The 57671-nt window shown below is 71.4% G+C and carries 51 protein-coding genes and 1 pseudogene (2 of these 52 only partly in view); 24 read left to right on the forward strand and 28 right to left on the reverse strand.

Going from position 1 to position 57671, the window contains the following annotated elements:
- On the forward strand, window positions 1-243 hold the end of the coding sequence (locus tag ACQP2Y_RS22930; RefSeq protein ID WP_433731518.1) for an SAM-dependent methyltransferase. It extends 597 nt beyond the left edge of the window; only the last 243 of its 840 coding nucleotides appear in the window; its start codon lies beyond the left edge, outside the window; its stop codon occupies window positions 241-243.
- An 86-nt stretch (window positions 244-329) separates the two neighbouring features.
- Here the strand turns inward: ACQP2Y_RS22930 and ACQP2Y_RS22935 are convergent, their stop codons facing one another.
- Entirely contained in the window at window positions 330-794 is a 465-nt protein-coding gene (locus tag ACQP2Y_RS22935; RefSeq protein ID WP_433731520.1) for a hypothetical protein, read from the reverse strand.
- 188 nt (window positions 795-982) lie between these two features.
- Here ACQP2Y_RS22935 and ACQP2Y_RS22940 point away from each other — a divergent pair, with 188 nt between their 5' ends.
- Both ACQP2Y_RS22940 and ACQP2Y_RS22945 read left to right on the forward strand, forming a co-directional pair.
- Entirely contained in the window at window positions 983-2428 is a 1446-nt protein-coding gene (locus ACQP2Y_RS22940; RefSeq protein WP_433731522.1) for an alpha/beta fold hydrolase, read from the forward strand.
- Window positions 2429-2487: 59 nt separating this feature from the next.
- Complete coding sequence (locus ACQP2Y_RS22945; protein WP_433731524.1) at window positions 2488-5724, forward strand: DUF4132 domain-containing protein; 3237 nt, start codon at window positions 2488-2490, stop codon at window positions 5722-5724.
- A gap of 50 nt (window positions 5725-5774) precedes the next feature.
- On the opposite strand, the gene ACQP2Y_RS22950 is transcribed toward ACQP2Y_RS22945, so the two are convergent.
- The 6 genes from ACQP2Y_RS22950 to ACQP2Y_RS22975 all read right to left on the reverse strand — a co-directional run bounded on the left by ACQP2Y_RS22950 (window position 5775) and on the right by ACQP2Y_RS22975 (window position 12227).
- Window positions 5775-7085 (reverse strand): alpha/beta hydrolase, encoded by a 1311-nt coding sequence (locus ACQP2Y_RS22950; RefSeq protein ID WP_433732035.1) that lies wholly within the window; start codon window positions 7083-7085, stop codon window positions 5775-5777.
- Between the two features lie 52 nt (window positions 7086-7137).
- Window positions 7138-7698 (reverse strand): hypothetical protein, encoded by a 561-nt coding sequence (locus ACQP2Y_RS22955; RefSeq protein WP_433731526.1) that lies wholly within the window; start codon window positions 7696-7698, stop codon window positions 7138-7140.
- Between the two features lie 3 nt (window positions 7699-7701).
- Window positions 7702-8250 (reverse strand): DUF6653 family protein, encoded by a 549-nt coding sequence (locus ACQP2Y_RS22960; RefSeq protein WP_433731528.1) that lies wholly within the window; start codon window positions 8248-8250, stop codon window positions 7702-7704.
- Window positions 8251-8485: 235 nt separating this feature from the next.
- Entirely contained in the window at window positions 8486-9853 is a 1368-nt protein-coding gene (locus ACQP2Y_RS22965) for a diacylglycerol/lipid kinase family protein (RefSeq protein WP_433731530.1), read from the reverse strand.
- Window positions 9854-9864: 11 nt separating this feature from the next.
- Entirely contained in the window at window positions 9865-11544 is a 1680-nt protein-coding gene (locus tag ACQP2Y_RS22970; protein WP_433731532.1) for an alpha/beta hydrolase, read from the reverse strand.
- Window positions 11541-12227: a hypothetical protein gene (locus ACQP2Y_RS22975; RefSeq protein WP_433731534.1), complete on the reverse strand. Its 687-nt coding sequence runs from the start codon at window positions 12225-12227 to the stop codon at window positions 11541-11543. Before ACQP2Y_RS22975 ends, ACQP2Y_RS22970 begins: the two co-directional genes overlap by 4 nt.
- Before the next feature lie 247 nt (window positions 12228-12474).
- Between ACQP2Y_RS22975 and ACQP2Y_RS22980 the strand changes: the two genes are divergently transcribed.
- Together ACQP2Y_RS22980 and ACQP2Y_RS22985 are read left to right on the forward strand one after the other, a co-directional pair.
- Window positions 12475-12882, forward strand: coding sequence for a hypothetical protein (locus ACQP2Y_RS22980; RefSeq protein ID WP_433731536.1), 408 nt, complete (start codon window positions 12475-12477; stop codon window positions 12880-12882).
- An 80-nt stretch (window positions 12883-12962) separates the two neighbouring features.
- Entirely contained in the window at window positions 12963-13199 is a 237-nt protein-coding gene (locus ACQP2Y_RS22985) for a hypothetical protein (protein WP_433731538.1), read from the forward strand.
- Here the strand turns inward: ACQP2Y_RS22985 and ACQP2Y_RS22990 are convergent.
- The 8 genes from ACQP2Y_RS22990 to ACQP2Y_RS23025 all read right to left on the reverse strand — a co-directional run bounded on the left by ACQP2Y_RS22990 (window position 13172) and on the right by ACQP2Y_RS23025 (window position 19764).
- Window positions 13172-14356 (reverse strand): RNA polymerase sigma factor, encoded by a 1185-nt coding sequence (locus ACQP2Y_RS22990; RefSeq protein ID WP_433731540.1) that lies wholly within the window; start codon window positions 14354-14356, stop codon window positions 13172-13174. The genes ACQP2Y_RS22985 and ACQP2Y_RS22990 overlap by 28 nt on opposite strands.
- Window positions 14357-14358: 2 nt before the next feature.
- On the reverse strand, window positions 14359-14706 hold the full coding sequence (locus ACQP2Y_RS22995) for a YciI family protein (RefSeq protein ID WP_433731542.1): 348 nt from the start codon (window positions 14704-14706) through the stop codon (window positions 14359-14361).
- A gap of 84 nt (window positions 14707-14790) precedes the next feature.
- Window positions 14791-15345: an alpha/beta hydrolase gene (locus tag ACQP2Y_RS23000; RefSeq protein ID WP_433731544.1), complete on the reverse strand. Its 555-nt coding sequence runs from the start codon at window positions 15343-15345 to the stop codon at window positions 14791-14793.
- A 10-nt stretch (window positions 15346-15355) separates the two neighbouring features.
- The gene (locus ACQP2Y_RS23005; protein WP_433731546.1) at window positions 15356-16165 is read right to left on the reverse strand and encodes an SAM-dependent methyltransferase; all 810 of its coding nucleotides are present in this window, start codon (window positions 16163-16165) and stop codon (window positions 15356-15358) included.
- 94 nt (window positions 16166-16259) lie between these two features.
- Window positions 16260-17522 carry an amidohydrolase gene (locus ACQP2Y_RS23010; RefSeq protein ID WP_433731548.1) on the reverse strand — a complete coding sequence of 421 codons (1263 nt, stop codon included), beginning with the start codon at window positions 17520-17522 and terminating at the stop codon, window positions 16260-16262.
- Between the two features lie 4 nt (window positions 17523-17526).
- Complete coding sequence (locus ACQP2Y_RS23015; protein WP_433731550.1) at window positions 17527-17880, reverse strand: winged helix-turn-helix transcriptional regulator; 354 nt, start codon at window positions 17878-17880, stop codon at window positions 17527-17529.
- Between the two features lie 48 nt (window positions 17881-17928).
- Window positions 17929-18645: an alpha/beta hydrolase gene (locus tag ACQP2Y_RS23020; RefSeq protein WP_433731553.1), complete on the reverse strand. Its 717-nt coding sequence runs from the start codon at window positions 18643-18645 to the stop codon at window positions 17929-17931.
- Between the two features lie 78 nt (window positions 18646-18723).
- Window positions 18724-19764: a LacI family DNA-binding transcriptional regulator gene (locus ACQP2Y_RS23025; RefSeq protein ID WP_433731555.1), complete on the reverse strand. Its 1041-nt coding sequence runs from the start codon at window positions 19762-19764 to the stop codon at window positions 18724-18726.
- A 223-nt stretch (window positions 19765-19987) separates the two neighbouring features.
- Here ACQP2Y_RS23025 and ACQP2Y_RS23030 point away from each other — a divergent pair, with 223 nt between their 5' ends.
- The 12 genes and pseudogenes from ACQP2Y_RS23030 to ACQP2Y_RS23085 all read left to right on the forward strand — a co-directional run bounded on the left by ACQP2Y_RS23030 (window position 19988) and on the right by ACQP2Y_RS23085 (window position 33076).
- Complete coding sequence (locus tag ACQP2Y_RS23030; protein ID WP_433731557.1) at window positions 19988-20920, forward strand: carbohydrate ABC transporter permease; 933 nt, start codon at window positions 19988-19990, stop codon at window positions 20918-20920.
- On the forward strand, window positions 20917-21738 hold the full coding sequence (locus tag ACQP2Y_RS23035) for a carbohydrate ABC transporter permease (protein WP_433731559.1): 822 nt from the start codon (window positions 20917-20919) through the stop codon (window positions 21736-21738). The genes ACQP2Y_RS23030 and ACQP2Y_RS23035 overlap by 4 nt, the downstream gene beginning before the upstream one ends.
- Entirely contained in the window at window positions 21735-24341 is a 2607-nt protein-coding gene (locus ACQP2Y_RS23040; protein ID WP_433731561.1) for a family 78 glycoside hydrolase catalytic domain, read from the forward strand. The genes ACQP2Y_RS23035 and ACQP2Y_RS23040 overlap by 4 nt, the downstream gene beginning before the upstream one ends.
- 20 nt (window positions 24342-24361) lie before the next feature.
- Window positions 24362-25627, forward strand: a complete 1266-nt coding sequence (locus ACQP2Y_RS23045) for an ABC transporter substrate-binding protein (protein WP_433731563.1) — start codon at window positions 24362-24364, stop codon at window positions 25625-25627.
- A gap of 63 nt (window positions 25628-25690) precedes the next feature.
- A pseudogene (locus ACQP2Y_RS23050) lies at window positions 25691-26078 on the forward strand (family 1 glycosylhydrolase); the annotation flags it as partial.
- A 78-nt stretch (window positions 26079-26156) separates the two neighbouring features.
- Window positions 26157-26402, forward strand: a complete 246-nt coding sequence (locus ACQP2Y_RS23055) for a family 1 glycosylhydrolase (RefSeq protein WP_433731565.1) — start codon at window positions 26157-26159, stop codon at window positions 26400-26402.
- 159 nt (window positions 26403-26561) lie between these two features.
- Window positions 26562-29531, forward strand: coding sequence for a family 78 glycoside hydrolase catalytic domain (locus tag ACQP2Y_RS23060; protein WP_433731567.1), 2970 nt, complete (start codon window positions 26562-26564; stop codon window positions 29529-29531).
- 11 nt (window positions 29532-29542) lie between these two features.
- Window positions 29543-31153, forward strand: a complete 1611-nt coding sequence (locus tag ACQP2Y_RS23065) for a carboxylesterase/lipase family protein (protein ID WP_433731569.1) — start codon at window positions 29543-29545, stop codon at window positions 31151-31153.
- Window positions 31154-31191: 38 nt separating this feature from the next.
- On the forward strand, window positions 31192-32202 hold the full coding sequence (locus tag ACQP2Y_RS23070) for a molybdopterin-dependent oxidoreductase (protein WP_433731571.1): 1011 nt from the start codon (window positions 31192-31194) through the stop codon (window positions 32200-32202).
- Window positions 32203-32296: 94 nt separating this feature from the next.
- Entirely contained in the window at window positions 32297-32425 is a 129-nt protein-coding gene (locus ACQP2Y_RS23075) for a hypothetical protein (protein ID WP_433731573.1), read from the forward strand.
- Window positions 32422-32625 (forward strand): hypothetical protein, encoded by a 204-nt coding sequence (locus tag ACQP2Y_RS23080; protein WP_433731575.1) that lies wholly within the window; start codon window positions 32422-32424, stop codon window positions 32623-32625. Before ACQP2Y_RS23075 ends, ACQP2Y_RS23080 begins: the two co-directional genes overlap by 4 nt.
- Window position 32626: 1 nt before the next feature.
- Window positions 32627-33076, forward strand: coding sequence for an SRPBCC family protein (locus tag ACQP2Y_RS23085; protein WP_433731577.1), 450 nt, complete (start codon window positions 32627-32629; stop codon window positions 33074-33076).
- Between the two features lie 54 nt (window positions 33077-33130).
- On the opposite strand, the gene ACQP2Y_RS23090 is transcribed toward ACQP2Y_RS23085, so the two are convergent.
- Window positions 33131-33676: a fascin domain-containing protein gene (locus tag ACQP2Y_RS23090; RefSeq protein WP_433731579.1), complete on the reverse strand. Its 546-nt coding sequence runs from the start codon at window positions 33674-33676 to the stop codon at window positions 33131-33133.
- A 182-nt stretch (window positions 33677-33858) separates the two neighbouring features.
- Between ACQP2Y_RS23090 and ACQP2Y_RS23095 the strand changes: the two genes are divergently transcribed.
- The 5 genes from ACQP2Y_RS23095 (at window position 33859) to ACQP2Y_RS23115 (ending at window position 44084) form a co-directional block, all read left to right on the forward strand.
- Window positions 33859-35172: an NB-ARC domain-containing protein gene (locus ACQP2Y_RS23095; protein ID WP_433731581.1), complete on the forward strand. Its 1314-nt coding sequence runs from the start codon at window positions 33859-33861 to the stop codon at window positions 35170-35172.
- 60 nt (window positions 35173-35232) lie between these two features.
- A complete protein-coding gene (locus tag ACQP2Y_RS23100; RefSeq protein ID WP_433731583.1) occupies window positions 35233-36432 on the forward strand; it encodes a tetratricopeptide repeat protein in 1200 nt (399 codons plus the stop codon).
- 256 nt (window positions 36433-36688) lie between these two features.
- Window positions 36689-39505 (forward strand): PQQ-dependent sugar dehydrogenase, encoded by a 2817-nt coding sequence (locus tag ACQP2Y_RS23105; RefSeq protein WP_433731585.1) that lies wholly within the window; start codon window positions 36689-36691, stop codon window positions 39503-39505.
- An 11-nt stretch (window positions 39506-39516) separates the two neighbouring features.
- Window positions 39517-41214: a ThuA domain-containing protein gene (locus tag ACQP2Y_RS23110; RefSeq protein WP_433731587.1), complete on the forward strand. Its 1698-nt coding sequence runs from the start codon at window positions 39517-39519 to the stop codon at window positions 41212-41214.
- Window positions 41215-41234: 20 nt separating this feature from the next.
- Entirely contained in the window at window positions 41235-44084 is a 2850-nt protein-coding gene (locus ACQP2Y_RS23115) for a glycosyl hydrolase family 95 catalytic domain-containing protein (RefSeq protein ID WP_433731589.1), read from the forward strand.
- A gap of 5 nt (window positions 44085-44089) precedes the next feature.
- Here the strand turns inward: ACQP2Y_RS23115 and ACQP2Y_RS23120 are convergent, their stop codons facing one another.
- Window positions 44090-45124 carry an NAD(P)-dependent alcohol dehydrogenase gene (locus tag ACQP2Y_RS23120; protein WP_433731591.1) on the reverse strand — a complete coding sequence of 345 codons (1035 nt, stop codon included), beginning with the start codon at window positions 45122-45124 and terminating at the stop codon, window positions 44090-44092.
- Between the two features lie 99 nt (window positions 45125-45223).
- Here ACQP2Y_RS23120 and ACQP2Y_RS23125 point away from each other — a divergent pair, with 99 nt between their 5' ends.
- A complete protein-coding gene (locus ACQP2Y_RS23125) occupies window positions 45224-45784 on the forward strand; it encodes a TetR family transcriptional regulator (protein WP_433731593.1) in 561 nt (186 codons plus the stop codon).
- A gap of 284 nt (window positions 45785-46068) precedes the next feature.
- Here ACQP2Y_RS23125 and ACQP2Y_RS23130 read toward each other — a convergent pair whose 3' ends face one another.
- The 11 genes from ACQP2Y_RS23130 to ACQP2Y_RS23180 all read right to left on the reverse strand — a co-directional run bounded on the left by ACQP2Y_RS23130 (window position 46069) and on the right by ACQP2Y_RS23180 (window position 57095).
- Window positions 46069-46539 carry an ATP-binding protein gene (locus ACQP2Y_RS23130; protein ID WP_433731595.1) on the reverse strand — a complete coding sequence of 157 codons (471 nt, stop codon included), beginning with the start codon at window positions 46537-46539 and terminating at the stop codon, window positions 46069-46071.
- The gene (locus ACQP2Y_RS23135; RefSeq protein ID WP_433731597.1) at window positions 46532-48430 is read right to left on the reverse strand and encodes a PP2C family protein-serine/threonine phosphatase; all 1899 of its coding nucleotides are present in this window, start codon (window positions 48428-48430) and stop codon (window positions 46532-46534) included. The genes ACQP2Y_RS23130 and ACQP2Y_RS23135 overlap by 8 nt, the downstream gene beginning before the upstream one ends.
- A gap of 33 nt (window positions 48431-48463) precedes the next feature.
- Window positions 48464-48802: an STAS domain-containing protein gene (locus ACQP2Y_RS23140; RefSeq protein WP_433731599.1), complete on the reverse strand. Its 339-nt coding sequence runs from the start codon at window positions 48800-48802 to the stop codon at window positions 48464-48466.
- A gap of 157 nt (window positions 48803-48959) precedes the next feature.
- Window positions 48960-51416 (reverse strand): GH36-type glycosyl hydrolase domain-containing protein, encoded by a 2457-nt coding sequence (locus tag ACQP2Y_RS23145; RefSeq protein WP_433731601.1) that lies wholly within the window; start codon window positions 51414-51416, stop codon window positions 48960-48962.
- Between the two features lie 143 nt (window positions 51417-51559).
- The gene (locus ACQP2Y_RS23150; protein WP_433731603.1) at window positions 51560-52024 is read right to left on the reverse strand and encodes a GyrI-like domain-containing protein; all 465 of its coding nucleotides are present in this window, start codon (window positions 52022-52024) and stop codon (window positions 51560-51562) included.
- Between the two features lie 102 nt (window positions 52025-52126).
- On the reverse strand, window positions 52127-52954 hold the full coding sequence (locus ACQP2Y_RS23155; RefSeq protein ID WP_433731605.1) for an alpha/beta hydrolase family esterase: 828 nt from the start codon (window positions 52952-52954) through the stop codon (window positions 52127-52129).
- Between the two features lie 51 nt (window positions 52955-53005).
- On the reverse strand, window positions 53006-53941 hold the full coding sequence (locus ACQP2Y_RS23160; protein ID WP_433731607.1) for a cyclase family protein: 936 nt from the start codon (window positions 53939-53941) through the stop codon (window positions 53006-53008).
- Window positions 53942-54039: 98 nt separating this feature from the next.
- Window positions 54040-54903 (reverse strand): TIGR03620 family F420-dependent LLM class oxidoreductase, encoded by an 864-nt coding sequence (locus tag ACQP2Y_RS23165; RefSeq protein WP_433731609.1) that lies wholly within the window; start codon window positions 54901-54903, stop codon window positions 54040-54042.
- Between the two features lie 22 nt (window positions 54904-54925).
- A complete protein-coding gene (locus ACQP2Y_RS23170; RefSeq protein WP_433731611.1) occupies window positions 54926-55558 on the reverse strand; it encodes a class I SAM-dependent methyltransferase in 633 nt (210 codons plus the stop codon).
- A 50-nt stretch (window positions 55559-55608) separates the two neighbouring features.
- Window positions 55609-56625, reverse strand: coding sequence for an alpha/beta fold hydrolase (locus ACQP2Y_RS23175; RefSeq protein WP_433731613.1), 1017 nt, complete (start codon window positions 56623-56625; stop codon window positions 55609-55611).
- 11 nt (window positions 56626-56636) lie between these two features.
- A complete protein-coding gene (locus tag ACQP2Y_RS23180) occupies window positions 56637-57095 on the reverse strand; it encodes a hypothetical protein (RefSeq protein ID WP_433731615.1) in 459 nt (152 codons plus the stop codon).
- 105 nt (window positions 57096-57200) lie between these two features.
- On the opposite strand from ACQP2Y_RS23180, the gene ACQP2Y_RS23185 reads away from it, so the two are divergent.
- Window positions 57201-57671 carry the start of an alpha/beta hydrolase gene (locus ACQP2Y_RS23185; RefSeq protein ID WP_433731618.1) on the forward strand. 768 nt of this gene lie beyond the right edge of the window, so only the first 471 of its 1239 coding nucleotides appear in the window; it begins with the start codon at window positions 57201-57203; its stop codon lies off the right edge, out of view.

The following is a 57671-nucleotide window of genomic DNA, read 5'->3' on the forward strand; positions in this document are numbered from 1 at the left end:
ATCACCCACTTCATCGACGGCGGGGAAGAGACCGCGGAGATCGAGCGGGTCATGCTCAGCGACCTGGGCAGTGGTCGATTCCGGACCTTCGACGAGATCCGTGGCTTCTTCGCCGGCACGCAACTGCTGGACCCGGGTGTCGTCTACAACCCACTCTGGCGCCCGGACCCCACCGACGTCGTGCCCGACCCGATGACCTTCGCGGGGAAGATCATCGGAGCCGGGATGGGACGCAAACTCTGACCGTCCCGCTCGCGCGTCGCGCCGGCCGTCCGTGACATCCGGACCGGCAGATCCGTGATCGGCTGCGTTGCCGGGTCGGCACAGCCTCAGTCGCCCCGGCCGGAACCGATGATCACGAAGGTGCGGTTCGGCGCCGGGCGCATCATGGTGAGCCGGACCTCGCGCGGCCACCAGCTGGTCGGCTCCCGCCAGGCGCACTCCACGATCCGGGCCTGCGGGTTGTCGACACAGTCGCCGAGCTGCTCCCAGTGATCGAGCTGGGTGGCGACGATCTGCCGCGACTGCAGCCAGGTCGACCCCGGCGGCATCGCGTAGGTGCGCACGGTCGCCGCCCCACGGTCGTTGCGCAGGCCGCGGGCGATGATGCCGGCGCGGTCGAGGACGACCCGCTCGTACTCCGTGGACTCGACCACCGCCCCGGCGGGCGGGGAGATGGCGTGCGGGACGCCGGCGGCTTTCCACCGTACGAGAGCAAGCGCGCCCAGGGTGAGCACGACGACCAGCAGGACTCCCGCGATGGCGGCGCCCAGGCGCCGTCGACCGATCCGCACAGCCGGAGCCTAGGCGACCGGCGCCACGTCGCCGGCCACGGATGTACCAGAAAACCGAACCCCCGGTCGGCCGGTGACCCGGCTGGGCGGCGGGTGTCCCGGCTGCGAGCGTCAACGGCATGAACGCTTCCGTAGCACCCTCACCACCGGCCAGGAGATCAAATCGGCCGTGGTTCACACGTGGCCGCTTGCTGAGCGCGCTGCTGGTCGTCGGCCTGACCGCGGGACCTCTGCCCGGGGCCGCGGCCACGGCCGGGGCGCCGGCGTTCCGGATCGGCTGGGCGCCGTGCGCGACCGCGCCGGCCGTGCAGTGCGGCACGCTGATGGTTCCGGTCGACTGGGCGGCACCGCGCGGCCCCCGGGTGCCGGTCTCGGTCGCCCGGCGCCCCGCGGACCAGCCGGCGACCAGGATCGGCACGTTGTTCTACAACCCCGGCGGGCCGGGTGACGGCGGCGCTGAGTACGTCATGGCGGCCGAGCGGTTCTTCTCGGCGACGGTACGCGCGCGGTTCGACCTCGTCGCCCTGGATCCGCGCGGCATGGGCGCCAGCGTCCACGTGCAGTGCGGGCTCAATCCCATCGTGGCCGAAACGACGCTGTTTCCCCGCACCGAGCAGCAGTTCGAACAGCTCCGCCGGCACAACCGGGCCGTCGGTCTCAGCTGCCTGGAGCACACCGGCGCGCTGCTGAAGCACATGGACACCGTGACCGTGGCGCGGGACCACGAGGCGCTGCGGCTCGCCCTCGGCGTCGACCAGGTGAACTGGCTGGGCATCTCGTACGGGACGCAGGTCGCCGCCAACTACGCCGAGCTGTTCCCGCGGCAGACCCGGGCCATGGTGCTCGACGCGGCGCTCGAGCACAGCAAACCGGAGGGCGTGCAGGTCGCCGACGAGATCGTCTCCCAGGAGAACTCGTTCAACCGGTTCACCCGCTGGTGCGACACCGCGACGTCCTGCGTGCTGCGCGGACAGGACGTCGGAGCGGTCTTCGACCGGCTGGTGGCCGGCGCGGACCGGCATCCCCTGGCCGTCCCGGGGGCGCTGCGCCCGGTCACCGGCGAGGACATCCGGATGGGAACCATCGGCAGGCTCACGTTCAAGGAACCGTCGATCTACGGTCCGGACGTGTCCTGGGCCGGCCTGTCCCGGGCCCTCGCGGCCGCGGTGGCCGGCGACGCCGCCGGATTCGCGGTCGCGCCCACCGCCGACGTGCCGCAGGAGTCCCTCTTCAACATCCTCGGCAACGCCTGCGGTGACTACGTGCCGCAGATCGACAGCTGGGCCGAGATGCAGCAACGCATCCAGCTGGGCCGGCAGCTCGCGCCGCACCTGCAGGGGGCGTCGGAGACATGGCGGGCCAACTTCTGCATCGGCTGGCCGGTGCGGGCCGCCAACCCGCCGCGCACCCTCGATGTCCGCGGCGTGCCGGCTCTGATGGTGCATGCGGTGCACGACTCGTCGGATCCGTACGTCTGGGCGCACAGCCTGGCCGCCCAGATCGAGGGCATCGACCTGCTCACCCGCACCGGCGACGGGCACACGTCCGTCTACACCTCGCCCTGCGCCAGGACCGCGATCGACGAGTACCTCGTCCGCCCGGCGGCACCGGCTGTGCGGGTCTGCGCCGGCTGATCGGCTTCTTGTCGTACCCCGCCGCTAGCCTTCGGACAGTTCTCATGGGGGAGGCGTTCGTGCGGCGACACCGGTTCGTGCGGCGGGGCAGTGTGGATGCCCCGCCGTTCGTGTGCGACGTGAAGGGCGGCGAGGCGGCCGAGCAGCGGATGGCCGCTGAACGCGACGTGGTGCTGGCGATCCTCGACGAGCCGGGGACGCCTCGGCCGCTCGCCGCGGCGGCCCGGGCCTGGCTCGACAGCGAACCGGACGTGACGCCGCTGGGCGCGGCGGGGGCCCTCACGGCACTGAGCATCCGCATTCAGTATCCGGAGGACAGCGGGGACGTCCTCACGCCGCTCGCCGATCTCTGGATCGCCCGCCACGGCCTGCTGTTCGCCGCGCGGGCGGCGGTCGAGCAGGCCTTGCTGGGCGTCCACGAACGTGAGCGCGTCAACCCGGCGACCTACGGTGACCTCTATCTCGCCCCGGTCGCGTTCGGCGAGGCTGCCCATCGCGGGCCGCAACGGCAGATCCTGCTCCGGGTCCGGGCCGCGATCGCCGTGGCGACCGAAGACGAATACGCGGAGATCGTCGAGGCGCTGCGGCCGTACCGCGACCGGAGCTGGAGTGCGGCTGTCGCCACCTCCGTCCTGCTGCCGGGCGAGCGCGACTGGGTCGAGCAGGATGTGCGGACGGTCCTCGCCAACGGCTCCCCGAAGCCTGAGCTGGCCGCGCTCCTGCTGCTCGCAGCGGGCACGGCGGAGCAAGCGCGGGCCCTCGCGCCGCACCTCGACAACTGGTGGTCGCTGCCGATGTCCGGGGTGCTGGCCACTCTCGCCGACGGGCTCGGCCCCGGCGCGGCCGGCGCTGTGCTGGTCTGGTTCGACATTCCTAACATGACCGCCGAATCCCAGCAGCGGATGCTCTCGGTCCTGACCGACATGGACGACGACACGGTCTTTTCGGAGCTGCTCGCCCGGCTCGACCGCAAGTACGTCCCCGCGGCGGTGCTCGAGGCGGCCGCGCGCTTCCCGGCCCGGGCGATGCGGCTGTTCGCCGAGGCCGGTTCGCCGATGCTGCGCGCCCACGTGCTCGGGCACCTCAACCTCGTGGACGAGGTCCTGCCCTCGCTCGGCCCCGCTGCCGCGGAACGGGTGCGTGGTGTGGCCGCTGCCGCTGCCGCCGTCTCGTACGCGCCGCTCGCAGCCGTCCCGCCGGTGCTGGCCGGCCCACCGTGGCTGAATCGCGCCAAGCCCCCGAAACCGGTCGTGATCGCGGGCCTGAGCTGCGACAGCCCCGCGACCCTCGAGTGGCGCGACGGCGAACGCGACCGGTGGCTGGACACTCCGGGCGACTGGGGACAGCCCTGGATCACCTGGGAGGAGGCCGCCCGGTGCGTGGCGTCGGGCTCGAACGTCTGGTTCGCGCCGATGCTGTTCACCGGCGGCCCCGAGGAGCTGGTCCGGCCCCTGCTGCCGACATGGCAGCCGGAACGGGCAGCAGTCTTCGGCGAGTGGGTGAAGGTGGCCGCCGCGCGGTTCGGGCTCGACGCGCTGCCGCTCGTGCAAGGCGCGGCCGAACGCTCGCCCGCGCTGACCGACGCGCTGCTGCCGTACGCGTCACCGGCGATCGCCGTGTTCATGGCCGACCGCTACACGCGGGTGAAGAGTGCCCGGCCGGCGGCGCTCACCTGGCTGCTGCGGCACGCGGAGGCTGCCGCCCGGGCACTGGTCCCGGCCGCGCTCGGCAAGGCGGGCACGGCCCGGCGGCAGGCGGAGGCCGCGCTGCTGGCCCTGCCCGCTGCCACGGTCCGCTCGGCGGCATCCGCGTACGGCCCGGCAGCGGCCTCGGCGATCTCCTCGTTGCTGGCCCGCGACCCGCTGACGCTGCTGCCCGCCCGGCTGCCGGCGAACCCGGCGTGGGCCGTGCCCGCGATGCTGCCGCCGGTGCGGCTACGCGACAGCTCGGGAGCATTGCCGCTCGCCGCGATCGACGCGCTGATCACCATGCTGGCGGTCTCCAAGATGGACGAGCCGTATGCGGGGATCGGACTCGTCGTCGCCGCCTGCGAGCCGGACGACCTGGCCGAGTTCGCGTGGGGACTGCTCGAGGCCTGGGAGCTCGCCGGGGCGGACGCCAAGCAGAGCTGGGTGCTCGACGCCCTCGCGCTGCTCGGCGACGACACCACCGTGCGGCGGCTCACCCCGCTGATCCTCGCGTGGCCGGGCGACGGCGGGCACACCAAGGCGGTCGCCGGGGTCCGGGCGCTGGCCGCGATCGGCAGCGATGTCGCGCTGATGCGGCTGTACGGCATCTCGCAACGGGCCAAGTTCAAGGGCCTCAAGACCGCGGCCGAGGAGAAGATCACCGAGGTGGCCGACTCGCTCGGGCTCACCGCCGAGCAACTGGCCGACCGGCTCGTGCCCGACTTCGGCCTCGCCGCCGACGGGAGCATGACGCTCGACTACGGATCCCGGCAGTTCCGGGTCGGCTTCGACGAGCAGCTCCGGACCTACGTCTCGGATGCCACCGGAAAACGGCTCAAAGCGCTGCCGAAGCCTTCGGAGCCGCTCGCCGAGGACGCCTACCAGCAGTTCACCGCGCTGAAGAAGGACGTGCGGACGGTCGCCGCCGATCAGGTGCGGCGGCTGGAGCAGGCCATGGTCACCGGCCGGCGGTGGACGCCGGAGGAGTTCGCCCGGTACTTCGCCGGTCATCCGCTGCTCTGGCACATCGTGCGGCGACTCGTCTGGACGGTGTCGGACGGCGCCTCGTTCCGGGTGGCGGAGGACCGCAGCTACGCCGATGCCGCCGACGAGCCGTACGCCCTGCCCGAGGACGTCACGGTCGGTGTCGCGCACCCGCTCGACCTCGGGGGCGCGCTGCCCGCGTGGGGTGAGATCTTCACCGACTACGAGATCGTCCAGCCGTTCCCGCAGCTCAGCCGGGAGACCTACCCGGCCACCGAGGAGAGCTTGAAACGGTTCCTCGGGGCCGAGGTGCCCGCCACGCGCGTGCTCGGCCTGGAACGGCGAGGCTGGCGGCGGGAGGCGCCGCAGGACGCCGGGGTGCAGAGCCGGATCGAGCGGGTCGCCGGCGACCTCACCGTGGTCGTCGAGCTCGACCCGGGCATCGCCGTCGGTGATCCCGACGGGCTCGGTGACCAGACCCTGGAGGACATCCACGTCCACGGCAGGTCGAGGCTCGACGACCGGCCCGGCCGGCAACCGTTCACCGCGCTCGGCGCGATCGCCGCGTCGGAGGTGATCAGGGACCTGACGATCATCGCCGAGCCCGCCGGTTCCGGCCCCTAGCAGGGCCCGGGAGACCCGCCGGTCCCAGGTGATGCGGTGAAGCCTTTTTGTCACCGCTCACAGATCAGGTCCGTGGCCGGCAGAGGCCCGCCGAGCAGGTATTCGGTCACCGCGTCGTCGACGCAGGCGTTGCCCGCTCCGAGGTAGGCGCCATGCCGGAAGGCGCCACGCAAGGTGACCTGCCGGGAGCCGGACAGAGCGCGGTGCATGACCAGCTGACCGGCGTACGGGGTGGCCGGGTCGCCCGTCGCGCTCACCACCATCGCCGGGGTGTCGTTGTCGATGGTGGTTGCCGGCTCGACCGGATCGGTAGGCCAGAACGCGCAGGGGGTGATGTTGCGGGTCATCGGCCCGAAGAGCGGCTCGGACGCCCGATGATCCTGGATGTCGCGGAAGTACGTCGCAGGAAGGCGCGACACCGCTCGATCGGCGCATAGCACGGGTGTCCCGGCCCGGTCGGTGGCGGCACCCGTACCGGTCAGGACACCGGCCAGGAACTGGTCCAGTGCCGGCGAAGGCGTGACGGCCCGGCCATGGCGTGCGGCGTCCAGGGTCCGTACGGTGTCGGACAGGGCCGCGTACGCCGCGTCGCTGTCGTCGAACAGGCCGGCGAACAACAGGTACGGCACCAGCCGGCCGTCCACCGCGTACGGGCCGATCCGCAACGGCCGCCGACCGGCGACCTGGTTGATCCGGTCCACCGTGGCGAGCACCTGAGCGGTCGTCGTGCCGAGGTGGTAGTCGCCGTGCCCGGCCGCCCAGCCGGCCCAGTTCCGCAGGGCGGCGGCGATGGCGGGGCCGTTGCGGGTGAACAGCCCTGGGCCGTAGACGGTCGGGTCGGCGGCCGAATCGAGCACGAAGCGGTCGGCGTGTGACCCGAACTCCTGGAGGTAAACGGCACCGAGATAGGTCCCGTAGGAGACGCCGAGATAGGAGATCCTCCGCTCGCCCAGCGCGCGGCGCACGGCGTCGAGGTCGCGGGCGGTGTTGCGGGTCGACGCGAACGGCAGCAGGTCCGGGTCGAGGTTGCGGCAACCCCGCGCGAGGTCCCGCATGAGGTCGACGCCGGTGCGGAAGGTCCGCAGGTCCGGTCCGGCCGACCGGGTGAACGTGTCGGTCGGCCAGTCGCAGTGCAGCGGCGCGCTGCGCCCGACGAAGCGTGGGTCCATCCCGATGAAGTCGTAGCGGGCGGCGAGCTCGGGCATCGACGGTGCGAGCAGAGCCAGGGGGAGGCCGGGCACGCCGGGACCACCGGGATTGGTGAGCAGGACGCCTCGTCGCCGGCCGGGGTCGGTCGCCTGGATCCGGGAGATGGCGACGGCGATCGTCCGGCCCCGCGGCCGGCGGTAGTCGACCGGCACGGTGACCTCGGCGCACTGCGCACCGGCGGCGTCGAGAGCGGCCCCGAGCTGGTCATCTTGCCCGGTCGAGCAGCTGTGCCAGCCGATCGACGTCGCGGTGCCGGCGGCCGGAGCGGGTGCGAAGGGAACCGGGCTCAGCGCAGCGACCGCGAGGACGGCGGTGGCGGCGACGGGGATGCGGGGCATTGTGACTCCTTGCCTGGTGGGTACGGGCGGACGACGGGTCACGCCACCGGAGCAGGCCGGCGGACCGGGCCGCCGGGAGCTCGGCCTGGAGCCTGCTGAGCACCTCGGCGTACCGGTTCTGTTCGGTCACGCTGAGCACGACGAGCGGTAGGTCGCCCAGGTCGCGGGTTGGGTCCACCTGCTCGCGCCGCACCCACGCCCAGTTGGCCGACATCGACGCCATACCCGACTCCAGGACGACGGTGGGCACGTCGCCCGGCTCGCCGGACACGACCAGATGAAGGCGGTGATCACCCACGTCGATCAGCTCGCCGGGAGGCGGGAACCGGCGCCGGTCGCGCCGGGAGGCGATCGCCTGCCAGCTCGCCCCGATACCGGCGGCGGTCAGCGTTGCCGCCAGCACGGTGACGGTTGTCGGGTACGCCATGGCTCAGTACTCCCACCGGGCGTACCGCGGATCGCGGCTCTTCATGTCCTCGAACAGCAACACCTGCCGGTCGATGTACCAGGCCTTGGCGGTCTGCAGGATCACCAGGCCCGCGATGGTGTCGACCACCTGGAGCCGGACCAGGCCGTAGGCGAGCACGGCCGCCCCGATGAGCTGGACCGCGTACGTCACGTTCAGCACGGCCGTGGTGAACTGGGCCGGGGGTGCGACCGTGGTGCGTTCGGACCAGACCCGTTCGCCGAAGACCCCTTTCGACGCCCAGTTGCGGGTGGACCTGGGCTTCGGGAACAGCAGCGGATTGATCATCATGAAGACCAGCGAGGCGACGACCGGCACGAGGCACCACCAGCCGATCCAGTCCCGGCTCCAGACCGACAATGCGAGCAGCGGGAGGACCGAGAACCTGGTCCAGACGCTGACGGGGTTGGCGTGCCGCGTCCACTTCTCACCCTCCAGACCGAACATCTTGGCCACCCGCTGTTCGCTGGTGGCCTTCGCGGTCGGTGGCGGGGGCGCCGCGGCAGTGTTCATGCGAACTCCTCGGTTCGGGTCCGGCTGGCAACTGACACCGTTGACGCTCGCAGGCCGAAGGCTCGCCGACCAGCCGGGCGCCTGGTCTGTCGGGGGGCCGGTTTTCTGGTGTGACGGCGGCCGCCCCGCTGTCCCGCGGCGTACCGCCGTTTCGTCGACGCGCCCGTTTCAGCGAGCTGCGGGAGAGCGAATGGCGGCGGACCCCGGACGGCCGGCGCGACGGCGGGTCGCCGGCTCAGCGGGACGCCGGAACGACCTGAGGGTTCCGGCCGGCGACCGGCGCGGCCTCGGGCCGTCCGCGCAGGATCCGGACGAGCGCGTTCAGGTCGCGGCGGGTCACGGCCGCGTTTCGCCGGATCTGGCGGGAGCGGCCGTGCCGCGGCAGGCGGACCCGCAGCACGCCGGGAAGCGAGGCGAACCGCAGCGGCGGTGTCAGCACCAGCGACTCGCCGTCCAGGCCGATCGGGACCGGCGCCGCGGAGCGGACCTCGAAGGCGGTTCCGGACCACCCCAGCATCTCCGCGAACCGGCGCGGCGGCAGCGCCCGGCGGTCGCCAGCGCTGCCGCGTACCCGGCCGGTCAGGATGCCCAGCCGGCCGGCATCCATCCTCGGCCGGCCGCCCACCCGGCCGAGGCGGGTCAGCCGGTAGGGGTTGTTCGAGACGAGCACCAGAGACATGCCGGTGCGCGGCCGCCCGTCGGGCCCGTCGAACGTCAGATCCGGTGGTGCCGCGGCCGGGCCGAGCAGGTCCGGCAGCAGCCGGCCCCACGTTCTCAGCTTGGCGCCACGGTAGGCGCCTGAGCGCACGACCTCGGCATACACGCCGAGCGAGGCGTTGTTGACGAACACCCGCCCGTTGACCTGCCCGAGATCGACGGTGCGTTCCACCCCGTCGGTGAACGCGTCCAGGGCCCGGAGCACGTCGCCGCGGTCGAGCCCCAGGTCGAGCGCGAAGTGGTTGCGGGTGCCGGCGGGCACGCAGGCGTAGGCGATGCCGTGGCGGGCCGCGGTGGCGGCGACGACGGCCTGCGATCCGTCGCCACCGGCCATGCCCAGCACGTCGGCGCCGTGCGCCGCGGCCCGTTCGGCGAGCTGGGCCAGGTCATCGCCGGGCGCGAGCGTGATCACGCGGATTCCCCGGCCGGCCGCCTCGGCGGCCAGGTGCAGCCTGACCGCGGTGGCGTTGCCCGACTTCGGGTTGATCAGCAGGACGCCGTGGCGAGCCGCGCCGACCGGGTGCGCCGGCCGGGACCCGAACAGTGCCGCGGCGTCCGGGCCCAACGCGTAACGGCCGGCCAGAGCGAAGAGGAGCAGCAGGGTCAGCTGGAGGAGGAGCACGGACAGCCCGATCAGGACGGCGGCCGCGGCGGCGAGCACCGCCGCGATCACCCCGAGGATGCGCAATACGCCGCGCCTGGTCAGCGCGTACCAGATCCCCACCGTCACGACCGCGACCGACAGCACGAGGGTGACCAGGTTCGCGGGGTGCTGGATCGTGGCCTCGAGGCCCGCCGCCAGGGCGATGATCGGGGCGGCGAGGGCGACCAGGGCGGCCAGGCGGCGGGCCGCGAGCAAGGCCGCCTGCTTGCGGTGGGCAGTCATGACAGGTCCCTTCAGCGGGGCGCGGGGTGGTCGAGCAGGGCGCGCAGGCGGACGGTGTCGGCGGCGGTCCAGCCGGGCGGGGCGGTCAGCGCGGCCCAGCCGTCCACCACGCCGGAGCCGTAGACGTGGCCGTGACCGGCCGGCACGCTGTTCGCGGCGAACTGGTCGACCAGCGTCTGCCAGAAGGTCACCACCGGGTACCAGTGCATCGCGGGGGACACATCAGGCCCGCGCGGATCGTCCAGCCAGGCCGGCCGTGCGATCAGCAGCTCCGGCGTCCACCAGACGATCGGATCGGACGAGTTCTGCAGGTAGACGACCTTCGGCTGCGGTATCCGCGGCGTGCGCAGGTCGGCCGGGTTCTGGGCGAATCGCACCGGCTGCGATGCGAGCGGGTTCCAGACCGGGCTCCCGGCGGTGCGGGTGTCCGTCAGGTCCCGGTGGATCGGGTTGGCGAACGGCGGTCCGACCAGCAGCACGCCGTCGGCCGTGCCGGCCAGGGCCGGCAGGTCCGCGAAGGCGCTCTCCGTGCCGTACGAGCCGAGGCTCTCGCCGAACAGCAGCAGCTTGGGCCGGGTCTGCGCGGGCATGACCGCCCAGCGCTCGTACACCGCCCCGATCAGGGCGCCCGCGGACTCCCGCACCTTCGATCTGTCGGTCAGGAACGAGATCCAGCTCGGCAGGTACGAGTACTGCATGGACACCAGGGCGGTGTCACCGGCGTACATGTATTCCAGCGAATCGGTGACGGCACTGTCCAGCCAACCGGTGCCGGTGGGCGTGAGCACGCCGATCACCGCGCGGTCCCAGGCGCCGGTGCGGTCCATCTCCCGGAGCACGAGTTGCGCCCGCGCCCGCGCCGAGCCGGCCGACTTCAGGCCGGCATAGACACGGATCGGCTCGGTGCCCGGGGCGCCGGCGAACGTGCCGAGCTGGACGACGGACGGCCCGGTGCCGACGAACCGCCGGCCCTGCCGGCCGAGCGACCGCCGGCTCACGGCCGATCCGGGGCCGCCCGAGCGCAGCCGCGTGACGGGCGTCCGGGTGCCGGCGTCGGTGCCGCCGTCGGTCAGGGCGGCGGTACGGTCGGCGACGGCGAGCAGTTGCTCCTGCGCCACCCCGTCGACGAAGCCGAGGGCGAGCAGGCCCACGACCAGGACGCCGGTGCCGTACGCGACCGGCCGCGGGACGAAGCGACCCAGCACCCGGGCGATCCGCCGGGTGGCCAGTCGCATCGACCGCGCGATCAGCAGCAGGAGCAGGAACGTCAGCAGGCTCACGCCGATGATGCGCACGATGTCGTACGCCGGCATCTGCTCCAGCTCCACCCGGGCCCGCAGCTGCTGTTGCCACCGGGTGCCGAGCGCGAGGAACAGCACACCCAGCAGCGGTCCGGCGATGATCACGGCCCACCAGCAGATCCGGGTCGCGCGCGGATGGCCGTGCCGCTGGAATCGGCGCACGATCGCGCCCAGCGCGGCACCGATCGCGTACCCGATGGTGGCGGTGAGCCCGCTGACCACACCCTGCAACAGGACCGGCCGGGGCAACAGCGACGGGGTCAGCGACAGGCAGAAGAAGGCGATCGCGAAACCGCAGCCGGTCAGCCCCAGTCGCGCGCGGACCACCCGCAGCCGCCGGTACGGCCGGTGCGGACGGTCCTCGATCGTGCGGTCGGCGACGACGGTCACGGCAGCGGCCTGATCTGCACGGTGCCGACCTCGGTCCGCACCTCGATGCGGTGCGCCGAAGCCGGATCCCGGTCGACGCTGACGCTGCCCGGGCCCGCGGGCATGCGGACATCGACGGCGTACGTGGTGGTTCCCGGCACCCGGAGGTCGACGGCGCCCATGCTGCTGGTGGAGCTGATCAGGGCGGGCGCCTCGGCGAACTCCAGGGAGGTCGCCCCCAGCTCGGTCTTGACGGTCACCGCGTCGCTGGTCAGGGCTCGGCCCTCGACGGCGCCGGCCTCGGTGGTGATCCGGATGTCCCCGGCCACGCCGTCCACCTTGATCGCGCCGGCCTGTGCGGTGATGTCCAGGGCCGTGGCCGCGGGCATCCGGATTCGGTACCGGACCTCGCAGCGGGCGTCGTCATCGCCGCAGCCGGACTCGGTGAGCCGCAACGTCGTACCCGCGACCTCGTGCGCCGTCGTGGGCCTGCCCCGCGAGTATCGGTGCTCCTCGGTGACTGTCACCGGGCCCTCGCCGGTCATGACCTCCACACTGGCGGCGCGGGCGCCGATCACCAGGGAGGTGACCGATTCGTCGATCCGGTAGGACATCTCGTCGGTGGTGGTGGAGTCGCCGGTGCAGGCGGCGAGGGGCAGCAGCAGGGCGGTGGCGGTCAGCGCCGCCGCGATATGTCGTGGCATGGCATTCACCTGTCGCAGAAGGAATGGTCCAGGACCGGCTGGTAGCGGTTGTCTTCACGCTCGCAGCCGGGGCCCTTGACGGTAAGGCGGCGTACTGGCCTCTCCGGGGGGCGGTTTTCTGGTGTGCCCGGAGCCGGGAGGTCCGTCGGCTGCGTCCCTTGCCGGCGCTTGCTCGCCGTCAGGGTCCGTCTTCGCGCATCAGGCGTGCGCTGAACGCTTCGGTCCGCCCGCAGTTACGCTGACGAGCGTGAGCGAGGACGGCGTCGAGCGTATTGAACGCCGTCGCGCCGAGGCCGCCCGGCGCGCCAAGGAACTGGGCGAGCGCATCGCCGAGCTGGGCCGCCGCCGCGCGGAATGGAACGCGGACACCCGGGGCTCAGGCGTCGAGCAGTTGCGCGTCGCCCGCGAGAACGTCGACCGGGCCCGCCGAACTGCCGCGGCGGCCGCCGAACGGGCCGCAGCCGCGGCCGAGTCCTCGGCGATCGTGCACGACCGGGCCGCGCTGCTGCACGAGGAACTGGCCAAGGGCGGCGGCAGCGGTGCCGAACACCATCTGCGCCGCGCGGCCGAGCACCGCCGTGGGGCCGGCGCCGACCGCGAAGTCGCGAAGAACAACCTGGCCGAGGCCGACCGTCGCCGCCTGCCGCCGCCGTAGCGGCCTTTCGCGACAACGGGCTTTTGCTGACTTAGGGGGCGTGGAGGCATAGATCTAGGCCGGTACGGTACGCAGCGTCCATGGCAGATGACGGGCTGTTGCAGTTGCTGCACGACTGCGACGAGTACGTGGTGCGGCAACGGCGGTTACTGGTTCGCGCGGAGGTCCTCGGCTTCCCGGGGGACTGCGTGGCGATGGACGCGGCGTTGGATCAGCTGGCCGCGAGCGTTGCCTCTGCCTGGCGGGCGGCGATCACCGAGGGCGAGGGAAAACGGAAGCGACCGTCGGATCAGTTGCGCGGTGACCCGGGCGGCTGAGGAGGCAGTTCTGTCAGGCGGCGTTCGAGGAAGCGCCGTTCGGCACCGTCGTCGGTGAGCGCCCTCGCCCGCCGGTACGCCTCGCGGGCCTCCTCGGTGCGTTCGAGCCTTCGCAGCAGTTCAGCCCGGGTCGAGTGCAGGTAACGGAAGTCGTCCAGGCCGAGCCCGTCGACGATGCGCAGACCCGCCTCCGGCCCGTCGATCTCGGCGACCGCGATGGCCCGGTTCAGCTCGACGACCGGGGAGGCGGTCAGGTGGGCGAGCTCGCCGTACAGTGCGGCGATCTGCGGCCAGTCACACGGCGTCTCGGCGTGCAGCGACGCGATCGCCGCTTGCAGCACGTACGGTCCGCGGCCGCCGAGGGCGATCGCCCGGTCGAGCTCGGCCCGCCCCCGGCTGATCTGCGCGATGTCCCACCGGGACCGGTCCTGATCCGGCAGCAACACCACCTCACCGTCCCGGAACCGGGTCTCGCGGCGGGAGTCGTGCAGCAGCATCATCGCCAGCAGTCCGCGGATCTCCGGATCGGCGGGCAGGAGCTCGGTCAGCGCACCGGCCAGCCAGATCGCCTCGGCGGCGAGGTCGTCGCGGCCGCCGTAGCCCTCATTGAAGATCAGATACACCACGGCCAGCACGGCGTCGAGGCGTTCGGGCAGCAGGTGGTCGGGCGGCACGCGGAACGGGATCCCGGCCGCCTTGATCTTGCGTTTGGCCCGGACCAGGCGCTGCGCCATGGTGCGTTCCGGGACCAGGAAGGCGCGGGCGATCTCGTCGGTGGTCAGGCCGCCCACGGTACGCAGCGTGAGCGCGACCTGGGCCTCGACGGCGAGCGCGGGGTGGCAGCACGTGAAGATGAGCTCCAGCCGCTCGTCGGGGAACGCGGTGGTGGTCATCGGCACCTCGGCCTCCCGGGCGGCGAGCAGGCCGGCCTTGGCGGCCAGGGTCCGCTCGCGGCGGATGCGGTCGGTGGCCCGGTTGCGGGCTGTCGTGATCAGCCAGGCGCGGGCGTTGCTCGGCACGCCGTCGCGGGGCCAGCGGTCGGCCGCGATGGCGAACGCCTCCTGCGCGGCGTCCTCGGCGAGGTCGAAGTCGCCGAGGACGCCGATCAGGGTGGCCAGGACGCGGCCCCACTCCTCGCGGAAGACCTCGTCGAGCATCGTTACCAGTACACCTGCGAAGGCCGGATCTCGACCGCGCCGCCGTAGCGGGCCGCCGGGACGCGGGCGGCCACTTCGATGGCCGCGTCGAGGTTGTCGGCCTCGAGGATGAACAGACCCCCGACGGATTCCTTCATCCCGACGAACGGGCCGTCGGTCGTCAGCGTCTTACCGCCTTCGACCCGTACCGTCGTCGCGTTCTCGGGCAGCCCCATCGGCGGCATGGGGGTGACGCCGGGGGTCTCGTTGATCCCCTGGTAGTCGGCGTAGACCTGCTTGCGGTCCTCCTCGGGGAGCGCGTTCTGCCGTTCGATCGCCGGGCCTTGATAGATCAACATGATGTACTTCATCGTCACTCCTGGGTCGGTCTCCGGAATCGTCGCAGTGAGACGAACGGCGAGTGGGGAATTCGACAGCTCGACCGAGCGGATTTCCTACAACGTGCGCACGAAGCTGTCCATGGCGACGGTGACGTGGCGCAGCACGTCGACCGAGTTCACGGGGTCGCCGGCGGTCTCCATGCTGTGATCGGCGTCCTGGGCCTCGTACCAGGGCCGGCCGAAACCGCGGGCGACCTCCGGATCCCATGACGGGTCGGCCGTACTGCCGACGAGCAGGAACGGCGCGGTGGCGCGACGCAGATCGGCCGGCACCGGCGAGTCACGCAGGATGGGCGTCAGCCAGACACCGGGCAGGCCGCGGTCCGCGGCCGTCGCTGCGGCGAACGCGCCCATGGACTTACCGGCCAGGGCGACGGCCCGCGCGGACTCCTGGTCGAGGATCCGGCTGACGTGAGCGTTCACGAAAGACCTCAGCCGAGCGGACCAGCCCGGCAGATCCTGACCGTCCGGCTCGGGCGGGCTCTCCGGCCACCGGACCTCCCGGGCCGTCCAGCCGTGCTTCACGAACACCGCACGGGCGAAGTGCAGCAGCGGCCGTTCAGCTGAGTAGCGCAGGCCGGGAAGCAGGAGGACGACTCTGTCAGGCATACGGGCGACCCTACGGCTTGACGGCGACGGCGCCGTACTCGTCGACCGCCCGGAGGTCCTTGGGGGTGGCATCGGGCGACGGACGCCACTGCGAGCACGGGACGAGGCCGGGCTCGACGACAGTCAGCCCGGTCAGGAAGCGGGCGAGCTGGTCGGGGTGGCGCAGGTGGTACGCCAGCGGCGCGTTGGTGTTCCACACGTCGATCGCCGCGGAGAAGGCGGGACCGTCGATGACGTCGGTGCCGTCGGCGGTCACCAGATAACTGCCCGATGGCAGGGCGGCCATCAGCTGCCCGACGATGCCGGCGGCCTCGTCCAGGTCGCCGACGTGGCCGAGAATGTTCATCAGGATCAGGCCGGTCGGCCGGGAGAGGTCGAGAGTCGTACGCCCGGCCGCCCGCAGGATCCCCACCGGGTCCTTCAGGTCGGCGTCGAGGTATTCGGTGCCGCCCTGCGGAGTGCCGGTCAGCAGAGTCCGGGCGTGGGTCAGCACCAGGGGATCGTTGTCGACGTACACGATCCGGGACTCCGGCGCGGCGGCCTGGGCCACCTGGTGGGTGTTCTCGGCGGTCGGCATGCCGGTGCCGATGTCGAGGAACTGGCGGATGCCGGCCTCGGTGGCCAGGAAGGTGACGGCCCGCTTCAGGAAGGCCCGCGACGACCGGGCCACAAGCGTGATGTCCGGGTACAGCTGCGCGAACTGATCACCGACCGTGCGATCGGGCTCGAAGTTGTCCTGGCCGCCCAGCCAGTAGTTCCAGACCCGGGCGGAGTGCGGGACGTTGCTGTCGAACGTCGCGCCGGGAGGGGCATCGGTCATCGTCAGCTCCGGGAGTCGGCAGTTCAGGAAGCCCCGAGCCTAGCCCTCGACGATCGCGCTGATCGCCCCTCGCGCTGCCTGGCCGGCCTCCGGGTCAGCGGGCGAGCCAGGCCAGGGCGGCCACGACCAGTGCCTGGGTCCCGGTGTCCAGAGTGGGCTGGAGAACAGGTACGAAAAGCGGCGAGTGGTTGACCGGAATGTCCTGCGCGATCCGGCCTGCCCGCTCCGCGCGACGGTACGCATCGGCGTCGATCCCGCCGATGCACCAGTAGGTGTAGGGCACGCCCAGCGCACGGGGGATGTCACTGAAGTCCTCACTCGCGGACTGTTGCGGGACCGTCCCCGCGCGGTCGGCGAAGAACTCCGCGAACGCCGAAGCGACCCGCTCGGTGGTCGCCGGATCGTTGTCGGTGAGGGGGAAACTGTCGTAGATCTCGAACTCGGGTTCACGCGGCGATCCGGAGGCCTGGCACTCGGCGGTCACGATCCGCCTGATCGCCGCCATCATCGCGGCGCGGGTGTCCGCACTGTACGTGCGGAGATTGAGCAGCAACCGTGCGGAGTCGGGGATGACGTTGCTCCTGGTGCCGGCCTGGATGCTGCCGACCGTGAGCACCGCCGTCTCGGTTGGCGGCACCTCGCGGGCCACGACGGTCTGCAGCCGGACCACGATCATCGCGGCCAGCACCACCGGATCGACCGCCGCCTGCGGCATCGAGCCGTGCGCGCCACGGCCGTGGACCGTCACCCGGATGCTGTCCGCCGCGGACAGCACCGGGCCGGCGTGCGTGCCGACCGAACCGGCGGGCAGAGCCATGACGTGCTGAGCGAGCGCCACGTCGACCCCCGCGACGATGCCGGCCAGGCCGTCGTCGACCATGCCGCGGGCTCCGTCGCCGGCCTCCTCCGCCGGTTGGAACAGCACGACGAGGGTGCCCCGCCAGGCGCCGGGACTGCCCGCGAAGAGCCGGGCGGCGCCGAGCAGACACGCCACGTGGACGTCGTGACCGCAGGCGTGCATCACCGGAACCTCGGCACCGGTGCTGTCGGTGCCGGTCGCCGTGCTCGCACAGGACACTCCGGTCTGTTCCCGTACCGGTAGTGCGTCCATGTCCGCCCGGAGCAGCACCGTGGAACCCGTGCCGTTGCGCAGCACGCCCACCACCCCGGTGCCGCCCACGCCGGTGTGCGTCTGGAACCCGTCCCGACGGAGATGCTCAGCGACCGTGGCCGCGGTCCGGTGCTCCTGATGCGACAACTCGGGGTGCTGGTGCAGGGAGCGATAGAGCTCCTCCTGCTCCGCGCGCATGTCCGCCAGTCCGGCGAGCACCGCCGACGCGGCCGCTGAGATGGTCATCGTGCTACTTGTCCCGTGCGTCGTGTGCGGCGCGGGCCTTCTCGACGAGCTCCAGGTTGGCCTCGCCCCAATCCAGCATGGGCCTGACGGCCGCGAGGAAGCTCGTGCCGAGCGGGGTGAGTTCGTAGCTGATGTTCGGCGGCATGACGTTGTGCACGGTCCGCAGCAGGATGCCGTCGCGTTCCAGGTTGCGCAGGGTCACGGTGAGCATCCGCTGGCTGATGCCGTCGATGCGTCGTCGGAGCTCGGTGAAGCGCAGCGGCCCGGCGCCGAGGGTGGACACGAGCACGAGGGACCACTTGTCCTCGATGATGGGCCGGCATCCTGCCCGCATGGGCCCGCTGTCGGCAGCGCTCATGACCACCCCCTGTCCGATCTTGAGCGTACCGGCCGGCCGGTACGCCGGTCAGGCGAGCTTCAGCAGCAGCTCGGAGAGCTCGACGGGCATCGTGATCATGCAGTCGTGGCCGGTGGGCAGCTCCCACACCTGCGCCGGCGTGCCGTTCGGCTGGACCTCGGGCAGCGGCCGCACGCCCGGTGGCGCTCCGAGCGTGCACCGGATGTAGGTGCGCGCGATCCTGGCCGCGGCCGGGTTGTCCAGCCGGGCGGGCTGCTCGAAGCAGAGGACCGACTCGTCCGACAGCAGCGTGCGCAGCCAGGCCAGGTCCGCGGGGTCGGTGACGCCGAAGAGGCCGGCGGACGGCATCTCCGGAAGCGGCGGAATGCGCCATGGGGTCCCGGTCCGCGCGGCCTGGTCGATCAGGAGCCGGGTCATGGGTACGACGTCGATCGCGTTCTCGCCGTGCGCCGGAATCATGGCGTCGACGTGGACCAGATGGGCGATCCGGTCCGGCACCTGGTTGGCCACCGACGAGATGACCAGGCCGGCGTAGCTGTGCCCGACCAGCACCACGTCGGTGAGGTCTTCGTCGGTGATCAGCCGGACGATGTCCTCGACGTGGGTGTCGAGGCCGACGTCGGGACTGAGCAGATGGGCGCGGTCGCCGTGACCGGTCAGCGAGGGAGCGAGAACGCGGTGCCCGGCCATGGTCAGGAGCGGGACGACCCGCTGCCAGCTTTCGCCGCTGTGCCAGGCGCCGTGGACCAGAAGATACGTGGACATGCTTCCCAGGGTCCGGAACCGTTGCCCAGCAGGCAATACGGCACATTGCTGTGCCCCGGTTCCCCCGGGGTAACCACGTCAGGCCGGTGGGGCCGCGGTGGACCGCCTAGTCACCAGGCTGGGGGAGAGCTTCACCTGCGCCGTCGGCCTGGTCCGGTCCGTGATGCGGTCCAGCAGCAGGCGGGCGGCGTTCACGCCCATCTGGTGCCCCGCCTGGTCGACGCTGGTCAGCGAGATCGGCCCGAACGCGGCGAAGGTCGTGTTGTCGTACCCGGCCAGCGAGATGTCGTGCGGCGTGGCGAGACCCTCCTCGGTGAGGGCGTCCAGCACTCCCATGGCCACGATGTCCGCGCCGGCGAAGATGGCCGTGGGGCGGCGGGGGCGGGCCAGCAGCTGGCGGGCGCCCAGGTAGCCGCCCTCCTGGGTGTAGGTGGTGGACACGACGTCGATCCCGTCGGCCAGGCCGTGGGCGTTCATCGCGTGGCGGTAGCCGTCGGCGCGCTGGGCGTTGGGCATCTCGACGAGGCGTACCGGGTCTTTCTCGAGGTGTTCGATGTGGGCGATGTGGCGGTGCCCGAGCTCGGCCAGGTGGGCGACGACCAGGCCGGCCCCGGCGAAGTCGTCGTCGGTGACCGTGTCGTAGTCGGGGGAGTGGCCGTGGCGGCCGATCACCACCGTCGGCAAGGTCCGGGCGACGGCCTGCAGGTGTCTGCGCGCGGAGATGGGCGCGATCAGGATGACGCCGTCCATGCTGCGGTCGATCATGGATTCCATGACGCGGGCCTCGCCGGCCTCGTCGTTGCAGCACTGGGCCATGAAGAACTGGTAGTCGGTGCCGTCGAGGTGCTCGGTCACGCCGTCCAGCACGTCGGCGAAGAACGGGTTGCGGATCTCCGGCAGCATCACGCCGATGGTGTACGTCTGCCCGCGCAGTCCCCGGGCCGCGGCTGACGGCCGGTAGCCCAGCTCCTCGATGGCCGACCGGACCTTCGTCTGCATCTGCGGGCTGGCGCCGTACGCGTTGCGCAGCACCTTGGACACCGCCGTGGTGGACACGCCGGCATGCCGGGCCACGTCGACGATCGTGACGCGGCGCGCGGGGTTCGGCTGTCTCGGCACGGAAAACTCCTTGGTTAGGGCAACGTTGCCCACCCTAGATCACCAGGCCGGAGCAGGGAACCCTTGACGTGTTTGACGTCGGCTCGTAGTGTCGGCGAAACATTTGGAGAACGTTACCCACGCCACTCCGGTCGCCTGGTCGGCGGCGGCTCCGCCCCTCCCGGTTCGTGCTCGCCCGCTCGGCGGCGCTACTGATGAAACGATTCAAAGTAAGTGGGCCCCCGTGACACTTGATCTCGAAGTCCGGCCACCCGGCCAGGCCACTCCGGCTCCGCGGGCATCGCGGCGGCGGGTCGCCCCGCCCTGGTGGTTCATGTTGCCGGCGCTGGCGCTGTTCACCTTCGTCGTGCTCGTGCCCAGCGCCCGTGGCGTCTACTACGCCTTCACCGACTGGGACGGTCTCGACCCCGACTTCGCCCTCGTCGGCCTGCGCAACTTCGCCGACCTGGCGAGCGACGCCGACGCGCGGCAGGCGATCTGGCACACGCTGCTCATCGCGGCGGCCATCACGGTCTTCCAGAACGGCATCGGCCTGCTGCTCGCCCTCGGTGTCAACAGCCTGATCAAGACCCGGAACTTCCTCCGCGTGCTGCTGTTCGCTCCCGCGGTCATCGCCCAGATCGTGACCGCCTACCTGTGGCGCAACCTGCTCGGCCCGGACGGCGCGGTCAACAGCCTGCTGGGCGCGGTCGGGCTGGACTCCTGGCGGCAGGACTGGCTGGGCGACCCGGGCCTGGCCCTGTGGATGATCGTCCTGGTCGTGGTGTGGCAGTACGCCGGCTACTCGATGGTCATCTTCCTGGCCGGCCTGCAGTCCATCCCGCGCGAGATCTACGAGGCTGCCGCGATCGACGGCACCGGTCCGGTCCGGCGCTTCTGGTCGATCGTCCGGCCGCTGCTCGCCCCCGCCATCACGATCAACCTGATGCTGTCGGTCATCGGCGGGCTCAAGCTCTTCGACCAGGTGTACGCGCTCACCGGCGGTGGCCCCGGCCACGCCACCGACACCATCTCCACGCTGATCTACAAGGACGCCTTCACCCTCGGCGAGTTCGGCTACAGCATCGCCATGGCGGTCGTGCTGACCGTCATCGTCGCGATCATCTCCGCCGGGCAGTACACCGGCCTGTCCCGCAACGAGAAGGCGGCCTCATGAACCGCTACACCAAGCGCACCCTCGGCCTCGAACTGGTCATGATCGCCGTCGGCATCGTCTTCGCCTTCCCGGTCTACGTGCTGGTCAACCTCGCCATCCGGCCGCCCTCGGACACCTCGTCGCCGATCACGCCGACCGGGTCACCGACCTTCGGCAACTTCACCGGAGCCTGGCAGTCGGCCGGCCTCGGCGGCGCCCTGATCAACAGCTTGCTGGTCACCGTCGTCAGCGTGCTCGTCGTGCTGGCCGTCTCGGCCCTGGCCGCGTACCCGCTCGCCCGGTCGACCGCCCGCTGGTCCCGCGGCACCTACCTGCTGATCATGCTGGGCCTGATCCTGCCGTTCCAGCTCGCCTCGCTGCCGCTCTACCAGACCGTGCGGGACCTGGGGCTGCTCGGCTCGGTGTGGTCGCTGATCCTGTTCTACTCCGGCCTGCAGGTGCCGTTCACGACCTTCCTGTACGCCGGGTTCCTGCGCGCTCTGCCGGCCGACTTCGAGGACGCGGCGTCGATCGACGGTGCCACGCCGCTGGAGACGTTCCGCTATGTCGTCTTCCCGATGCTCAAGCCCATCACGGTCACCGCCCTGGTGCTGAACGCGGTCGCGGTCTGGAACGACTTCTTCACCCCGCTGCTGTACCTGAGCGGCAGCGACCAGCAGACCATGCCCGTGGCCATCGCCGGCTTCGTCGGGCAGTACGTCTCCGACTGGAACCTCATCTTCGCCGCCCTGCTGATCAGCATCGTGCCGGTGCTCGCGGTCTACCTCGCCCTGCAACGCAGCATCATCAACGGCTTCGCCGGAGGGCTGAAGGGATGACACCGTACGGCCTGACCACCGAACAACGCACCGAGCCGCTCGGAATCGGTGAGCGACAGCCCCGGCTGTCCTGGAAATCGCGCAGCGACCGCCGCGGCGCGGCGCAGACCGCCTACCGCATCACGGCCGAGGTCCTCGGCCGGATCGTCTGGGACACCGGCCGCCGCGAGAGCGACGAGACCCTGCTGGTGCCGTGGGACGGCCCGGTCCTGCAGTCGGTGACCCGCTATCACTGGCGCGTCCAGGTGTGGGACGAGACCGGCGCCGCGGCGGGACAGGCGCAGAGCTGGTTCGAGACCGGTCTGCTGCACCGCGACGACTGGACCGCGGTGTGGATCGGCCGCGACCCGGTAGCCCTGCCGCCGGTCGACCCGCCCACCGACGAGGAACGTTCCTTCCCCGACCCGGCGGCGGCACCGCTGTACCTGTGGCGGGACTTCGAGCTGGCCGAGCCACCGATCCGGGCCCGGCTGTACGCGACGGCGCACGGTGTCTACGAGCCCAGCCTCAACGGCGAGAAGGTCGGCGACCACGAGCTCGCGCCCGGCTGGACCGAGTACCACCACCGCCTGCAGTACCAGACCTACGACGTCACCGGGCAGGTGCGCGCCGGCGTCAACGTCCTCGGCGCGATCGTCGCCGACGGCTGGTGGAGCGGTCACGTCGGGTTCGACCCGAGCCGGCCCGCCCGGCACTACGGCACCGCGCCGGCGTACCTGGCGCAGCTGGTGCTGGACTTCGCCGACGGCTCCCGGCGGGTGATCGCCACCGACGGCGATTGGCAGGAGCGACCCGGCCCGATCCGGTCGGCGGACCTGCTGATGGGCCAGTTCGTCGACGCCGGCCACCACGCCGGTCCGGCCGCGCCGGTGGCGGTGCTCGACACCGAGCCCGGCCCGCTGGTGGCCGAGCCGGACGAGCCGATCCGGGTCACCGCCGAGGTGCCCGCCGTGGCCGTGGAGCAGCGCGGACCCGGCCGTTTCATCGTCGACTTCGGACAGAACCTGGTCGGCCGCGTCCAGCTGCGGATCCGCGGCGCCGGTCCGGGGCACCGCATCGTGCTGCGCCACGCCGAGGTCCTGACCGACGGCGAGCTCTACCTCGACAATCTGCGCCGGGCGCAGGCGACCGACACCTACGTGACCGCCGGCGGCGACGAGGTGTTCGAGCCGCAGTTCACCTTCCACGGCTTCCGGTACGCCGAGATCACCGGCTACCCGGGCGTGCCGGCCCCCGCCGACGTGACCGCCCGAGTGCTGCACAACAACACGCCGTTCACCGGGCGGTTCGCGTGCTCGGACCCGACGGTCGAGCAGCTGCACGCAAACATCGTCTGGGGACAGCGCGGCAACTTCGTGGCGGTGCCCACCGACTGCCCGCAACGCGACGAGCGGCTCGGCTGGCTCGCCGACGCCCAGGTCTTCGCACCGACCGCGACCCGTAACGCCGACGTGTCCGCGTTCCTCGCCCGCTGGCTGCGCGACGTCATGGACGGGCAGAACGCCGACGGCGCCTTCCGGGACGTCGCGCCCGTCCTGGTCCTCGACCGCGAAGGCGCTCCCGCGTGGGGCGACGCCGGCGTCATCATCCCCTGGCTGCTCTGGCGCACCTACGGCGATCGGCGCACCCTCGAACGCAGCTTCGCCGCGATGGCCGCCTGGGTGCAGCACATCCGGCGGCACAACCCCGGCCTGCTGTGGCAGAACCGCACCGGCAACTCGTACGGCGACTGGCTGCAGGTCGATGCCGACACCCCGCGCGATGTGCTCGCCACCGCCTACTTCGCCCGCAGCGCCCAGATCGTCGCGGACGCCGCCGAGGTGCTCGGCCGGGACTCCACGCCGTACCGGACGCTGCACGCCGCCATCCGCAAGACCTTCATCGAGGCGTACGTCGGTGCGGACGGTGCCGTGGAGGGTGGCACCCAGACGGCGTACCTCCTGGCCCTGGGTTTTGATCTGCTGCCGCCGGAGCTGGTCGACGCCGCGGTGGGCCACCTCGCCGCCGATATCGAGAAGCGCGGCAACCGGCTGACCACCGGCTTCGTCGGCGTGTCCCTGCTGTGCCCGGTGCTGTCGGAGCACGGCCGCTCCGATCTCGCCTACGCCCTGCTGCACCAGGACGAGTTCCCGTCCTGGGGTTACTCCATCCGGCACGGCGCCACCACCATCTGGGAGCGCTGGGACGGCTGGACCGAGCACGGCGGGTTCCAGTCCGCCGCGATGAACTCCTTCAACCACTACAGCCTCGGCAGCATCGGCGACTGGCTCTACGGCCACGTCGCTGGCATCGACCAGACGCCCGGCTCGGTGGCCTACCGCGAGCTGCTGCTGAGGCCGCAACCCGGCGGGCGGCTCACCTGGGCCCGCGCCGAGCAGGAGACCGCCCGCGGGCTCGTCGCCTGCGGCTGGTCCCTGGACGGCGAGCTGCTCACGGTCACCGTCGCGGTGCCGCCCGGCAGCACTGCCGTCCTGGAGATCCCGACCTCCGACCCGGGAAGCGTGCGCGAGAGCGGCGCTCCCGTCCCGGCCGAACCGTCCGCCCGCGGAGCCACCGTGCGGCTGACGTCCGGCCGTTTCACCTTCACCGCCACCTCTTATTGATCTCCAACGTGGGAGCGATCATGAAGACCCGTAGATTCGCCGCAGTCGTCTCCGCCCTGACGGCGGTCACCCTGGCCGCGGCGTGCAGCAGCGGCACCGAAGCCAACTCCGGCGGCGGTGACTCCAAGGTGCTCACCCTCGCCTCGGTCGACCAGGGCTCCATCGAGGACGTCGTCAAGGCGTTCGAGGCGGCCAACCCCGGTGTCAAGGTCACCCTGACCACGGCCGGCGCTGACCAGTACCAGCAGCAGATCCGTACCCAGCTGTCGTCCGGCACCGCGCCGGACGTGATGACGGTCTGGCCCGGCAACGGCAACCCGGGCGCCACGTACGTCCTGGCCAAGCCCGGCTACCTGCTGGACCTCTCCGACCAGCCGTGGGCGTCGCAGCTGCCGCCGGCCTTCCAGAAGGTCGCCCAGTACGACGGCAAGACCTACAACGCGCTGTTCGGCCTCAACGGCATCGGCGCCGTCTACAACGACCAGGCGCTGAAGAAGGCCGGCCTGACCGCGCCGGGAACCTGGACCGACCTGCTCACCTTCTGCCGCGCCGCGACCGCCGAGGGCACACCCGCGTTCGCCCTCGGCATCCAGGACAACTGGGTCACCCAGCTGGTGCTGTACGCGCTGGCCGCCGACGTCGTCTTCGGCGCCGACAAGGACTTCGACACCAAGATGCAGAGCGGGCAGGCCACCTTCGCCGGCTCGCCGTGGACCACCGCGATGGCCAAGTACCAGGAGATGAGCAAGGCCGGCTGCTTCCAGAAGAACCCGCTCGGCACCAGCTACGAGGCCAGCCAGACCCTCGCCGCGACCGGCAAGACCCTCGGCATCGTCCAGGGCAACTGGATCATCGGCCTGCTCAAGCAGAAGAACCCGAGCGGCACCTTCACCATGAAGCCGCTGCCCGGCACCGACGACCCGGCCACCTTCCTGATGCCGGCCGCCGCGGGCGCGGGCTACGGCGTGAACGCCAAGGCCAAGAACAAGGACCTGGCGCTGAAGTTCGTCTCGTACGTGATGTCACCGGCCGGCATGAAGGTCTTCAACGAGAAGCAGGGCAGCCTGCCGACCCTGCAGAACGCCGGCACCGAGGTCGACCCGGGCCTGACCGAGCTGAGCACCTTCGTCAAGGACAACCGCACGGTGCCGTTCATGGACCAGCTGTGGCCCAACGCCAAGGTGCAGCAGACCATGCTCAGCGGTCTGCAGGAGGTCTTCAGCAACCAGGCCACCGCCGGCGAGGTCCTCAAGGACATGGACGCCGAATACAAGAAGGGCGAGTAGGCCACCGTGCGGCCTCCGCACCGTCCGGAGCGGAGGCCGCCCGGCTTCTCCGAAAGGACACCAGTGACCGACTTCCCCGACGACTTCCTCTGGGGCAGCGCCACCGCCGCCCACCAGGTCGAGGGCGGCAACACGGGCAACGACTGGTGGGACTTCGAACACGACCCCACATCCGCGGCCCGGGAATCCTCGGGCGACGGCATTGAGTTCAGCCGGGCCGCGCTGGCGCACTACCGGCGGGTCCTCACCGCACTGCGCGATGTAGGCCTGACCGGCTTCGTCACCCTGCACCACTTCACCCTGCCCCGCTGGTTCGCCGCCCGGGGCGGCTGGCTGGCGCCGGACGCCGCCGCCACTTTCAGCCGCTACAGCGCCCGTGTCGCGGCCGGACTGGGCGATCTCATGCCGTACGTGTGCACCATCAACGAACCGCAGATGATCGCCCTGCACGGCTACCTCGAGGGCTACCACCCACCCGGCCTCACCAACCCTGTTCGCTGCGCCGCCGCCCGGCACAGCACTGACCCAGATGGGCTGGGCCGTGTACCCCGACGGCCTGCGCCAGATGCTGCACCGGGCCGCCCGCACCGGGCTGCCGCTGTACGTGACCGAGAACGGCATCGCCACCACCGACGACACCGAACGGGTCGGCTACCTGCGGAGCCATCTCGGCGCCCTGGCGCAGGCCCGGGCCGAGGGTGTCGATGTCCGCGGCTACCTGCACTGGTCGGCTCCTGACCCCCGACTGTCCGCCACCGACAGAGAAGGAATCTGATGTCCCCGATCAGAAAACCGGCGATCCTGATGACGACAGCACTTCTGCTCACCCTCGGCGCCGCGGTGCCGGCGCAGGCCACCGGGCGGTCCTCCGGTGATGTGCGGGTCGTGCGGCTCAGTGTCGACGGCCGGTACGACTCGCCCGGGTCTCGGCAGTGTGCGGCCCACGCTGGCCTGGCAGATGGTGCAGACCGGACCTTGCCGGCGCGCCGTCTGCCCCGGCGACCGGCAGACCGCGTACGAGGTCCAGGCCGCCGCCTCCGTGGCCGAGCTGCGCGCCGGGCGGCTGCTCTGGCGTACCGGCCGGGTGTCCGGTGACCGCCAGCAGGTGCGGTTCGGTGGTGACCTCGGCTCCCGGGACACCGTCGCCTGGCGCGTACGCGTCTGGGACGCCGACCGCAACCCGTCCGCCTGGTCCGCGCCCGCGCGCTGGAGCGTGGGTCTGCTCGATCCGCGCGACTGGGGCGCGGCCCGCTGGATCGACTATCCGGACCGGGCCGAGAACCAGCCGATGCCGATCTTCGCCCGCCCGTTCCAGGTCCCGCGCAGCAAGCGGGTCGCCGACGCTCGGCTCTACCTGTCCGGAGTGGGCCTGCATCACGCCACCGTCAACGGCCGGGAGATCACCGACGAGGTCCTCGCGCCCGGCAACTCCAACTATCAGCTGTCCAGCGAGTACCGCACCTATGACCTGACCGGGGCTGTGCGGGCCGGGGCGAACCTGCTCGGCGTCGAGCTCGGCAACGGTCCGGCCTACGTGCGCCGCAGTGTCACCAATCCGGGTGTCGGGCGGACAGCCCCGTACTCGTGGTGGCAGAGCCAGCTCAAGGGCAACGGCACTCTCGCCGTGGACGCCCCGGCCGGCGCGACGACGGTGACGGTCAGCGATGTCGCGGGTTACCACGTCGGCGGCACCGTCAACGTCGACACCGGCGGGGGAGGGGACCGGCTGGAGTCGCGGGTCATCACCGCGATCGGCACGGGCAGCATCACGTTCACGCCGGCCCTCACCCTCGGCCACGCGGCCGGCGCCAAGGTGACCGGCTCCGGCAACAACATCGCCGCCAGTGACGCCAGTGCCGGGGCCGCCGTCACGCCGCGGCTGATCGGCCGGCTCGAGATCACCTACCGGGACGGCAGCACCGACACGATCGTGACCGACCGGTCCTGGCGGACGGCGCTCGGCCCGCTGGTCACCGACGCCTGGTACTCCGGCTCGGACTACGACGCCCGCCGCGAGCAGCCGGGCTGGAACCGGCCGGGCGCCGACCTCGGCCCGTCGGCCACCCGCCGCGACGGCACCCCGACCGGCTGGCTCAGTGCCGGCCTGGCGCCGCCGCCCAACCTGGCCACGAAGCTCGTCGCCCGCGCCGCCGAGCCGGTCACCGTGCAGGAGGAGTTCGAGCCGGTGTCGGTCACCAACCCGGCCCCCGGCACCTGGGTGTTCGACCTCGGCCAGAACATCGTCGGCCGGCCGCGGCTGAACCTCGATCGCGTACCGGCCGGCACCACGGTGAAGATGGCCCCGGCCGAGTCGCTCAACGCCGACGGCACCGTCAATCAGGCCTCGCTCATGGGCGGCGGCGGCTCCCGGGGCACCGACCTGTTCAACACCTACACCGCGGCTGGTGCCCGTACCGGTGAGAAGTGGCATCCGAATTTCACCTACTTCGGCATGCAGTGGGTCCAGGTCACCGGTCTGCCGGCCGGCGACACGCCGGGCAAGGACCTGATCACCGGGGTACGCCTGCAGGCCGACACCCCGGTCGCGGGCACCTTCAGCTCGTCGAACGCCCGGGTCAACCGCATCCACACCATGTCGCGGTACTCGTTCGCGGCCAACATCATGTCGGTCTTCACCGACTGCCCCGGCCGCGAGAAGCTGTCGTACCCGGCGGACTACACCATGCCGATGGGCGCCATCCACCGCGACTTCCAGCTCAACGCGTTCCTGCGCACCACCATGCGGCACCTGGTCGAGGGTCAGTCGCTGGCCGACACCCCGATGGCCGGCAACGTCGCGCTCAAGACGCCGGTCTACGACTGGGGCTACACCGGCCGCTTCGGCGACGAGATCAACTGGGGCAACGCCATCGTGCTGGTCCCGACCATCGTCAACGAGCTGTACGGCGACACCGACCTGATGAGCGCGTACTACGACGGCATGGTCCGCTTCGTCGATTACCTCCAGCGCCAGAAGGTGGACGGCTTCATCGTCGACGCGGCGCTGGGCGATTGGGTCGGTGACGAGCCGACCTCCGGGCGGATCACCGGCACCTGGGGGTACTACCTCACCATCCAGGCGATGGCCCGGATGGCCACCCTGACCGGGCACACCGCGGACGCCGCCCGCTACGCGGCCCTGGCGGAGCAGATCAAGACCGCGTTCCACGAGGCCTTCTTCAACGAGGCGCTGGGCCGCTACACCACCAACGGCAACAACGGTACGGACGGAGCCTCACAGACCGCGCAGGCGCTGGCCCTCGACGCGGGCCTCGTACCGGCCGACAACCGCGGCAAGGTCCTGAACGCGCTCGTCGAGCTGGTGTACGCGTACCACCCCAACGGCACGGGACCGCACCTCAGCGGCGGCACCATCGGCATGGGACCGATCGTCCGGGCGCTCATGAACGGCGACCGCGACGACGTCCTCTGGGAGGTGCTGCAGCAGGACGACCAGCCCAGTTACGGCTACTTCATGGCGTCCACACCGGCCAACCCGGGCGGCATGACCACCATCGGCGAACGCTGGAACCGCGGCGACTCCAAGAACCACATGATCCTGGCCCAGATCGAGGAGTGGTTCCACGCCGGCGTCGCCGGCATCCGGGCCGGCAGCTCCGCGTACGGCAGCCTGGTCTTCCAGCCCAAGCCCGTGGGCGACCTGACCAGGGCGAGCGGCTCCTACGAGACGCCGCAGGGCACCGCCCGCAGCAGCTGGGTCAAGAAGGACGGCCGGTTGTCCCTGGCCGTCACCGTGCCCGCCAACACCCGGGCCGAGGTGTGGATCCCGGCGAACAACCGGCGGGACGTTATCGCCTCCGGCCGCGCCACGTTCCAGCGCATCGACGGTGCGTACGCCGTCTACGCCGTACCGGCCGGGCCGCACACCTTCACCACACGCTGAGGAGAAAACCGATGAACTCGAGAATGACCCGCCGGGCGATCCTCGGCGGCTCGCTGGCCGTAGCCGCCGGCCTGAGCACTCCACTGCCGGCCCAAGCTCACGGCGGCCGGAAGACCGACGAGGCCGCAACCCGCTACGGCAAGGTACGCGGCCGGCGCGAGGACGGCATCGTCAAGTTCCTCGGCGTGCCCTACGCCACCCCGCCGCTCGGTGAGCTCCGCTTCAAGGCCCCGCAGCCGCCCCGGCCCTGGTCCGGCGTCCGCGACGCGGTCAGCTTTCCCCGTCCGGCGTTCCAGGTCGCGGGCGCCGAGATGGGCCCGGACGGCAACGGCCGGATGCCGGCCCCCGCCGAGGACTGCCTCTACCTCAACATCTGGACCCCGGCCGCCGATCGCCGCCGCAGGCCGGTGATGTTCTACAACCACGGCGGCGGCTACATGATCGGCTCCGGCTCGGCCACCGGCCAGGACGGCACCCGCCTGGCCCAGCTCTACGACGTGGTGGTGGTCGAGTCGAACCACCGGCTGGGCCTGCTCGGCTACCTGTTCCTGGGCGACCTCGCCCGCGGCGACTACGCCGCCAACCAGGGCATGCTGGACATCCTGGCGGCGCTGCGCTGGACCAGCGACAACATCGACAACTTCGGCGGCGACCCGGACAACATCATGGTCTGGGGCGAGAGCGGCGGCGGCGCCAAGACCGCAGCCGTCTACACGATGCCCAGGGCCGCCCGGCTGTTCCACAAGGCCTCGATCGAGAGCGCCGCGCCGCTGCGCTTCCCGACCCGCCACGGTGCCACCGCCCGGGCCGAGCGCACGCTGGAACTGCTCGGACTGACCAAGGCGGACATTCCCCGGCTGCACAGCATTCCCGCCGCGAGACTCCTGGAGATCCAGCAGTCCGAGGCCGCGAACGGGGTCGCGCCCTGGGGCGACCCGGACCCGCTGCCCGGCTTCGGCGCTTTCGTCGACGGCCACGTCATCCCGCGCCACCCGTTCGCCGACGGTGCCGCACCCTTCTCCGCCGGCAAACCGCTGATGGTCGGCACCTGCCGCGACGAGACGGTGTTCTTCAGCCTCTTCGGGCCACCCGACATCTTCAGCATCGACGAGGCCGGCCTGCGGACGAGACTGGCCGGCACCTACCCGGGCGCCGAGCTCGACCGGATCATCGCGACGTTCCGCCGGTCGCGGCCCACCGCGACCCCGGCCCAGCTGTACTTCGCGATCACCACGTCGCCCATCTGGCGTGATGCCATCAAGATCGCTGAAGCCAAGGCGGCCCAGCACGCCGCGCCGGTGTTCATGTACCAGCTGGCGTACCCGGACCCGACGCTGGTGCCGGGCACGAACTTCCCGCTGGGCTCGCCGCACGCGTCCGACATCAACCTCAAGTTCGCCACCCTCGCCGGGGACCGGCCGCCGGGACAGCGGGCGACCGCACGCCACATGAGCGGGCTGTGGGCCGGCTTCGCGCGCTACGGGCGGCCGGCCGCGCCGGGTGTGCCGCGCTGGCCCGCGTACACGCGCAACGAGCGCGCCACGATGTGGCTCGACGCCGAATGCAAGATCGTCAACGACCCGGACCGGGACGAGAGGCTGTTCTGGCGCGACCGGGCCTGAGATCGGGCCGGCCGGGCCGGCTGCGCTAGCGTCGGGTGATGCGGATCCGGCTGCGCGGCAGGCAGGCCGGCCGGCGCACCGACCTGCTGCTCGGGCTGCTGCTCGGGGCCGGCGTCCTGACCGGGCTCGGCGCCAACACGATCGGCGTCAACTGGTGGCTGGACCTCATCCAGCTGCACGCCGCCGGTGCGCTGGCCATCCTGCTGCTGACGCCGTGGAAGTACGTGGTGATCCGCCGCGGCCTGCGCCGGCCGCGGCGGGCCACGGCGATCAAGGTGCTGTCCCTCACCCTGGCCGCGCTCGTGGTCATCACGATCGCCAGCGGCCTCGTCCACTCGACCGGGCGGCTGGAACGGGTCGGTCCGCTCACCTTGATGCAGATCCACGTGGGCGCGGCGGTGGGCGCGCTGGCCGCGGTGGTCGCGCACTTCCTGCTGCACGCGGTCCGGCCCCGGCGCGCCGACGCGGACCGGCGGGCGATGCTGGGCCTGCTGGCCCTCGGCGCGGGCGCCGCCGTGGCCACCGCCGCCTGGGACACCGGCCCGGCGACCGCCCGGCGGTTCACCGGCTCGGTGCCGAAGGACGAACTGCTCTTCACGTCCTGGCTGAACGACGGCATCCAGCGCCTCGACCGGAACGGGTGGACACTGCGCGTCGGCTCCGCGGCCTTCGACCTGGACGCCGTGACCGACCTGCCGCACGAACGGTTCACCGCGGTCCTGGACTGCACGAGCGGCTGGTTCAGCAGCCAGGAGTGGGACGGCGTACGGCTGAGCGCCCTGCTCACCGCGGCGGGAGCCGCCCGGGGTGAGTGGCGCAGTGTGGAGGTGCGGTCGGTGACCGGCTACGCCCGCTGGTTCGGGGCGTCAACGCTGGACGACGTGTGGCTCGTGACGGCTGTCGGGGGCCGGAGCCTGCCGTACGGGAGTGGCTATCCCGCGCGGATCGTCGCTCCCGGGCGACGCGGCTTCTGGTGGGTGAAGTGGGTGACGTCGATCCAGCCGTCGGCCCGGCCGGCCTGGGCCCAGTCGATCTTCCCCCTGAGCTGACCGTGCCGCCGGTGGTGTGTTCGCTCGGCTGGGCGTCGCATCTCGGCGTGATGGACGAGAGCTCCGACCACCGCCGGTTCGTCGAGCGGACGCCGTGGCGCCCCGGCTCTTTCCCGGCCTGCCGGCCGGGCGGGATCTCATCGCCGCGGTCTGGTATCCGGGCAGCGACGCCACCACCGGCGACATGTGGATCACGCCCGCGCATGCCGGGAAGCCGTCGTGAGGCGTGGCCTGGCCTTCACTCCGTTGGAGGCCCGCCGCGACCTCATCGTGCGCGCGGCCGTGCTCGCCGACGATCTCGGGTACGAGATGGATTTCGTCGCCGAGGGCCGGGGCTCGCCGCGACGATCCTGCTGGTCGGTGACCGGGCGGTCGCCGACCCGGACGTCGCTGCGGCCCGTGGCCGGCGGCGACCGTGGCTGATTTGTTCAAGACGACGTCGCCGGCGCCCGGTAATTTCACGCCCATGGGAACGGTGGCCTTGGAATCTCGACACATCAGCACGCACATCGATCGCTCGGCCGAGGAGGTCTACGACTACGCGTCGGATCCGGCTCACCTGCTCGAGTGGGCGCCCGGGCTGGGAACTTCCATCGACTGGGTGGACGAGCAGTGGATCATGGATTCGCCGATGGGCCGCATCACGGTCACCTTCGTGCCCCGCAACGAGTTAGGCGTTCTGGATCACCATGTGCGATTGGAGTCGGGCGAGACGGTCTACAACCCGTTGCGGGTGATCACCGACGGCGCCGGCTGCGAAGTAGTGTTCAGCCTGCGCCGCCGGGAGGCGATGAGTGACGAGGACTTCGAACGCGACGCTGATGCCGTGCTGGCAGACCTCCGCAGGCTCAAGCGAAGGATGGAACAGCCGTAGCACCCGGGCCGCGCGAGCCGGTGGAGTGCGAGTTGCACTCCACCGGCCGTCGTATCAGAAGCTGAGGCCACAGATGAAGCGGAACTTCTCCCAGGACTTCACCACCGACCGGTTCGTGTCGAAGGCACCGCTCGAACGGCCACCGCCGTCGACCGCGGTCAGGAAGTGGCGGTCGAAGAGGCGGATGCCCACCGTTCCGTCCCCCTGCCCGACGAGCTCGAGCGTCTCCCAGGTGTCCAGCCTCGTCGCGTCGGTGTGCAGCACGTCGGCCACCTGGTTGTGGGTGAGCCCGCCGCTGTTCACCGCGGTCACGTAGTTCGCCAGGCGGGTCCTCAGGTCGACGTGCACCCCGTCGCCGATCGCCTCGAGGGTGAACTTCTCGTTGGGGCCGATCACGGTGGCGTCGGTGCGCATCACGTTCGTGATCCGGCCACCGCCGCCGACCGCCGTCACGAACCGGCCGTTGCTGGTCTGGATCGCGCAGACGCTCCCGTTCGGCGGCGGCGGTGCCGCCTGGGCCGGACCGGCTCCGGCCAGGGCTGTGGTGCCCGCCAGGGCGCCGGTCACCACGACGGCTGAGATCTTGCTGCGAAGCTTCACTGTTGTTCGTCCCCCTTTTCCCGGATGCCGCCGGGTCGGTGGCCCGGCAACGCGCCGGTCCGGTTCCGAGAGTGCGGGGGAGGCGGCGCCGGGGACGGATTCCCGGACGATCCCGTACGGCGGGCGGGCGGGTTGCGGACAGATGCGGTGACGGGGCGGCCGGGCCGGTGTTGGGTGATGTGGTGACAGCGAGTCGTTCGGCTCAGGCGTTCGTCGTGCTTCCCGACCCGGGCCGGGCCGGCACCCTCGACGAGCTTGCCGACGGGTTGCGTCAGCTGAAGGTCTGGGCCGGTAGCCCGTCGTACGACACCATCAAGGACCGGATCAACGACGCGTGGCGGGCGACCGGGCGGCCCGGCGGCGAGCTGGCCCGCAAGGCGACCGTCGCGGACTGTTTCAAGGCCGGCCGGCGACGGCTGAACACCGATCTGGTGATCGCCGTCGTGCGGGCGTTGCACCCCGATGTCGGATACGTGACCCAGTGGCGGCAGGCGCTGCGGGTGATCGGGGGCGAGGCCCAGGCCTCGGCACAGGTCCGGGTCCAGGACACCCTGCCGCCGGACCTCGCCGGCTTCGCCGGGCGCGACGCCGAACTCGGGCGGCTGCGCGACGCGCTCCAGCTCGGCGACGCGACAGTGGTGGTCGCCATCGCCGGCATGGCCGGGGTGGGCAAGACGCGGCTGGCTGTCCACCTCGGACATCTGCTCATTCGCGATCAGCCGTTCGACCGGGTCCTCTTCGTCAACCTGCGCGGGTTCCACCTGGACCCGGCTCAGCCGCCGGCCGACCCGGGTGCGGTGCTCGACGGCTTCCTGCGGTTGCTGGGGGTGCCGGCCCAGGAGATCCCGTTCGACCTCGCCGCCCGTACGGCTGCCTTCCGGGCCCGGCTGGCCGGCCGGCGGACCCTGGTGGTGCTCGACAACGCCGCCTCAGCCGACCAGCTCCGTCCGCTGCTGGCGGACACACCCGGCTGCGTCATGCTGGTCACCAGCCGGCGCAGCGTCGCTGATCTCCACCCGGCGATCCAGCTGACGGTGGACGTGTTCTCCGCCGCCGACGCCGAGCAGTTCCTGACCCGGTCGGCGCCGGACATCCCGGTGGGCCCGGACAGCGGCGCGATGGCCCGGATCGCCCGGCGCTGCGGCTACCTGCCGCTCGCCCTCGGCCTGCTCGCCGGACACATCCGCAGTACGCCCGGGTGGACCCTGACGGACCACGCCGACCGGCTCGACGAGCGGCACCGGGACCGGCGGCTGGACACCGGCGTGCGCCTCGCGTTCGACCGGTCGTACCAGCACCTCGCACCGCACCAGCAGCGGGTGCTGCGGCTGGCGGCGCTGCATCGGGGTCAGGACCTGGATCCGTACGCGGCCGCCGCTCTCGCCGCGACCGACCTGGCCACGGTCCGGTCAGCGCTGGACGATCTCTGCCGGCACCACCTGGTCCAGCGGGCCGGACCGGGGCGGTACACCTTCCACGACCTGATCGGGGTCTAGGCCGCGGACCGCGCCCGCGACGAGGACCCACCCCGCGCCCTGCGCGCCGCGCAGACCCGGATGGCCGACCACTACCTCGCCACCGCGGCCGCGGCGGTGGACACGCTGTATCCGGCCGAGGCCGGCCAACGACCACGCGTGCCCCGGCCCGGCACGCCGTCTCCGGAGGTCGGCGAGGCGGACGCCGCGCGGGCCTGGCTCGACGCCGAACGAGCCAACCTGGTCGCCGTGGCGGTCCACGCCGGGACGTCCCACCTCATCCGCCTGTCGACCACCCTGTACCGGTACCTCGACGGCGGGCACCCGCACGATGCGCTGGTCCTGCACGCCCTGGCTCAGCACCGGGCGCGGGACACGGGCGACCCCATCGGTGAGGGGCACGCCTTCCTCGGCCTCGGCACCGCCCACCTGCGCCTCGGCCGGTACGAGGCGGCCACCGACCACCTGCGGTCGGCCCTGGAGCTGTTCCGTACGGCGGACGACCCGGCCGGCCAGGCGCGGGTGCTGGGCAACCTCGGCAACATCGAGAAGCGGCTCGGCCGGTTCGGGACCGCCACCGCCCACCACGAACAGGCGCTGGCGCTGTTCCGGCGGGTCGGTGACCCGGCCGGCGAGGCCCGTTCACTGGTCAACCTCGGCGTGGTCGAGACCCGCCAGGGCCGGTACGCGGCCGCCACCGAGCACCTCTGGCAGGCCCTCGACCTGTGTGGCCGGGCGGGCGATCCGGTCGGCGAGGCCGATGCCCGGGCCACGCTCGGCTACGTGGAGGCTCAGCTCGGCCGCTACCGCTCGGCCGCCGAGTACTGCGAGCAGGCGATCGCCGGTTACCGCAAGCTGGGCGATCGCGGTGCCGAGGCGGCCACCATGGACGATCTGGGCATCGCGTACACCCGCCTCGGCCAGCCGGCCCGCGGTGCGGAGTGCCACCGTCAGACGCTCGCCGTCGTACGCGAGAGCGGGGACCGCGACGCCGAGGCGTGGGCGCTCAACGGTCTCGGCGAAGCGGCTCAGGCCGACGGCCGGCCGGCTGAGGCACTCACCCAGCACACCGCGGCTGACGCGATCGCCGCTGACATCGGCAGTCGCGATCAGCAGGCGCGGGCTCAGGCCGGCCTGGGGGAGGCCCACCGGGCGTTGGACGAGCCCGCCGCAGCCCGGTCGCATTTCCGGCGTGCCCTGCGGCTCTACACCGAGCTCGGCATGCCCGCGGCGGAGCGGATCCGCGAGCGGTTGGCCGCCGCTGATTTCACTCTCCGATAAACCCCCGGCGTAACACTTTTCGGAACGCTTTTCTCCAGTCGCGCATTGTCATCGCTGACAAATAGATCTCCGATCGGGTCCGGAGCATTCGCACGGGAATGCATTGACCGACGCCAATCGACAGTTATAACGTATGACGTCTTACGTCGATGCTGGCGGCGAGCAGCGCGGGACCGTCCACCCGCCCCGCCGGACGAGCTTCCGACGCGCTCCCGTCCTCGAAGCTGCCCAATCAGAAGGCGACCGCCCTATGACAATGCGCGCGTTGACCGCCACGGCGGTCGCATTCCTCCTGGCCGCCGGCACCGCGGCGACCATCGCCGTCCCCGCCTCACCGGCCGCCGCCCATCCGGTCAACGCGGCCGACTTCCAGCAGGTGGAGCTGGCCCGGGGAGTCGCCGAGCTGGGTGAGCCGATGTCGATGGCGGTGCTGCCGGACCGCTCGGTGCTGCACACCGCCCGCAACGGGGTGCTGCGCCGGACCACCGCCGCCGGGGTCACCAGCGTGATCGGGACCCTGCCGGTCTACACCCACGACGAGGAGGGCCTGCAGGGGGTCGGGGTGGATCCGGGCTTCTCCAGCAACCGGTTCATCTACCTGTACTACGCGCCGCCGCTGTCCACTCCTGGCGGGGACGCGCCCGCCACCGGGACGGACTTCTCGGCCTGGAACGGCGTGAACCGGCTGGCCCGGTTCACCCTCAACGCCGACTTCACGCTCAACATGTCCAGCCAGGTGACGGTTCTGGAGACCGCCACCAACCGCGGCATGTGCTGCCACGTCGGCGGCGACATCGACTTCGACGCGGCCGGCAACCTGTACCTGTCCACCGGCGACGACTCCAACCCGTTCGACTCGGGCGGCTACACGCCCATCGACGAGCGCAGCAACCGCAATCCGGTCTACGACGCGCAGCGCACCGCCGGCAACACCAACGACCTGCGCGGCAAGGTGCTGCGGATCAAGGTCAACCCCAATGGCACGTACGCGATCCCGGCGGGCAACCTGTTCGCGCCCGGCACCGCCGGCACCCGGCCGGAGATCTACGCGATGGGCCTGCGCAACCCGTTCCGGCTCAGCGTCGACAAGCCGACCGGCGTCCTGTACGTCGCCGACTACGGGCCTGATGCCGGCACCACCACCGCGACCCGTGGACCCGCCGGCCAGGTCGAGTTCAACCGGATCACGTCGGCCGGCAACTACGGCTGGCCGTACTGCACCGGCTCGAACACCACCGCGGAGACGTACGTGGACTATGTGTTCCCGTCCGGGCCGTCGGGGAACCGGTTCAATTGCGCCGCGCCGGTCAACAACTCGCCGCGCAACACCGGGTTGACCAATCTGCCGGCCGCGCGCCCCGCGTGGATCAAGTACGACAACTGCTCGCTCGCCGCGTTCGGCTGCGGGTCCGAATCGCCGATGGGTGGCGCGGTGTACCGCTACGACGCGGCCAATCCGTCCTCGGTGAAGTTCCCCGCCGCCCTCGACGGGCACTACTTCGCCACCGAGTTCGGGCGGCGCTGGATCAAGACCATCGACGTGAACGCCGACGGGTCGGCCGGGCAGATCAGCGACTTCCCGTGGCGGGGCACGCAGGTCATGGACAGTGCGTTCGGCCCGGACGGGGCCCTGTACGTGCTGGACTACGGCACCGGATGGGGCAGCGGCGACGCCAGCTCCGCGCTGTACCGCATCGAGTACAACCCCGCGGGCAACCAGGCACCGGTCGCCCGGGCCGGCGCTGACCGTACCTCCGGGGGCGCGCCGCTCACGGTGACCTTCTCCGCCGCCGGATCCTCGGACCCGGAGGGCGGGGCGCTGACCTACTTGTGGAACTTTGGTGACGGCAGCACCTCCACGCAGGCCAATCCGAGCCACACCTTCACCGACAGCGGCCAGCGGGCGGTCACGCTCACCGTGACCGATCCGGCCGGCCGTACGGGCAGCGCCACGGTGACCATCACCGTCGGCAACACCGCTCCCACGGTGAGCCTGAGCACGCCGGTCGACGGGACCCTGTTCGCCTTCGGCGACAGCGTGCCGTACACGATCACGGTGTCGGATCCGGAGGACGGCACGGTCGACTGCGACCGGGTGAAGCTGACCTACCTGCTCGGCCACGACGACCATGGCCACGCCATCAGCTCGCGTACCGGGTGCTCGGGGACGCTGCCGATCCCGGTCGACGGTGAGCACGACACGGCGGCCAACCTGTTCGCGGTCTTCGACGCCGAATACACCGACAACGGCGCCAACGGCCAGCCGGCGTTGACCAGCCACACCCAGAACGTGCTGCAACCCCGCCACCGGCAGGCCGAACACCGCAACACCCAGTCCGGCACCACGGTGTACAGCAAGGCGGCCGCCGAGGGCGGGCAGACGGTCGGCGACATCAACAACGGCGACTGGATCGCGTTCCAGCGCTATGCCCTGGCCGGTGAGAACAGGTTCACGGCGCGGGTTTCCTCGGCCGGCTCGGGCGGCACGCTCTCGGTGCGCGCCGGCTCACCGACCGGCACCGTGCTCGGCACGGTCACCGTTCCGGTCACAGGGGGCTGGGAAACCTTCACCGAGGTGTCCACCGCACTGTCCGGGGCTCCGGCCGGGACCACCACGCTCTATCTGACCTTCCAGGGCGGCAGCGGCACGCTGTTCGACGTGGACGCGTTCAGCTTCGGCACGGCGCCGAGCACCGGCACCGGCCCAATCACCGCCGCGGCCGGCAAGTGCGTCGACGTCAACGGCGCCGGTTCCGCCGACGGCACGAAGATCCAGCTCTGGTCCTGCAACGGGGGCGCCAACCAGCAATGGACCCGCAACGGCACCACCCTGCGGGCACTCGGCAAGTGCATGGGCATCGCCGGTGGCGCCACCGCCGACGGCAGCCTGGTGCAGCTGTCGACCTGCACCGGCACCGGCGGGCAGAACTGGACCGCGGGAGCCAACGGCTCACTGGTCAACGCCGGGTCCGGCAAGTGCCTGGACGCCAACGGCGGCAGCGCCGCGGACGGCACCCAGTTGATCATCTGGAGTTGCCACGGTGGCACCAACCAACGCTGGACCCTGCCTTGAGAGGAACCGCCATGCGCCTGAGAATCCGCAGCCTGCTCGGCGTCGCGGCGGCGACGTTGATGATCCTGGCGAGCACCGGCAGCACGCCGGCCCACGCCGCGGACGCGCCCTACGACGTCCTGGTGTTCTCCAAAACCGCCGCCTTCCGGCACGACGCCATCCCGGCCGGCATCCAGCTGATCCGGGAGCTGGGCGCGACCAACAGTTTCACGGTAACCACGACCGAGGACCCGGCCCAGTTCACCGCGACCGAGCTGGCCCGGTTCGAAGCGGTGGTCTTCCTCAACACCACCGGTGACGTGCTCAACGCCGGCCAGCAGACCGCCTTCGAGAACTACATCCGTGGCGGCGGCGGGTACGTGGGCGTGCACGCCGCCGCCGACACCGAATACGACTGGCCGTTCTACGGCGAGCTGGTCGGGGCGTACTTCGCCTCGCACCCGGCGATCCAGCCGGCCACCGTCCGTACGGAGAACCGGGCGCACGCGGCGACGGCGGGGCTGAGCCCGGCCCAGACCCGCACCGACGAGTGGTACAACTTCCGCACCAACCCCCGCTCGTCGGCGCGGGTGCTGTCGACCCTGGACGAGTCGACCTACTCCGGCGGCACGATGGGCGCCGACCACCCGCACACCTGGTGCAAGACCCTGCAGGGCGGCCGCTCCTTCTACACCGGAGCCGGCCACACCCAGAGCAGCTACACCGAGGCGGGCTTCCGGTCGCTGCTGCTGGGCGGCATCCGGTACGCGGCCAACCGCACCAAGGCGGATTGCCGGCCGGAAACCGGCTACACCACCCTCTACAACGGCGCCACCACCGGCTGGTCGCAGGCCGGGCCGGGCAGTTTCAGCAACAGCAACGGCACGCTGACCTCCGCCGGCGGGCTGGGCATGCTCTGGTACAGCACCAAGGAGTTCGGCTCCTACTCGCTGAAGCTGGACTGGATGATGCCCGGTGACGACAACTCCGGCGTCCTGATCGGCTTCCCGGCCGGCAACGACCCGGACGCGGCCCTGGCCAACGGCTACGAGGTGCAGATCGACGCCACCGACACCGCGGACCGGACCACCGGATCGGTGTACGGCGTCAAGTCGGCCGACCTCGCCGCCCGGGACAGCGCGCTCAACCCACCCGGCGAGTGGAACACCTACGAACTGCTGGTGGAAGGCGAGCATCTGCAGGTCCTCCTGAACGGCGTCAAGATCAACGACTTCGTCAACACGGATCCGCTGCGGTCGCTGAGCACCGGCCATGTCGGCATCCAGAACCACGGCACCGGTGACGACGTGTCGTTCCGCAACATCCGGATCAAGGAGCTCGGCGGCCCGACCACGCCCCGGGTCGGCCCGATCACCGGTGTGGCCGGCAAGTGTGCCGACGTCAGCGGTTCCGGTTCCGCCGACGGCACGAAGGTCCAGTTGTGGACCTGCCACGGCGGTGCCAACCAGCAGTGGACGGTCACCGGCAGCACCTTGCGGGCCCTCGGCAAGTGCCTGACCGTGGCCGGCACCGCCAACGGCAGCCCGGTGCAGCTGTCGACCTGCACCGGCGCCGGCGGGCAGAACTGGACCGCCGGGACAGGCGGGTCGCTGGTCAATGCGCAGTCGGGCAGATGCCTGGACGCCAACGGCGGCAGCTCCGCCGACGGCACCCAGCTGATCGTCTGGACGTGCCACGGCGGCACCAACCAACGCTGGACCCTCCCGTGAAGAACGCTTGGAGAAGCCCCATGTCGGAAGTGACACGAAGGAAACTTCTCGCCGCCGGGGCGGCCGGCGCCGGGGCCGCGCTGCTGCCGTCGGGGTGGACGGCCGTCGCCCGGGCCGGAGCGAAGGCGCCGCCGCAGGTGCTGGCGGCCGGTGACCTCGCGCTCTGGTACGACGAAGCGGCCGGTACCGACTGGCTGCGGGCGCTGCCGGTCGGCAACGGGCGGCTGGGTGCGATGGTGTTCGGCAACGTGGACACGGATCGGTTGCAGCTCAACGAGGACACGGTGTGGGCCGGTGGCCCGTACGACTCCGCCAATCCCCGCGGTGCCGCCAACCTGGCCGAGATCCGGCGGCGGGTCTTCGCCGACCAGTGGACCCAGGCCCAGGACCTGATCAACCAGACGATGCTCGGCAGTCCCGCCGGGCAGCTGGCGTACCAGCCGGTCGGCAACCTGCGGCTGGCCTTCGGCAGCGCCGCCGGTGCCTCGCAGTACCGCCGGACCCTCGACCTGACCACCGCGACCGTCACCACGACGTACGTCCTCAACGGCGTGCGGTATCAGCGTGAGGTCTTCGCCAGCGCTGCCGACCAGGTGATCGTGGTCCGGCTGACCGCCGACCGCGACGGCGCGATCACGTTCAGCGCCACCTTCGACAGCCCGCAACGGACCAGCGTGTCCAGCCCCGACGCAGCGACGATCGGCCTCGACGGCATCTCGGGCACCATGGAGGGGATCGCCGGGTCGGTGCGGTTCCTCGCCCTGACCAAGGCCACCGTCACCGGCGGTACGGTCAGCAGCTCCGGTGGCACGCTGCGGGTCGCCGGCGCCACCTCCGTCACCCTGCTCGTCTCGATCGGCACCAGCTACGTCGACTTCCGTACCGTCAACGGCGACTACCAGAACATCGCCCGGACCCGCCTGAGCGCGGCCGGCACGATCGGCTACGAGCAGCTACGCGCTCGCCATCTGGCCGACTATCAGAAGCTGTTCAACCGGGTGACGCTCGATCTGGGCCGCACCGCCGCAGCCGATCAGACCACCGACGTACGGATCGCCCAGCACGCCACCACCAACGACCCGCAGCTGTCCGTGCTGCTGTTCCAGTACGGCCGGTATCTGCTCATCTCGTCGTCGCGGCCCGGCACCCAGCCGGCCAATCTCCAGGGCATCTGGAACGAGGAGATGGCGCCGTCCTGGGACTCGAAGTACACGATCAACGCGAACCTGCCGATGAACTACTGGCCGGCCGACACGACCAACCTGGCCGAGTGCTTCCAGCCGGTGTTCGCCATGGTCAAGGACCTGACCGTGACCGGCGCCCGCACGGCCCAGGCCCAGTACGGCGCGGGCGGCTGGGTCACCCACCACAACACCGACGCGTGGCGGGGCTCGTCGGTGGTCGACGGCGCGCTGTGGGGCATGTGGCAGACCGGTGGCGCGTGGCTGGCCACCCTCATCTGGGACCACTACCTGTTCACCGGCGACCTCGAGTTCCTGCGCGCGAACTTCCCGGCGATGAAGGGCGCCGCCCAGTTCTTCCTCGACACCCTGGTCACACACCCGACGCTCGGCCATCTGGTCACCAACCCGTCGAACTCGCCGGAACTGCCCCACCACGCGAACGCCAGCGTCTGCGCCGGCCCGACCATGGACAACCAGATCCTGCGGGACCTGTTCAACGGCTGCGCCCGGGCCGCGGAAACGCTGGGCGTGGACGCCGCCTTCCGTACCCAGGTGCTCGCGGCCCGGGACCGGCTGGCGCCGACCCGGGTCGGCTCACGCGGCAACATCCAGGAGTGGCTGGCCGACTGGGTCGAGACCGAAGGCAACCACCGGCACGTCTCCCACCTGTACGGGCTGCACCCGAGCAACCAGATCACGCGGCGGGGGACGCCGGCGTTGCACACGGCCGCACGCCGCACGCTGGAGTTGCGCGGCGACGACGGCACCGGCTGGTCCCTCGCCTGGAAAATCAACTACTGGGCCCGGCTGGAGGACGGGGCCCGCGCGCACAAGCTCCTGCGTGATCTCGTCCGCACGGACCGGCTCGCGCCCAACATGTTCGACCTGCACCCGCCGTTCCAGATCGACGGCAACTTCGGCGCCACCTCGGGCGTCGCCGAGATGCTGCTGCAGAGCCACAACGGCGAGCTGCACGTGCTGCCCGCGCTACCGCCGGCCTGGCCGAGCGGCAGTGTCAGCGGTCTGCGTGCTCGCGGCGGATACACCGTCGGTGCCACCTGGAGCAGCACCGGCGTCGAGCTGGTCGTCACCCCCGACCGTACGGGTGCCGTCCGGATGCGCAGTCAACTGCTGACCGGCGACTTCGAGCTGCGCGACGAGACCAGCGGCACCCCGGTCCAGCCGACTCGGCCCGAGTCCGGGCTCATCGAGTTCACCGCTCAGGCCGGGCACACGTACCGGGCGTCCGCGCTCCGGTCGGGGCCGGTGGAGACCGGCGTCCAGTACCGGCTGGTGGCCCTGCACAGCGGCAAGGCCGCCGACATCAGCGGTGCTTCCACCGCCGCCGGTGCCGCCCTGGTCCAGTGGCCGGTCACCACCGGGCTCAACCAGCAGTTCGAGTTCCTGCCCTCCGACGGCGGTTACCACCGCGTCCGGGTCCGGCACAGCGGTCTGGTCCTGCAGGTCACCGGCACCAGCGGCGACATCACCCAGCAGCCCGACACCAATGCCGCCGCCCAGCAGTGGCGGGTGGTGGACCACGGCGGCCAGGTGTGCAGCCTGGTCAACCGGCAGAGCGGCCTGGCCATGGACGTCTGGCAGGCCTCAACCGCCGACGGCGCCCGCATCTCCCAGTGGACGGTCACCGGAAGCACCAACCAGCGGTTCCAGCTCCAGCGAGCCTGAATCGTTTATCCGGTGGTCATGTCGAGGACGAAGCGGTACCGGACGTCGTTGCGGGCGAGGCGCGCGAGCGCCTCGTTGACCTGCTGCTGGGGCAACGTCTCGATGTCGGCGGTGAGCTGGTGGCGGGCGCAGAAGTCGAGCATCTCCTGCGTTTCCCGGGTGCCGCCGCTGCCGGCACCGGCGATGGTCTTGGCGCCCTGGATGAGGCTTAGCGGGCTGACAGTGAGGTCGGCCTCCGGGATGCCGACGACGCAGAGCGTTCCGTCCATGGCCAGGGCGGCCAGGTAGGGCTCGACGGAGTGCGGCGCGCCCACGGTGTCGAGGATGAGGTCGAAGCGACCCCGCTGCGCGGCCATCTGCTGCTGGTCGGTGGAGACCACGACGTCGTCGGCGCCCAGGGCGCGTGCTTCGGCGGCCTTGTCCACGGTACGGGTGAACTGGACGACCTCGGCGCCCAGGTGATGGGCGATCTTCAGGGCCAGGTGACCGAGCCCGCCCATCCCGACGATGCCGACGCGCGTGCCGGGGCCCGCACCCCAGCGCTTGAGCGGCACGTAGGTGGTGACGCCCGCGCACATCAGCGGCGCGACGGCGGCGAGGTCCAGCCCGTCGGGCACGTGGTAGGTGAACTTCGCCGGCAGGACGTACTCCGCGGAGTAGCCGCCCCGGGTCGGCATCCCGTCCTTGGGATCGACGTTGCCGTAGGTGAGTGTCGGGAACCGCTCACACCAGTTCTCCCGGGCCGCGCGGCAGGGCGGGCATGCGCCGCACGAGTCGATGATGTTGCCGACGGCGACCTTGTCGCCGATCCGGAAGCCGGTGACCGCGGAGCCCACGGCGGTGATCTCACCGGTCATCTCGTGGCCCGGCACCAGGGGTGCGTCGCCGCTGTGGCGGACGGCGGAGATGTCGCTGGAACAGACCCCGCAGTACTCGATCCGGACGGCGACGTCGTCGTCGAGCAGATCGCGGCGCTGAAAGGCCCAGGGCCGCAGCGGAGCGCCCCGGTCCAGCGCGGCCCATCCGATGGTGTCCCTCATGAAGTCACTTCCCGTCATCGCAAACGAACTGGTTCGTTTGCCGACCGTAGCGCACGGGCCGTGGCATGCCAAACGAACGAGTTCGTTTAGGCTGGGAGGGTGGACAGGTCACAGGCCAGCCGCCGGCGTCTGCTCGACGCCGGCGCCGTCGAGTTCGCCCGGTACGGCGTCGCCGGGGCGCGCGTCGACCGCATCTCCGTCGACGCCAAGGTCAGCAAGGCCCAGATCTACTCCTACTACGCCGGCAAGGAGCAGCTCTTCGACGCGGTCCTCGACGACCAGGTCAACGAGATCCTGGACAAGGCGCCGATCACCGGGGACCTGCCCGACTACGCGGTCCGCCTCTACGACGCGTACCTGGAGCACCCCCGGCTGGTGCGCCTGGCCACGTGGGCGCGCCTGGAGCGCAGCCCCGCCGGCCCGCTGTTCCCGCAGGCCGACGAAACCGCCAAACTCGACGTCATCACCGCGGGTCAGCGGGCCGGCCGGATCCGCACGGACATGACCGCGGCGGACATCCACTCCATGGTGATCGCGCTGGCCATGACCTGGTCGCCCAGCAGCCTGACCTACACGGCAACCCCGGCCGACCCGGCGGCCGACCACGACCGGCGACGGGCCGGCCTCGCCGCAGCCGTCCACGACGCCTTCATGCGCTGAGTCGGCAGACGCCGTCTTGCTCGATGAAGCAGTACGTGCCGCAGCCGCGAGCGCCGGCGGCGTGATTGGTCGGTTTCTGCAGTCATCGCTTGGCGCCGGCAATGAGAAAGACGATGTCGAGGCCGCGGATCCGGTCCGGGCGGGGCGGCCCCGGCCCGTCCGGCGAACAAAACGCCAGCGCGTGCGCGCCCCGAGACGCAGCCGGTTTGCCACCCCAACCCATCGGCGGCGCGCTCCGGCTCGTCACCACCCGTCCCTGCGCGGTCCACCGCTGAGGACACCAGTCAGCTGAATCGCGGTTCCGCCCGGACGTCATCGACCGCGGCCGGCGGTGCAACGGGGCAGATCAGTGTGACGGTGGTGCCGTGGTCGTCGCTGGTCCAGGTGAGCTCGCCGGCATGCTGGGCCAGCCATAGGCCACGTCCGCTCGGTGCGTCGAGGGCGGGGCGGGTGTGACGACGTGTGGGCGGCATGCCGGGCCCGCGGTCGCTGATCCGGCACCGGAGCTGGTCGCGGGTGCGTTGGAGTTCGAGGCGTCCGTGGCCGCCGCCGTGCCGGACGGCGTTGGTGGCGATCTCGTGCACGGCCAGGACGAATCGGTACAGGGCGGGGTCGGTGAGGCCGTTGTTCTGGGCGAATCGTGTCACGTCGAGGCGCAGCGTACGGAGATCGTCGCGGGCGAAGTCGAGGACCGGGGGCCGGCTGTCGGGCTGCCGGTCCGGGTGTCCGTCCGAAAGTCGGTGGTGTTCAGGCATCGTTACCTTCGGTGGTATCGGGCGGTGTCGGCGTGTGGTGTCGTACGGCGAGGATGCAGGTGTCGTCGTCGGGGTTGGCCCGGCGCAGCCGGGCCAGCAGGTCGGCCAGCGGTTGCGGGCTGCCGGAGGCGGAGATCTCGCTGAGGGTGGCGACGACGGGGGCCAGTCCTTCGGCCAGGGTGTGCCTGCGGTCTTCGATCAGCCCATCGGTGTAGAACAACAGCAGATCGGCGGGGGCCAGGCTCACCGTCGCGGTGTCGTAGCGGGCAGCACGGACAGCACCGAGCAACTGCCCGTGCGGCCGGGCGAGTTCGGTGGTGACGCCGGCGCGGGCGTGCAGTGGTGCCGGATGCCCGCCCTGCGCCCAGGTCACTGATCGGCTCGGCGGATCGAACCGGGCCACCGCGGCGGTGGCGGTGGTGGCGGTGGAGTAGAGCAGCCGGTTGAGGTGCCACAGCAGCTGCGCCGGATCGGTGGTGGTCGTCACGGTCAGACCGGCGAGCATGTGTCGCAGTTGGGCCATGACGGTGGCGGCGTGCATGCCGTGGCCGGCCACGTCCCCGACCGCAAGCACCACGCTGCCGTCGTCAGCGAGGGCGGCGTGGAACCAGTCGCCGCCGACCCGGCTCGCCTCCTCGGCGGGCAGGTACCGGACCGCGACGCGCAGCCCGGGCAGGTCGAACGGATCGGCGGGCACGGGCAGCACGATCTGCCGCAGCTGGGCGGCGAGCTCATGCTCGGCGGCGAGTCTGTGCTGGTGTCGCCGCAGCAACTGCTCCGCCTCGGCCAGCTGCGCCCGGGTGGTCTGCTGCGCGGTGACGTCCTGGACGATGCCGTACACCCTCAGCGGCCGGCCGTGCACGTCGCGGACCGCGTCCACGACACTGCGCACATGCTTGACCCGCTCGCCGACGCGGATACGCGTGGTGACGTCGACGGTTTCACCGCGGCCGAAGGACTCCGCCGCCTGCCGGCGGATCGGTTCGTCCTCGGGGAGGGTCAGGGCCTCCTGCTCCTCGCTGGGCAGCGGACCCAGGGACGGGTCCCGCTCATAGATGCGATAGAGCTCCTCCGACCAGACGATCTGCCCGGTGACCAGGTCGGCTTCGCCCCAGCCGAGCCGGCCCAGCCGTTCGGTCTGCGCGATCCGCTCGGCCTGCCGGATCTCGTCGTCGTGGCGCACCCACCGGCTGAGCACTCCCGGTCCCACCGGCGACACCCAGGCCGTCATCAACACCTCGGCGGGTGACCGCTCATTCCGGCCGACATAGGGGAAGGGTCCTACCTCACGGGCCTGTCCGTCGGTCACCACGTCACGCCACGCCTGCCAGACCGGGGTGTCCACCGTAGCCGGATACGCTCGGGTGATCCGCCGGCCCACCGCCTGGGCCACGTCACGGCCGGAGAAATCGGCGGTCTCCTGACTCACCGCCACGATCACCCAGTCGATGATCTCGGTGCCGTCGCCGAACACCGGCGACAGCACCATGTGGTCACCCGGCAGCGCATCGAGGACCTGCTGCACCAGTAGACCCCAGTCGTCGATCACAGGTGACGGTGCCTGCGCGGAAGCCCGGCGGCTCGACGACGTATCCGCGCCTCGCGGGCGCAGCGCCTGGTCCACCACTGCATCCAGCGACGGTGACCCGGGTCCCGGCCGTTCCTGCAAGGACGCCAGGATGTCGCCGGCCACCGCGGCGATCGGGCGCTCCTGCTGCGCCGCCCGGTCCAGCAGGCACGTGTGGGCCTCGTCGACCCGGCAACCGACCCGGCCCGCCAGCAGCCCGGCCGCCCGTTGCACCTGCGCCTCGGGATCCAGCTGCGCCCGCGTCACCTTCTCAGCCAGCGCGGCCAGCCGCTGCCGGTACTCGTGATGCTGCCCCACGCTCATCGCGCCTCCCTCGACGGCCGGCACCGTCCCTGCTTACCGCTGCGCACCGCCGGGACCGTCCAGACCGAACAGCTCCACCAGTCCGGAGATCTCGAGCTGGCCGTACACATTGGCATTGGGACGTTCCACCCGGAACGTGGCACCGCATTCCGTCGCCGCGCGCAGGGCAGCCACCAGCGCCCCGAGACCGGAGGAATCCACGAAGGTCACCTCGGCCAGATCCACCACCACCGCCTTCGGCCGGCCCTGGACCACAGCCTCCCGGATCGCCAGCGTGATCGGCCGCGAGTTGGTGAAGTCGATATCGCCGCGCAGCGCCAGACAGAGCGTCTCGCGGTCAAGACTCACCGACAACGGCCCCACACCGGCCACCTCCTCGCGACAGGCCCGACGAGAACGGGTCCCGACCGGAACCCCATAGGGTCTACCGGATGCCGGCCCCCGGGCGTATGGGCCGACCGGTGCGAATGTCAGAGGTTCACTCTCAGGTGTGCGGCCATCGCGTGCCGTCACTCCGAAGAGTGGGTCATCAGGATGAGCCCTCGATGACGGCTTCCACGTGAACCTCGGTGCCGGGGACGGCGGGCGGCACCACTGTGCCTTCCACCCGTTCACCGTTCACGAGCAGGTGGGTGACCCGGCCGGTCACTCCGGCCGCCTTGCGGACAGAGATCTGGTAGGTGACTCCTCTGAAGGCCCGGGTGGCCTGGAAGCCGGACCAGTCCGCGGGCAGCACCGGGTCGACGCGCAGCCCGGTCAGTTCCGGCCGGATGCCGAGGATCCACTGGGTGATGGCGACGAAGTTCCACGCCGCGGTGCCGGACAGCCAGGAGTTCTTGGCCTCGCCGTGGGCCGGCGCGTCCCGGCCGGCGATCATCTGCGCGTACACGTACGGTTCGCATCGATGCACCTCGCTGATCGCCTCCCGGGCGGACGGGTTGATCCGCTGGTAGTAGTCGAAGGCGCGGTCGCCGTTGCCCGCCATGGCCTCGGCGATCATGATCCACGGGTTGGTGTGGCAGAAGATGCCGGCGTTCTCCTTGTAGCCGGGCGGGTAGGAGGAGATCTCCCCGAGCTCGATGCGGTAGCCGGAGTACGCCGGCTGCTGCAGGACGATGCCGTGCGGGGTGGCCAGCCGCTCCGCCACGCTGTCCAGCGCCCGCACGGCCAGCCCGTCGTCGAGGCCGACGCCGCCCAGCACGCACATGCCCTGCGGCTCGATGAAGATCTGCCCCTCGTCGTTCTCCTCGGAGCCGATCGGTTGGCCGTGGAAGTCGTACGCGCGGCGGAACCAGGCGCCGTCCCAGCCGTGCTCGACGATGACGCCGGTCATCTTCTCCGCGGCGGCGCGGTACTCGGCCGCCTCGTCGTCCAGCCCGCGCAGCTCGGCGATCGCGGCCAGCTCCTTGCCGGCCAGCACGAACTGCCCGGCGATGAAGACCGACTCGGCCGCGCCGCCGGTGGCGTTCTCAGTCGTCTGGAACGGCTCACCCGGGGTGTCGGAGAAGCAGTTGAGGTTGAGGCAGTCGTTCCAGTCGGCCCGCCCGATCAGCGGCAGGCCGTGCGGGCCGAGCCGCTCCCGGGTGTAGCGCAGCGAACGGCGCAGGTGCTCGTACAGCGGCGCCTCGCTGCCCGGCGCGTTGTCGAAGGGCACCGGCTCGTCCAGGATCGTCTGGTCCCCGGTCTCCTTGAGGTACGCGGCGACGCCCAGGATCAGCCACAGCGGGTCGTCGTTGAAGCCCTGGCCGATGTCGTTGTTCCCCCGCTTGCTCAGCGGCTGGTACTGGTGGTACGCCCCGCCCGTCGTCAGCTGGGTGGCGGCGATGTCCAGAATCCGTTCCCGGGCCCGTTCCGGGATCATGTGGACGAAGCCGAGCAGGTCCTGGTTGGAGTCGCGGAAGCCCATGCCGCGGCCGATCCCGGACTCGTAGAACGACGCGGAGCGGCTCATGTTGAAGGTGACCACGCACTGGTAGGCGTTCCAGATGTTGACCATCCGGTCGGTGTCCGGGTCCGGGGTCGTCACGCTGAGGGTGCCGAGCAGCCGGTCCCAGTAGGTGCCGAGCGCCGCGAAGCCCTCGGCGACCGTCTCCGGTCGCAGCCAGTGCTCGATGACCGGGCGCACGTGGCGCTTGTTGAGCGTCTGCGATCCCGGGGGGTCGAACTTCTCGGTGCGCGGGTTCTCGGCGTAGCCGAGCACGAAGATCACCTCGCGGGTCTCTCCGGGCGCAAGGCTCAGCCGTACGTGGTGACTGCCGATCGGTGCCCAGCCGTGCGCCACCGAGTCGAAGGCCGCGCCCCGCTCCACCGCCGCCGGCTGGTCCCAGCCGCGGTACGCGCCGAGGAAGGTGTCCCGCTGGGTGTCGAAGCCCGCCAAGGGTTCCGAGCAGGCGAAGTAGGCGAAGTGGTCACGCCGTTCGCGGTACTCGGTCTTGTGGTAGATCACCCCGTCGGCCACCTCGACCTGGCCGGTGGAGAAGTTGCGCTGGAAGTTGGTCGCGTCGTCCTGCGCGTCCCACAGGCAGAACTCGACCGAGGAGAAGAGCGAGAGCTCAGCCGCCGTGTCGCGCTCGTTGGTGACCCGGCACCGCCAGACCTCGAGGGTCTCGCCGAGCGGCGCGAAGTACAGCGTCTCGGCGCGGATGCCGCCCCGGGCGGAGGCGATCCGGGTGTACGACAGGCCGTGCCGGCATTCGTACTCGTCCAGGGAGCTGCGCGTCGGCTGCCAGGTCGGTGACCAGAAGTCTCCGGTGGCGTCGTCCCGCACGTACAGGTAGCGCCCGCCGAGGTCGAACGGTGCGTTGTTGTAGCGGTACCGGGTGAGGCGGCGCAGCCGGGCGTCGCGGTAGAACGAGTATCCGCCCGCGGTGTTGGAGATGATGCCGAAGTACGCCTCGGTGCCCAGATAGTTGATCCAGGGCAGCGGTGTGTCCGGCCGGTCGATGACGTACTCACGCCGCTCGTCGTCGAAGTGTCCGTAGCGCACGGTTTCTCCTCCTGCTTCGGCGGTCAGCGCTCGGCACCGGGACTGGGAGCGCTCCCACGGCATGATGGTATGTGCGAAGCCGTGCCGACGCGACCCCCGAAGTACGCGACGGCCCGGACGGCGCGGTTGTCGCGGGACCCCGCTCAAACGGCCCGATAGGGCACCACCACGTCCGTCCTGCCCACGGCGTCGTCCGGTTGGGCGGCGAGGTTCGTGTAGTACACGTCCCAGTGCGGCCCGGCGGCTACGAGTCCTCGCTCCGTCAACCAGCTCGCGACCGCCTGCTGGGCCGGATCGAGGTCCCCGTAGGAGCCGTGGTGAACAGTGGCTGCCGCCCGTCCACCGGGCAGCCGCGACGCGGTGATTCTTCCCTTGCCGGGCACCGGACCGGGGACCGGGTAACCGGCCTCCACGTCGACCGTGCCTCCGTGGCCGGCATACCGGGCGAACGGCGGCCCGCACACCCGGACACCGCGATCCGTCAGGTAGCGGTCGAGCTCCCGGTAGACACCGACCAGCCAGGCGTGAAGCTGAGCGGCCGGCACGCGCGATCGGACGACAGCGGTGTCCTGGCTGGTCAGTGTGCGGCTCTCGATGAGATAGGTCATGTGCCACCTCCACGTCTATGTCGACGATGGCCCGCTCGGCGGTGACGTGCCAGGGTCTTGCGGCCCGGCATCGTCCAGGTGAGATCTGGGCGGCTTCCCCGGCTACCGGGCCGGTTGGACTTGGGAGAGCAGGAAGTCGGTGCGTACCGACGTTTCGGCGGCCGGCAGGTCGGCGACCAGGTCGAGCTCAGGCGCGTCGCGGCCGGTTCCGGCGCACCGGTTGTAGCCCAGCCACTGGTCGATCGTGGTGGCCGCCGACGGATGGACGCGGCGACCGAGGAGACCGCCGCCGAACGCCACGGTCTCGTCGTCGCTGCTGTGGACGGCGAGCACGCCCACCGGTTCGGACGGCCGGCACTGTGCGGTGTCGTTCCAGGTCGCGCCGTTGAGGGAGACGATCGCGGTGACCTGATCGGCATGATCACATGCCATCCGGAACGCCATGAAACCGCCGTTCGAGTGGCCGATCAGGTAGACGCGGGCACGGTCGATCCGGTACGAACCCTGAATCGTGGCGATGAGCTCGCTGAGGTACCGCGAGTCGTCAGGTGCCGAACCGGAGAAGGCGCAGCACGCGTCGGTGGCGTTCCAGAAACGCTCGCCGCGGTCATCGGTCGTTCCGTCCGGATAGGTGTAGATGAATCCTCGCCGGTCCGACTCGGGAGTGAGCCTGAAGTACGTCTCCAGCTCCTTCGCGTCGGACGTGTATCCGTGCAACGCGACGACCAGTGGCGCGGGCCGGGCCGGGTCGTAGAGGTCCGGGACGTGCACGGTGACCTGCCGGCCGCCGACCTCCACCGTGGCGGTGCCGCTGGCCGGCATCGCCACGGACGATGGCCGGGGACCATCCGTCGAACCGCAGGCCAGCGTCACCATGACTGCCGCGGCGGCAGTCATGGCCCGGGCCGCTCGCCGGCCGTGTCGAGCCATCGCACCTCCCGAGCTGGGATGCGGAACTCAGCGTACCGGTTCAGGGAGACGTCAGAAGGTGGCGATGGGGTTGACGGGGCTGCCGGACGTACCGGCGAAGCGGACCGGCGCGACCGCGAGGTGGAAGTCCCACTGGCCGAGCTCGGCGGCCGTCGTCGCGCACGCCTCCAGGTCGCAGTTGTCGAGCAGCCACAGACCCATCGCGACCAGGCTCACGGCGTGCACCGGCATCAGCACGTCCGCGTACCCGGACGGCTGGACGTCCTGCGGGGTGTCGGCGCCGATCAGGGCGACCTCGCGTTCCCGCAGCCACGGCAGGCAGGATGCGTGCCAGCCGGCCTGCGTGATGCCGCCGGCCGCGCCGTTCTCGTGCCGGAAGCGGCCGTAGCCGGTCCGCAGCAGGACCGCGTCGCCGGACCGCACCCGTACGCCCTGGCGACGCTCGGCCTCCTCCAGATCTTCGGGGAACACGCCCTGGCCCGGTTCCAGCCACGGCACCTCGCGGGCCTTCGCGATGTCCAGCAGAACACCGCGCGTGACGATCCCGTTCGCCGCCGCCGTGACGGCCGCCCACGCCGATCCCGTGGTGGCGTCGACCGAGGAGTGCGAGCGCCCGTTGTACATCTTGCCGTCCCAGAACAGGTGGCACGGCGAATCGACGTGGGTGATGGTGTTGCCGTGGAACATGATGCCCAGCCGCTCGTTCGAGAAGCCCCAGCGCCGGTCGGCGTGGAAGGCGGCCGGCATGTTCTCGGCCCCCGGCATGTCGGCGGCGCACGGGCACGCCGTCGTCGACCGTTCCATGTCGTCCGGTACGGCGACCTCCCACGCGCACGACACGCTCCGGCCGTGGCGTACGGCCCGCGCCGCCGCCAGCCGGACGTCGTCGCTGATCAGGTTCAGCGTGCCGAGCTCGTCGTCGTCACCCCACCGTCCCCAGTTCGACAAGGTGTCGAAGTACCCCAGCACGTCGTCCTGTGTGGTCATCCCAGCATCAACCCTTCGGTCATCGGCGTCCTCATCTGACCGCTGGGACGGAGCCGTCCCGCCGGGCTCGACATCCCGGCGGGACTTTTCTCGAAGAATCAGATCAGGATCACGGCCAGGGCCTGGAACGCCTCGGCCGGGAACCTCGTGGCGTCGCCGCCGTTGAGGACCTGGATCGCCACCTCGTCCGCTCCCGCCTGGAAGTGCTTCTCGATGCCGGCGGCGACCTGTTCGGCCGTACCCCAGGGGATGAGGGCGTCGACCAGGCGGTCGCTGCCGCCGTCGGCGAGGTCCTCGTCGGTCCAGCCGAACCGGCGCAGGTTGTTGGTGTAGTTCGGCAGCGAGAGATATCCGGTGGTGTACTGCCGGGCCGTCGCCCGCGCCGCTGCCGGGTCCGCCTCGAGCACCACCGCGACCTCCGGGGTGAGCAGCCGGTCCGGTCCGACCGCCGTCCGGGCCTCGGCGGTGTGCTCGGCCGGGGTGAAGTACGGGTGCGCGCCGGCCGCACGGTCGTGGGAGAGCGTCAGCATCCTGGGCCCGAGAGCGGCCAGGACCCGCTGCTCGGGCCCTAGGCCGGCCACGTCGAGGGCGTCGAGATACTCCACCATCTTGGAGTACGGCTTGCGGTAGTCGGTGCCGTTGCTCTCCACCAGGACGGCGTGACTGGCCCCGAGGCCGAGCAGGAACCGGCCGGGGTGGGCGCGCTGCGCGTCCTGGGCGTACGCTGCGACCTCGGCGGGTGACGAGTGCCAGATGCTCACGATGCCGGGGGCGACCCCGATGCGCTTGGTCCCGTCCAGGATCTCGCGGAAGCGCGGGGGAACGTGCTGGTCGAAGCCGGCCGAGAACCAGATCCGGGAGTAGCCGAGCTCCTCCAGCTCGGTGGCGGCTTTCACGGCCGCGTCCGGGGTCTCACTGGCCAGGAAGTACGGCTGCCACACGCTGACGAGTCTCTGGGTCATACCGCAACAATACGTTCACCGCTCAGGCGTGGGCGACGCCCGCTATCTGGGTGTTGAAGGTGACGAACGGGCTGTGCAGCCGGTACGGCTCGAGGTCGACGCGGGTGAAGCCGGCCGCGCGTACCAGGGTGGCCAGGTCCCGCTCGCAGGAGCAGCCCTCGAAGGTCCAGGCCCACGGCCGGCGCAGCGCCCGCTGGAGCGCACGCGTCGGCGTGCCGGACCGGGCGGCCACGTGTTCCACGAAGCGGAAGGTCCCACCCGGCCGCAGGATCCGGCGGACCTCGCCCAGGACCTCGGCCGGGTCGCTCACCGTGCAGAGCACGAGCGAGGAGATCACGCTGTCGGCGCTGCCGTCGGGCAGGCCGGTGCGCTCGGCGAGCCGGTCGCGCAGGTCCAGGCGTACGCCGCGCCGGCCGGCCGCCGCCCGCAGCCGCCGGTGCATGGCGACGTTCGGTTCGATGGCGATGAGCGTCGACCCCGGGGACAGGTAACGCAGGTTGGCGCCGACTCCGGAGCCCAGCTCGACGACCGTCTGCGGCAGGCCGGCGAACACCCGCCGCTTCTGGTGCCGCACGTTCCACTCGATGTACGGGCCCATGATGCTGAAGAAGGCGGCGTTGAAGGGCCCGCGGGCCCGGTGCAGTTCGAAGGTCACAAGAGGGAACTCTGCGCCGATCCCACCGCGGTGTCAGGCGGGGAAATACCTCAATGTCGGCGCTGGGCGCTGTACCAGGCGGCGATCTGGGCGCGGGACCGGAAGCCCAGCCGCAGGCGGATCCGTTCGACGTGACCCTCGGCCGAGCGTTCGTCGATGCCCAGGCGCGTCGCGATCTCGCGGTTCGTGCACCCCTGGCTGACCAGCTCCGCCACCTCGCGCTGGCGAGCGGTCAACCCGTCGGCGCGGCGCCGGGCGACGGGCAGGCCGAGGAACCGGCGCACCACCCGGACCAGCTCGTCCCGGTCACCCGCGTACGGCAGGTGTGACCGGCCGGGCAGCAGCACCAGCTCGGCACCGCTGATGCCGTCGGCCAGGGCGTGCGCCTGCGCGACGGGTGCCGCACGGTCGCCGGTGCGGTGCACCACCAGGGTCGGGGCCCGTACCTGATCCAGGTAGCCGGTGACGTCGAGCTCGTAGCTCAGCGCCAGCAGCGCCCGGGCCGTGGCGGCATCGGAGCACGCACGCTGGTAGCGGGCCAGCTCGGCGCGGGTCGCGCGGTCGGCGTCGGGGGCGAAGATGTCGGTCAGCACGTCGGAGCCGAGCCCCCAGTGGGCCTCGACCAGGCCCAGGACGTGTTCCCGGACCTCTGGCGGGGACACGTCGCCGCCGCGGGCCCAGCCGCCGTAGAGGATCAGGCGCCGGACGGTGCCGGGGTGGGCCGCGGCCCAGGCCACGGCCACCGGGGCGCCCATCGAGGTGCCCATCAGGTCGAACGGCTCGTCCAGGGTCGCGGCCACGGCGGCCAGCTGCTCCAGCTCGAACGCCAGCGACGCCGGACGATCCACGGCCGGTGACAGCCCGGACCCGGCGCGGTCGTAGCGGACGAGCCGGCCGCCCTGCGCCAGCGCCTCGTAGAGCGCGCGCTCGGGCGGCAGCTCCCAGCTCAGCCGCAGATGGGTGAGCCAGCCCATCACGTAGACCAGCGGCCGCCCGGCACCGACCGAGGCGTACGCCACGGTGGCGCCGCCTGCTGTCACCACCTCAGCGAACCGTTGCTGCACCATGGGCCGAGGCGTCAGCTGCTGGCCGCGGAGGACTGTTGTGCCTGCCAGATCGCGATCTGGACGCCCAGCACGAAGATCTGCACCGGCAGCGGCATGCCCGGCAGGTCCGCCTCGATGGCACCCGACCAGGCGCTCGTCCGGCGCAACGAGCCCACCTTGACCCCGTCGGCGAGCCACGCCTGCCGGTTGCCCCACATCGATTCGCGGCGGAACTCGTACGTGCGTCCCCCGGCCTGCACGGTCCAGTGCTTACGGCCGGCCCGCTCGACCAGGGCGACCTCCTGGCCCTGGTCGTCGGCCATCCGGTACTTGGTGCCCCAGCCGTTGGCGCGCACCTGGTACCGGCGGCCCTCGACCTCGAAGTCGCCCCCGGTGCGCCACCACGACGGGTCCCAGACGGCTACCGGCGTGCCGTCGGAGGCCAGCTGGTAGCGGCCACGCCACATACCCATCCGTTCAGCGGTCAGCATGCCTGCAGAGTAGTGGCCGCGCCGATGATCGGTAGCGCTAGCGGTACTAGTGCTGGGTAGCTGTCGGGATCGTTGCCGGCGGCCCCGAAAAATAGCGTTGCTGACATGACAACGACGAAGAAGTTCCGCAACCTGACGGTCGCTCTCGGCACCGCGGTGGTGCTCGCCGGGGGAGTGGGTGTCGCCAACGCGGCGGTGACACCGAGCGCGGTCGCCGGTGATGTCCAGCAAGCCGGCCCGGCCACGAAGCAGTCCGGCTGGCGCGGGGTAACCCGGGAGGCCGTCCAGATCGATTTCGGTCAGGGCTGGGTCACCAAGGGTGAGCTCACCTATCCGAGCAACGCCAAGGGCCGGCTGCCGGTGGTCGTGATGCTGCACGGCAGCGGGCACAACGACATGAACCAGACGCTGCCGGAGGGCAAGGGCTCGACGTTCGTCCCGCTCGCCCAGGCCGCCAGCCGCGAGGGATACGCGACGCTGCGCTTCAACAAGCGGGGCGTGACGGACATCGGCCCGGTGGAGAGCACCGACCCGGCCCAGCTGGCCCCGAAGAACCCGTACGACCGGATCCAGCGG

This window comes from Actinoplanes sp. CA-051413 (assembly GCF_050955795.1).
Taxonomy (GTDB): Bacteria; Actinomycetota; Actinomycetes; order Mycobacteriales; family Micromonosporaceae; genus Actinoplanes.

Coding starts and splice junctions, on each gene's coding strand:
- ACQP2Y_RS22955 (WP_433731526.1), bottom strand. CDS start 7,698: ATGGCGTACCCGACAACCGTCACCGTGCTGGCGGCAACGCTGACCGCC.
- ACQP2Y_RS22960 (WP_433731528.1), bottom strand. CDS start 8,250: ATGAACACTGCCGCGGCGCCCCCGCCACCGACCGCGAAGGCCACCAGC.
- ACQP2Y_RS22965 (WP_433731530.1), bottom strand. CDS start 9,853: ATGACTGCCCACCGCAAGCAGGCGGCCTTGCTCGCGGCCCGCCGCCTG.
- ACQP2Y_RS22975 (WP_433731534.1), bottom strand. CDS start 12,227: ATGCCACGACATATCGCGGCGGCGCTGACCGCCACCGCCCTGCTGCTG.
- ACQP2Y_RS22985 (WP_433731538.1), top strand. CDS start 12,963: ATGGCAGATGACGGGCTGTTGCAGTTGCTGCACGACTGCGACGAGTAC.
- ACQP2Y_RS22990 (WP_433731540.1), bottom strand. CDS start 14,356: ATGCTCGACGAGGTCTTCCGCGAGGAGTGGGGCCGCGTCCTGGCCACC.
- ACQP2Y_RS22995 (WP_433731542.1), bottom strand. CDS start 14,706: ATGAAGTACATCATGTTGATCTATCAAGGCCCGGCGATCGAACGGCAG.
- ACQP2Y_RS23000 (WP_433731544.1), bottom strand. CDS start 15,345: ATGCCTGACAGAGTCGTCCTCCTGCTTCCCGGCCTGCGCTACTCAGCT.
- ACQP2Y_RS23005 (WP_433731546.1), bottom strand. CDS start 16,165: ATGACCGATGCCCCTCCCGGCGCGACGTTCGACAGCAACGTCCCGCAC.
- ACQP2Y_RS23010 (WP_433731548.1), bottom strand. CDS start 17,522: ATGACCATCTCAGCGGCCGCGTCGGCGGTGCTCGCCGGACTGGCGGAC.
- ACQP2Y_RS23015 (WP_433731550.1), bottom strand. CDS start 17,880: ATGAGCGCTGCCGACAGCGGGCCCATGCGGGCAGGATGCCGGCCCATC.
- ACQP2Y_RS23020 (WP_433731553.1), bottom strand. CDS start 18,645: ATGTCCACGTATCTTCTGGTCCACGGCGCCTGGCACAGCGGCGAAAGC.
- ACQP2Y_RS23035 (WP_433731559.1), top strand. CDS start 20,917: ATGAACCGCTACACCAAGCGCACCCTCGGCCTCGAACTGGTCATGATC.
- ACQP2Y_RS23040 (WP_433731561.1), top strand. CDS start 21,735: ATGACACCGTACGGCCTGACCACCGAACAACGCACCGAGCCGCTCGGA.
- ACQP2Y_RS23045 (WP_433731563.1), top strand. CDS start 24,362: ATGAAGACCCGTAGATTCGCCGCAGTCGTCTCCGCCCTGACGGCGGTC.
- ACQP2Y_RS23055 (WP_433731565.1), top strand. CDS start 26,157: ATGGGCTGGGCCGTGTACCCCGACGGCCTGCGCCAGATGCTGCACCGG.
- ACQP2Y_RS23065 (WP_433731569.1), top strand. CDS start 29,543: ATGAACTCGAGAATGACCCGCCGGGCGATCCTCGGCGGCTCGCTGGCC.
- ACQP2Y_RS23070 (WP_433731571.1), top strand. CDS start 31,192: ATGCGGATCCGGCTGCGCGGCAGGCAGGCCGGCCGGCGCACCGACCTG.
- ACQP2Y_RS23100 (WP_433731583.1), top strand. CDS start 35,233: ATGGCCGACCACTACCTCGCCACCGCGGCCGCGGCGGTGGACACGCTG.
- ACQP2Y_RS23105 (WP_433731585.1), top strand. CDS start 36,689: ATGCGCGCGTTGACCGCCACGGCGGTCGCATTCCTCCTGGCCGCCGGC.
- ACQP2Y_RS23110 (WP_433731587.1), top strand. CDS start 39,517: ATGCGCCTGAGAATCCGCAGCCTGCTCGGCGTCGCGGCGGCGACGTTG.
- ACQP2Y_RS23115 (WP_433731589.1), top strand. CDS start 41,235: ATGTCGGAAGTGACACGAAGGAAACTTCTCGCCGCCGGGGCGGCCGGC.
- ACQP2Y_RS23120 (WP_433731591.1), bottom strand. CDS start 45,124: ATGAGGGACACCATCGGATGGGCCGCGCTGGACCGGGGCGCTCCGCTG.
- ACQP2Y_RS23130 (WP_433731595.1), bottom strand. CDS start 46,539: ATGCCTGAACACCACCGACTTTCGGACGGACACCCGGACCGGCAGCCC.
- ACQP2Y_RS23135 (WP_433731597.1), bottom strand. CDS start 48,430: ATGAGCGTGGGGCAGCATCACGAGTACCGGCAGCGGCTGGCCGCGCTG.
- ACQP2Y_RS23150 (WP_433731603.1), bottom strand. CDS start 52,024: ATGACCTATCTCATCGAGAGCCGCACACTGACCAGCCAGGACACCGCT.
- ACQP2Y_RS23155 (WP_433731605.1), bottom strand. CDS start 52,954: ATGGCTCGACACGGCCGGCGAGCGGCCCGGGCCATGACTGCCGCCGCG.
- ACQP2Y_RS23160 (WP_433731607.1), bottom strand. CDS start 53,941: ATGACCACACAGGACGACGTGCTGGGGTACTTCGACACCTTGTCGAAC.
- ACQP2Y_RS23165 (WP_433731609.1), bottom strand. CDS start 54,903: ATGACCCAGAGACTCGTCAGCGTGTGGCAGCCGTACTTCCTGGCCAGT.
- ACQP2Y_RS23175 (WP_433731613.1), bottom strand. CDS start 56,625: ATGGTGCAGCAACGGTTCGCTGAGGTGGTGACAGCAGGCGGCGCCACC.
- ACQP2Y_RS23180 (WP_433731615.1), bottom strand. CDS start 57,095: ATGCTGACCGCTGAACGGATGGGTATGTGGCGTGGCCGCTACCAGCTG.